At 72.2% G+C, this 57,671-nt stretch carries 46 protein-coding genes, 1 pseudogene and 1 riboswitch (1 of these 48 running past the window's edge); of the genes and pseudogenes, 34 read left to right on the top strand and 13 right to left on the bottom strand.

The genetic code is table 11. The features are described from left to right. Positions 1 to 1,099, bottom strand: partial view of a KR domain-containing protein gene (locus tag RM609_RS31740; protein WP_311615655.1) — the 5' portion only. The gene continues 260 nt to the left of window position 1, outside the view; 1,099 of the gene's 1,359 nt are visible here — the first part of the coding sequence; the start codon lies at positions 1,097 to 1,099; its stop codon lies off the left edge, out of view. A 98-nt stretch (positions 1,100 to 1,197) separates the two neighbouring features. Then, positions 1,198 to 2,463 (bottom strand): ABC1 kinase family protein, encoded by a 1,266-nt coding sequence (locus tag RM609_RS31735; RefSeq protein WP_311615653.1) that lies wholly within the window; start codon positions 2,461 to 2,463, stop codon positions 1,198 to 1,200. Between the two features lie 172 nt (positions 2,464 to 2,635). On the opposite strand from RM609_RS31735, the gene RM609_RS31730 reads away from it, so the two are divergent. The 3 genes from RM609_RS31730 to RM609_RS31720 all read left to right on the top strand — a co-directional run bounded on the left by RM609_RS31730 (position 2,636) and on the right by RM609_RS31720 (position 6,628). Then, on the top strand, positions 2,636 to 3,466 hold the full coding sequence (locus tag RM609_RS31730) for an SRPBCC family protein (RefSeq protein WP_311615651.1): 831 nt from the start codon (positions 2,636 to 2,638) through the stop codon (positions 3,464 to 3,466). 1 nt (position 3,467) lies between these two features. Continuing rightward, positions 3,468 to 4,328 (top strand): helix-turn-helix domain-containing protein, encoded by an 861-nt coding sequence (locus RM609_RS31725; protein ID WP_311615649.1) that lies wholly within the window; start codon positions 3,468 to 3,470, stop codon positions 4,326 to 4,328. Between the two features lie 317 nt (positions 4,329 to 4,645). Then, positions 4,646 to 6,628 carry an FG-GAP-like repeat-containing protein gene (locus RM609_RS31720; protein ID WP_311615647.1) on the top strand — a complete coding sequence of 661 codons (1,983 nt, stop codon included), beginning with the start codon at positions 4,646 to 4,648 and terminating at the stop codon, positions 6,626 to 6,628. A 15-nt stretch (positions 6,629 to 6,643) separates the two neighbouring features. On the opposite strand, the gene RM609_RS31715 is transcribed toward RM609_RS31720, so the two are convergent. Beyond that, positions 6,644 to 6,886 (bottom strand): hypothetical protein, encoded by a 243-nt coding sequence (locus RM609_RS31715; RefSeq protein ID WP_311615645.1) that lies wholly within the window; start codon positions 6,884 to 6,886, stop codon positions 6,644 to 6,646. Positions 6,887 to 7,057: 171 nt separating this feature from the next. Between RM609_RS31715 and RM609_RS31710 the strand changes: the two genes are divergently transcribed. Next, on the top strand, positions 7,058 to 8,131 hold the full coding sequence (locus RM609_RS31710) for a trypsin-like serine peptidase (RefSeq protein ID WP_311615643.1): 1,074 nt from the start codon (positions 7,058 to 7,060) through the stop codon (positions 8,129 to 8,131). Positions 8,132 to 8,212: 81 nt separating this feature from the next. On the opposite strand, the gene RM609_RS31705 is transcribed toward RM609_RS31710, so the two are convergent. The 4 genes from RM609_RS31705 to gcvT all read right to left on the bottom strand — a co-directional run bounded on the left by RM609_RS31705 (position 8,213) and on the right by gcvT (position 12,709). After that, entirely contained in the window at positions 8,213 to 9,595 is a 1,383-nt protein-coding gene (locus RM609_RS31705; RefSeq protein ID WP_311615641.1) for an L-serine ammonia-lyase, read from the bottom strand. 243 nt (positions 9,596 to 9,838) lie between these two features. After that, the gene (gene glyA, locus RM609_RS31700; RefSeq protein ID WP_311615640.1) at positions 9,839 to 11,101 is read right to left on the bottom strand and encodes a serine hydroxymethyltransferase; all 1,263 of its coding nucleotides are present in this window, start codon (positions 11,099 to 11,101) and stop codon (positions 9,839 to 9,841) included. A 33-nt stretch (positions 11,102 to 11,134) separates the two neighbouring features. Beyond that, entirely contained in the window at positions 11,135 to 11,515 is a 381-nt protein-coding gene (gene gcvH, locus RM609_RS31695; RefSeq protein ID WP_311615638.1) for a glycine cleavage system protein GcvH, read from the bottom strand. A gap of 78 nt (positions 11,516 to 11,593) precedes the next feature. After that, positions 11,594 to 12,709, bottom strand: a complete 1,116-nt coding sequence (gene gcvT / locus RM609_RS31690; protein ID WP_311615636.1) for a glycine cleavage system aminomethyltransferase GcvT — start codon at positions 12,707 to 12,709, stop codon at positions 11,594 to 11,596. Positions 12,710 to 12,875: 166 nt separating this feature from the next. After that, a riboswitch (glycine riboswitch) is annotated at positions 12,876 to 12,973 on the bottom strand. Between the two features lie 201 nt (positions 12,974 to 13,174). Between gcvT and RM609_RS31685 the strand changes: the two genes are divergently transcribed. The 11 genes from RM609_RS31685 (at position 13,175) to RM609_RS31635 (ending at position 26,020) form a co-directional block, all read left to right on the top strand. Further along, the gene (locus tag RM609_RS31685) at positions 13,175 to 13,771 is read left to right on the top strand and encodes an AAA family ATPase (RefSeq protein ID WP_438828587.1); all 597 of its coding nucleotides are present in this window, start codon (positions 13,175 to 13,177) and stop codon (positions 13,769 to 13,771) included. A gap of 709 nt (positions 13,772 to 14,480) precedes the next feature. Continuing rightward, the gene (locus RM609_RS31680; protein WP_311615634.1) at positions 14,481 to 15,215 is read left to right on the top strand and encodes an enhanced serine sensitivity protein SseB; all 735 of its coding nucleotides are present in this window, start codon (positions 14,481 to 14,483) and stop codon (positions 15,213 to 15,215) included. Positions 15,216 to 15,287: 72 nt separating this feature from the next. Next, positions 15,288 to 16,088: an enhanced serine sensitivity protein SseB C-terminal domain-containing protein gene (locus tag RM609_RS31675; RefSeq protein ID WP_438828586.1), complete on the top strand. Its 801-nt coding sequence runs from the start codon at positions 15,288 to 15,290 to the stop codon at positions 16,086 to 16,088. Between the two features lie 457 nt (positions 16,089 to 16,545). Beyond that, positions 16,546 to 17,544 carry an ABC transporter permease gene (locus RM609_RS31670; RefSeq protein WP_311615632.1) on the top strand — a complete coding sequence of 333 codons (999 nt, stop codon included), beginning with the start codon at positions 16,546 to 16,548 and terminating at the stop codon, positions 17,542 to 17,544. Between the two features lie 121 nt (positions 17,545 to 17,665). After that, entirely contained in the window at positions 17,666 to 19,444 is a 1,779-nt protein-coding gene (locus RM609_RS31665; protein ID WP_311615630.1) for an ABC transporter substrate-binding protein, read from the top strand. A 154-nt stretch (positions 19,445 to 19,598) separates the two neighbouring features. Then, positions 19,599 to 20,597 (top strand): ABC transporter permease, encoded by a 999-nt coding sequence (locus tag RM609_RS31660; protein WP_311615629.1) that lies wholly within the window; start codon positions 19,599 to 19,601, stop codon positions 20,595 to 20,597. Then, entirely contained in the window at positions 20,594 to 21,709 is a 1,116-nt protein-coding gene (locus RM609_RS31655; RefSeq protein WP_438828585.1) for an ABC transporter ATP-binding protein, read from the top strand. Before RM609_RS31660 ends, RM609_RS31655 begins: the two co-directional genes overlap by 4 nt. A gap of 11 nt (positions 21,710 to 21,720) precedes the next feature. Next, positions 21,721 to 22,773 carry an ABC transporter ATP-binding protein gene (locus RM609_RS31650; protein ID WP_311615627.1) on the top strand — a complete coding sequence of 351 codons (1,053 nt, stop codon included), beginning with the start codon at positions 21,721 to 21,723 and terminating at the stop codon, positions 22,771 to 22,773. 139 nt (positions 22,774 to 22,912) lie between these two features. Next, positions 22,913 to 24,370: a M1 family metallopeptidase gene (locus RM609_RS31645; protein ID WP_311615625.1), complete on the top strand. Its 1,458-nt coding sequence runs from the start codon at positions 22,913 to 22,915 to the stop codon at positions 24,368 to 24,370. Positions 24,371 to 24,441: 71 nt separating this feature from the next. After that, positions 24,442 to 25,110 carry a trimeric intracellular cation channel family protein gene (locus tag RM609_RS31640; protein WP_311615623.1) on the top strand — a complete coding sequence of 223 codons (669 nt, stop codon included), beginning with the start codon at positions 24,442 to 24,444 and terminating at the stop codon, positions 25,108 to 25,110. A gap of 52 nt (positions 25,111 to 25,162) precedes the next feature. Continuing rightward, on the top strand, positions 25,163 to 26,020 hold the full coding sequence (locus RM609_RS31635; RefSeq protein WP_311615621.1) for a thioesterase family protein: 858 nt from the start codon (positions 25,163 to 25,165) through the stop codon (positions 26,018 to 26,020). A gap of 18 nt (positions 26,021 to 26,038) precedes the next feature. Here the strand turns inward: RM609_RS31635 and RM609_RS31630 are convergent, their stop codons facing one another. Continuing rightward, a complete protein-coding gene (locus RM609_RS31630) occupies positions 26,039 to 26,611 on the bottom strand; it encodes a TIGR03086 family metal-binding protein (protein ID WP_311615619.1) in 573 nt (190 codons plus the stop codon). A gap of 119 nt (positions 26,612 to 26,730) precedes the next feature. Between RM609_RS31630 and RM609_RS31625 the strand changes: the two genes are divergently transcribed. From RM609_RS31625 to mnmA, 3 genes are all read left to right on the top strand, one after another. Then, the gene (locus RM609_RS31625; RefSeq protein ID WP_311615617.1) at positions 26,731 to 27,693 is read left to right on the top strand and encodes a helix-turn-helix transcriptional regulator; all 963 of its coding nucleotides are present in this window, start codon (positions 26,731 to 26,733) and stop codon (positions 27,691 to 27,693) included. A gap of 71 nt (positions 27,694 to 27,764) precedes the next feature. Continuing rightward, positions 27,765 to 28,934: a cysteine desulfurase family protein gene (locus RM609_RS31620; protein WP_311615615.1), complete on the top strand. Its 1,170-nt coding sequence runs from the start codon at positions 27,765 to 27,767 to the stop codon at positions 28,932 to 28,934. 109 nt (positions 28,935 to 29,043) lie between these two features. Continuing rightward, complete coding sequence (mnmA, locus tag RM609_RS31615) at positions 29,044 to 30,195, top strand: tRNA 2-thiouridine(34) synthase MnmA (RefSeq protein ID WP_311615613.1); 1,152 nt, start codon at positions 29,044 to 29,046, stop codon at positions 30,193 to 30,195. Positions 30,196 to 30,225: 30 nt separating this feature from the next. On the opposite strand, the gene RM609_RS31610 is transcribed toward mnmA, so the two are convergent. Both RM609_RS31610 and RM609_RS31605 read right to left on the bottom strand, forming a co-directional pair. Then, on the bottom strand, positions 30,226 to 30,813 hold the full coding sequence (locus RM609_RS31610; protein WP_311615612.1) for a hypothetical protein: 588 nt from the start codon (positions 30,811 to 30,813) through the stop codon (positions 30,226 to 30,228). Between the two features lie 163 nt (positions 30,814 to 30,976). Then, a complete protein-coding gene (locus RM609_RS31605) occupies positions 30,977 to 31,405 on the bottom strand; it encodes a hypothetical protein (protein ID WP_311615610.1) in 429 nt (142 codons plus the stop codon). 279 nt (positions 31,406 to 31,684) lie between these two features. Here RM609_RS31605 and RM609_RS31600 point away from each other — a divergent pair, with 279 nt between their 5' ends. The 10 genes from RM609_RS31600 (at position 31,685) to RM609_RS31555 (ending at position 45,083) form a co-directional block, all read left to right on the top strand. Next, complete coding sequence (locus tag RM609_RS31600; RefSeq protein WP_311615608.1) at positions 31,685 to 32,383, top strand: SDR family oxidoreductase; 699 nt, start codon at positions 31,685 to 31,687, stop codon at positions 32,381 to 32,383. A gap of 44 nt (positions 32,384 to 32,427) precedes the next feature. Next, positions 32,428 to 33,450 carry a methionine synthase gene (locus tag RM609_RS31595; protein ID WP_311615606.1) on the top strand — a complete coding sequence of 341 codons (1,023 nt, stop codon included), beginning with the start codon at positions 32,428 to 32,430 and terminating at the stop codon, positions 33,448 to 33,450. An 8-nt stretch (positions 33,451 to 33,458) separates the two neighbouring features. Next, entirely contained in the window at positions 33,459 to 35,714 is a 2,256-nt protein-coding gene (gene ligA / locus RM609_RS31590; RefSeq protein WP_311615605.1) for an NAD-dependent DNA ligase LigA, read from the top strand. 173 nt (positions 35,715 to 35,887) lie between these two features. Beyond that, the gene (locus tag RM609_RS31585) at positions 35,888 to 37,996 is read left to right on the top strand and encodes a putative bifunctional diguanylate cyclase/phosphodiesterase (protein WP_311615603.1); all 2,109 of its coding nucleotides are present in this window, start codon (positions 35,888 to 35,890) and stop codon (positions 37,994 to 37,996) included. Between the two features lie 188 nt (positions 37,997 to 38,184). Further along, the gene (gatC, locus tag RM609_RS31580) at positions 38,185 to 38,481 is read left to right on the top strand and encodes an Asp-tRNA(Asn)/Glu-tRNA(Gln) amidotransferase subunit GatC (protein WP_311615601.1); all 297 of its coding nucleotides are present in this window, start codon (positions 38,185 to 38,187) and stop codon (positions 38,479 to 38,481) included. 5 nt (positions 38,482 to 38,486) lie between these two features. Beyond that, positions 38,487 to 39,980: an Asp-tRNA(Asn)/Glu-tRNA(Gln) amidotransferase subunit GatA gene (gatA, locus tag RM609_RS31575; RefSeq protein ID WP_438828584.1), complete on the top strand. Its 1,494-nt coding sequence runs from the start codon at positions 38,487 to 38,489 to the stop codon at positions 39,978 to 39,980. After that, positions 39,977 to 40,237 (top strand): hypothetical protein, encoded by a 261-nt coding sequence (locus RM609_RS31570; RefSeq protein WP_311615599.1) that lies wholly within the window; start codon positions 39,977 to 39,979, stop codon positions 40,235 to 40,237. The genes gatA and RM609_RS31570 overlap by 4 nt, the downstream gene beginning before the upstream one ends. Positions 40,238 to 40,262: 25 nt before the next feature. Continuing rightward, positions 40,263 to 41,771, top strand: coding sequence for an Asp-tRNA(Asn)/Glu-tRNA(Gln) amidotransferase subunit GatB (gene gatB / locus RM609_RS31565; RefSeq protein WP_311615597.1), 1,509 nt, complete (start codon positions 40,263 to 40,265; stop codon positions 41,769 to 41,771). 200 nt (positions 41,772 to 41,971) lie between these two features. Beyond that, a complete protein-coding gene (locus RM609_RS31560; protein ID WP_311615595.1) occupies positions 41,972 to 42,568 on the top strand; it encodes an AMIN-like domain-containing (lipo)protein in 597 nt (198 codons plus the stop codon). A gap of 220 nt (positions 42,569 to 42,788) precedes the next feature. Then, the gene (locus tag RM609_RS31555; protein ID WP_311615593.1) at positions 42,789 to 45,083 is read left to right on the top strand and encodes an MMPL family transporter; all 2,295 of its coding nucleotides are present in this window, start codon (positions 42,789 to 42,791) and stop codon (positions 45,081 to 45,083) included. 86 nt (positions 45,084 to 45,169) lie between these two features. Here RM609_RS31555 and RM609_RS31550 read toward each other — a convergent pair whose 3' ends face one another. The 3 genes and pseudogenes from RM609_RS31550 to RM609_RS31540 all read right to left on the bottom strand — a co-directional run bounded on the left by RM609_RS31550 (position 45,170) and on the right by RM609_RS31540 (position 47,641). Next, positions 45,170 to 45,334, bottom strand: coding sequence for a DUF6191 domain-containing protein (locus RM609_RS31550; protein ID WP_311615591.1), 165 nt, complete (start codon positions 45,332 to 45,334; stop codon positions 45,170 to 45,172). 31 nt (positions 45,335 to 45,365) lie between these two features. Further along, a pseudogene (locus tag RM609_RS31545) lies at positions 45,366 to 46,462 on the bottom strand (PQQ-dependent sugar dehydrogenase). Positions 46,463 to 46,630: 168 nt separating this feature from the next. Then, the gene (locus RM609_RS31540) at positions 46,631 to 47,641 is read right to left on the bottom strand and encodes an aldo/keto reductase (protein ID WP_311615589.1); all 1,011 of its coding nucleotides are present in this window, start codon (positions 47,639 to 47,641) and stop codon (positions 46,631 to 46,633) included. A 73-nt stretch (positions 47,642 to 47,714) separates the two neighbouring features. Here RM609_RS31540 and RM609_RS31535 point away from each other — a divergent pair, with 73 nt between their 5' ends. From RM609_RS31535 to serA, 6 genes are all read left to right on the top strand, one after another. Then, positions 47,715 to 48,677: a 2-hydroxyacid dehydrogenase gene (locus tag RM609_RS31535; protein WP_311615587.1), complete on the top strand. Its 963-nt coding sequence runs from the start codon at positions 47,715 to 47,717 to the stop codon at positions 48,675 to 48,677. 389 nt (positions 48,678 to 49,066) lie between these two features. Further along, positions 49,067 to 51,931, top strand: a complete 2,865-nt coding sequence (locus RM609_RS31530) for a putative bifunctional diguanylate cyclase/phosphodiesterase (protein ID WP_311615670.1) — start codon at positions 49,067 to 49,069, stop codon at positions 51,929 to 51,931. A 226-nt stretch (positions 51,932 to 52,157) separates the two neighbouring features. Beyond that, positions 52,158 to 54,041 (top strand): acetolactate synthase large subunit, encoded by a 1,884-nt coding sequence (locus RM609_RS31525; protein ID WP_311615585.1) that lies wholly within the window; start codon positions 52,158 to 52,160, stop codon positions 54,039 to 54,041. A gap of 81 nt (positions 54,042 to 54,122) precedes the next feature. Next, positions 54,123 to 54,647: an acetolactate synthase small subunit gene (gene ilvN / locus RM609_RS31520; RefSeq protein ID WP_311615583.1), complete on the top strand. Its 525-nt coding sequence runs from the start codon at positions 54,123 to 54,125 to the stop codon at positions 54,645 to 54,647. Positions 54,648 to 54,754: 107 nt separating this feature from the next. Continuing rightward, a complete protein-coding gene (gene ilvC, locus RM609_RS31515) occupies positions 54,755 to 55,756 on the top strand; it encodes a ketol-acid reductoisomerase (protein WP_311615582.1) in 1,002 nt (333 codons plus the stop codon). A gap of 277 nt (positions 55,757 to 56,033) precedes the next feature. Continuing rightward, positions 56,034 to 57,641, top strand: a complete 1,608-nt coding sequence (gene serA / locus RM609_RS31510; protein WP_311615580.1) for a phosphoglycerate dehydrogenase — start codon at positions 56,034 to 56,036, stop codon at positions 57,639 to 57,641. Positions 57,642 to 57,671: the final 30 nt, after the last annotated feature.

Raw genomic sequence — 57,671 nt, 5'->3', positions numbered from 1 at the left:
GGGCCGCCGCCCGGCGCAGCGCCTCCCGCCGCAGCAGCTCGTTGGCCAGCCCGTAGCCCCCCAGCTGCCGGTGCGCCACCCGCGCGGTCACCGAGCCGAAGACGACCAGGTGCCGCAGCGCGCCGGGGCCGAGGGCGTCGAGCACGGTGCCGAGCCCCTCGGCCTTGGGGGCGGCGAGCGCGTCCAGGTCCCGGGCCCGGGTGAGGGCGACCGGCCCGCCGTCGACGACACCCGCGCAGTGCACCACGGCCCGTACGGGCAGGGGCACCCGGCCCAGCGCCCGGGCGACCGCCCGGTGGTCGGTGACGTCGACGGTCAGCACGTCGGCGCCGGGCGGGGCGTCGCACAGTCTGCGCAGCAGCGCGGCCGGGCGGCGCGGCAACTCCCCGGGGGCGGTGGTGTCGAGGAGTACGGGACGGTAGCCCCGGACCGCCGACAGCACGGCGGCCGCCCGCAGGCCCAGGCCGCCCAGGCCGCCGGTGACCAGCGCGGCGCCGCCGGGCAGGGCCGGGCCGTCCGGCGGCACCGGGAGCTCGGGCAGCGAGGCGGCGCGCCAGCCGGTACGGGTGACGGTGCCGTCCCCGGCCACCTGGAGCTCGGCACCGGGGGCGGCGTCACGCACGAGGCGGGCGACATGGGTGAGGAAGCCGGGACCGGCGTCCCGTACGGGCAGTTCGAGGGCGGCGACCCGCAGCCCCGGTGACTCCACCCCCGGTGACTCCACCCCCGCCGACTCCAGCGCCGCCGAGCGCAGCAGGCTCCCGCCCCCGGCACCCCGGTGCAGCAGCACCAGCCGCCGCCCGCCGCCCGCGCCGAGGCGGGCGCGGGCGATCCCCTCCAGCAGCAGGGCGCTGTCGCCGGACCGGTGCGCGGTGCCGAGGACGACGGCGACGGCGGGCTCGGCGTCCCGGCGGGACGCGTGCCGCAGGGCGACGGCGAGCGGGTCCCGGGGGTCGCCGGTCACGTCCCAGCGGAAGGCGGCGGCCGGTGCGGGCCCACCGCCGCCCGCGTGGACACCGCCGCCCACGTGGACGGGAACCGGCCGGAACGCCCGTACGGCCCGGGCGTCCCCCGTGGTCGGCGCACCTGAGCTGTCCATGGTCGGTCCTCCTCGTCCGCGGCCGGTCCTCCTCGTCCGCGCGCGGGCCGGCCGGGGATCGTGCCCGCCCGGTGCGCCCGGTCCGGCACCGCCCGGCGTCAGTACGTGTTGAGCGCGGTCAGCAGGGTCGGGATGGCCTCGCCCTGGAAGTCGACGTCCACGTCGAACTCGTTGATCATTCCCTCCAGCACCAGCAGTGACATCAGCGGGAAGACGAAGGCCGGGGCCGCCGCGATCCCGGAGCGCCGCTGGAGGTCGAACAGCCGGGTGGCGAAGGGCGCCAGCCGGAACTGCCCGGCCGTCCGCCCGGTCGTCTCCGCCACCAGCTCCTCGATCCCGGACCGGAAGCCGGGCAGATCGCAGCCCGGCGGGATGTGCTCGGCGCTGCGCAGCACCACGCCGGCGCACTCCGGGCCCCGCCCCAGGGACATGTTCATGAAGAACTCCGCGAACAGCCGGCGCACGGCGGGCTCCAGCTGTACGACGAAGCCCGCGTCCAGCAGGACCACCACGCCGTCGGGGTTGAGATACAGGTTCCCCGGGTGCATGTCGCAGTGCACGAGCCCGTCGATGAACAGCATCCGGTACACGCCCTGGAGGACGTTCCGGACGATCCGCCGGCGCTGCTCGCGGTCGAGCCGGCCGGCCTGGAAGCGGTCGAGCGGCTCGATCAGGTCCATCACCAGCGCCCCCGGCCCGGACGCCTCCGGGATCGGCGCGGGCAGCCGGAAGTACGGCAGCCGGGAGAGATTGGCGCGCAGCGCCGCCAGCGAACGAGCCTCCCGCTCCAGGTCCAGCTGGCCGAGGACCGCGCCCCCGACCTCCTCCACGATCCGCCGCGCGGGCACCTTGCGCAGCGGCGGCAGCCGCTCCATCAGCCGGGCCCCGGCGCGCAGCAGCGCGAAGTCCGTGTGCATCCGGTGCTGGATGCCGGGTCTGCGGACCTTCACGGCCACACCGCGCCCGTCGGCCAGCTCGGCGCGGTAGACGCAGGCGATGCTGCCGCTGGCGGCGGGCGTCCAGTCGAAGGAGGCGAACGGCCAGGCCCGGGGGGCGCCGTACGCCCGGCCGAGGGCCTCCGCCGTCTGCGCCCGGGTCATCGGCGGTACCCGGTCGTGCAGCCGGCCCAGCGACCGGCAGATCCTGGGCGGCAGCAGATCGTGACGGGTGCTGAGCAGCTGCCCGCCCTTGACGAACGTGGGCCCGAGCCCCGACAGCAGCCGCGCCGCCCTCCCGCCGATCACCTCCGGCAGCGCGCCCGGCCCCGCGCGCACGGCGTCGAGGGTGCCCCCGGCGGCGTGCCGGGTGGTGACGGCGGCGACGGTCGCGAGCCGGCCGGCGAGCGCGGCGTGGCTGATCTCCATGGCCTCCTCCTGGCGTTCGCACGTGAGCTGAACTTGCCTGGGGACGCGCCGAGTTGGAGCGTTGACACCGAACAGAGGCTACATAATATGGGAGCGATCCCTCCGGCGGTAGCACGGTATCGGGCGGCAGCGCGGTATCGGCGGGACACGGTATCGGCGAGAGGAGGAAGAGGTGTCGGACGCGGTACGGGTCACCGCCCGCCTCCCCGCGCCACCGGCGCGGGTGTGGCCGGCGCTGACCGAACCGGCCCGGGTGGCGCGATGGTTCGGCGATCTCGCGGGCCCGCTGACCGTGGGCGAGGACAATCGCCTCGACTTCGACGACGGCGACTTCTTCACCCTGCGGCCCACCGCCCTCGTCCCCGGCCGCACGGTCGAGTTCGTCTGGCGCTTCCTGGGCGTGGGCAAGCGGCAGCGCGTCGTCTGGACCCTGGAGGCGGCCGGACCCGGCGCCGCCCTGCTCACCGTCGCCGACCACGACGACACCCGCACACCCGCCGAGGCGGGACAGCTCCACGAGGGCTGGACGGACTTCCTCGCTCGCCTCGCCCGTCACTTGCACACCGGCCGCGGCGCCCGCTACGTCCTGCGCGACGACATCGACGGCGCGGTCGACCTCCCGGCCGGCCCGTACCGGCCCCTGGCCTACCCCACGCTGCTGGACTGGCTCCCCGTCGCCGAGGACGGCTTCCGTCCGGCATGGTTCTTCGTCGTCGACGACGAGGGACCGCGGAGATTCGCGCTGCGGGAGTGGGAGCTGCGCGAGGACGAGGAGCTGACCTTCACCGTCGCGATCCCGGAGACCGCCGGGACCCCGGCGGCCAGGGTGAGCCTCGCCCCCGCCGGAGCGGGCCTGCGGCTGTCCTTCGCCCACCACGGCTGGACGGCCCTCGGCCTCCCGGACGGCCGGGCCCAGGAACTGCGCCGCCGCTTCACGGCCACCTGGGTCGCCTCCCTGGCGGCCGCCCGCGACCGGGCCCGCGCCGCGACCGGGCCGGGCTGACGTGCGCGCCGCCACCGCGCCCCCGGCGCCCGCCCCGGCCGTCCGCCCGTCGCCCTCGGCGGAACAACTCGCCTCCGTCGAGCGGGCGATCCGCCGGATGCGCGACCACCTGGGCGAGACCCAGTGCCTGACCGACCACGCCGAGGCGGGCCTGTTCAGCCCGTTCCACTTCCACCGCGTCTTCCGCGGCGTCACGGCCGTCACCCCGGCGCGCTTCCTGGCCGCGCTGCGGATGGCGGAGGCGCAACGGATGATGATCCGGGGCAGCCCCAGGGTGACGGACGTGTGCACGGCCGTCGGCTACGCCAGCCTCGGCACGTTCACCACCCAGTTCACCCGCCTCGTAGGGATGTCCCCGAGCCGCTTCAAGGCGCTCGTCGACCGGCACGGCGACCGGGGCATCGGCGAGGTCGTGGACGCGAGCGGGCTGACCGGACCCAACGGCCCCACCGGCCCCGGCCGCGCGGCGGAGATCACCGGCCGGGCCACCGGCACGGCGCCCGCCGACGCCGTGCTCTTCACCGGCCTCTTCCCGCACGGCGTCCCCCAGGACCTCCCCGTGGCCTGCGCGGTGACCGCCGCCACGGCCACGGTCCGGCTGCGCCCGCCCGCCGACGCGGACCACCACGTCCTGGCCGTCTGCTTCGACCGCGCCACGCGCGTGGCCGACGCGCTCGACGACCCGGCGGGCGCCCACCGCTCGGTCGCGACGACCCGAGCCCCCACCCACGGCTCATTCCGCCTCCGCCTGCGCACTCCCGCCCTGAGCGACCCACCCATCGTCCTGGCCCTCCCCCTCCTCCTCGCCCGCGACGCGACGAACCGCGCGACGGACACCGCGCTCGCGGCGAAACCCGGATGATGGGGGCGCCCCGTAAGGGGCGCGGGGAACCGCGCGAACGGCCACGGGCGACCCGCAGCCGACCGACGACCTGCCGTACCGCGCCCCGCGACCGACCCCGGCTGAACTCCCCATGACGGCACGGCGATCACCCGTCGACCAGATCGAATCGTGGGCTCCGGGCCCTTCCCCGCGCTCCGCCGTGGCTCCATGATGTGTGCGCCCGGCGGCTCATTCGCCGGGCGCAACTCGTCCGCCGCGTCGCCCGGAGGGAGACGGCACTCATGCCACGGCACCTTCGCACCCGTTACCTTCGCCCCCGTTTAAGACGATCCCTGGTGACGGCCGTGGTCACGGCCCTCTGCGCGGCGGCCGTCCCCCTGCTCGCCGCCTCCCCGGGCGCCGCCGCCGGTGCCGCGTCCTACTGGACCAGGACCTGGGGCACGGCCATGGGCACCGCCGGCCCCGCCTCCCGCACCGGTGTGGCCGGGCGGCAGACGCTCCGCATGGTCGTCCACACCAGCATCGCCGGGTCCGCCGCCCGGATCCAGCTCGTGAACACCTTCAGCCGTGAGCCCGTGACCATCGGGCACGCCACCCTCGCCCGCCAGGACCGGGGAGCCGGCGCGGCCGCCGCCCCCGTGACCCTCACCTTCGGCGGGGGTAGGCAGAGCACCGTCATCGGGCCGGGCGGGAGCGTCCTCAGCGACCCCGCCGCCTTCCGCGTCAAGGCCGACGAGAACCTCCTGGTCAGCGTGTACCTGCCGCAGGCCGTCCGCACCGCGCCCTTCCACGCGTACACCCTGACGACCTCCTACGCGTCCGCCCCCGGCGACGCGGCGGACCACACCGGTGACACCGGGGGCGGCGGGTTTCCCACCGGGTTCCCCTTCTGGGCGTTCCTCGGCGGCGTCGACGTCCGCGCGCCGCACAGCGGCGGGACCGTGGTCCTCCTCGGCGACTCGCAGACCGACGGCGGGCACACCACCCCCGACACCGACCGGCGCCTGCCCGACGACTATGCGCGCGCCCTCCAGGCCCGGCCCCGGCCCATGGGCGTCGTCAACGCCGGGATCTCCGCCAACCACCTGCTCCGCGGCACCGAGCCCGCCGAGTCGGGACAGAGCGCGCTGCTCCGCTTCGACCGCGACGTCCTGGCCCAGCCGAACGTGCGGTCCGTCGTCCTCTTCGAGGGCGTCAACGACATCATCTTCGCCGACGCGGGCGGCACCGAACTCATCGCCGGGATACGGCGGCTCGCCACCCGCGCCCACGCCGCCGGACTGACCTTCGCCGCCGCCACGATCCCGCCCTTCCGGGGCTACGAGAACGCCTGGACCCCCGCCAGGGAACAGGTCCGGCAGCAGGTCAACGCCTACCTCCGCACCACCCGCGACATCGACTCCGCCGTGGACTTCGACGAGGCGTCACGCGATCCCCTGGACACCACACGGCTCTTCGCCGCGTACTACAACCGGGGCGGCGACCGCCTCCACTTCGGCGACAACGGCAGCCAGGCCCTCTCTGACGCCCTGCTCCCCGCGCCCGTGCCCCCGCGCGTCACCCTCGACTTCACCCAGACCACGGCGGCGGACGTCACCGGCGACGGCATCCCCGACGTCATCGCCGCCGACCGGAGGAACGACCTGTACCTCTGGCCGGGCAACACCGACGTCGACGACGCCCGGCACGGCGACGGCACCTTCGCCGCCCGGCCCCGGCGGCTCACCGGGGGATGGGAGTTCACCCAGACCGTCGCGGCCGACTTCACGGGCGACGGGAGGACCGACCTGATCGCCAAGGACGCCTCGGACACCCTCCACCTCTGGACCGGCAACGGGGACGGCACGTTCAGCCGCCCCCGGACTCTCACCGGCGGCTGGCACTTCACCCAGACCACGGCGGCGGACGTCACCGGCGACGGCATCCCCGACCTCGTCGCCGTCGACAGCGGCGGGACGCTCCTCGTCTGGCCCGGCGAGGGGAACGGCACGTTCGGCCGCCCCCGGACGCTCATGGACGGCTGGCACGCCACCCGGATCCGCGCCGGCGACTTCACGGGGGACGGCCGGACCGACCTCGTCGCCGTCGACGGGCACGGCGTGCTCCTGCTCTGGGCCGGCCGGGGCGACGGCACCTTCGCCCGCCCCCGCAGGATCGCCGACGGCCACCGCCTCTCGGAGATCACCCCGATCCCCTTCCGTACCGGCGGCCTCGCCCACCTCATGGCCCGCGACGACCGGACGGGCGTCCTCAAGGAATGGCTCAACACCGGGAACGCCGCGCTCAGCCGCCCGCTCCGGCTCACCGGCACCTGGTGACGGAGGACCGGCGGATCAGTCGTCCTTCCCCGTGGCGTGCCGCATGTTCTCGTCGGACTGCCGGATCCGCTCCGGGGTCCAGTGCTCCTCGACCTCCGCCGGGTTTCCGGTGGAGTCGTGCACCACGGCCGTCTCGGGGCGGGACGGCGGCCCGGGGGCCGCGTCCCGGTCGCCGGGCCACAGGGCGGCGGTGACGGCCAGACCGAGCGCCACCGCGCCCGCCGCCAGGAGCGCCTTCTTCGCCTTCCGGGACACCATCGGGATCACCAGCTTCCTGCGCGGTGTGCGCCTGCCGCCAAGGTAGCGAAAGGTCCCAACCGTACGCACAGTTCCGGCCAATGCTGTCCGAACCCGTCCTTCCCCTCCTCCCACCTGCTCTACTCGCACGCGTCTTCGTGCTTCGAGCACACGACGTAAAGGGGGAACGGGGTGAAGACGCGATTCATGGCGGCCGTCGCCGGAGCGCTGACGCTCGGACTGAGCGTCCCGGCGGGCGCGGCCCAGGCCGATGAAACCGCGAAGCCGATGGACGCCGACACGGCGGCCACAGCGGTACAGCACAGCGCGACGGGGGACCCCTCGCAGGCTCCTTCGCGGGTGGCCGCCCACTGGACACCCGAACGGATCAGAGAGGCCCGGCCGGTGACCGGGCCGGCACCGGGCGGACGTCCGGCGGCACCGCAGACGCATCGGCTCCCGGCCCGTACGGGCCAGGGGTCGGCGCCCGTGGCGGGCGTCGCCAAGGAAGCCGGGGAGGCGGCGAAGGCGGCGGACGCGGCGAGAACGCTCGCCGACGTCTCCCGGTCCGAGGTGTGGACCGCCCACGGCAGCATGCCGGCCACCACCGTCGGCAAGCTCTACTTCGACACGCCCAAGGGCGGGAGCCAGTGCACGGCTTCCGTCATCAACTCGCCCAACAAGAGCCTGATATGGACGGCCGGGCACTGCGCCAGCGACGGCAACGGCCACTGGTACAGCAACTTCCGGTTCGTCCCGGACTACCACAACGGCCGGGAGCCGCTCGGCTCGTGGACGTGGAAGTCGGTGACCACCCCGAAGGGCTACCTCAACGGGGGGAACAAGGACTACGACCTCGCCGTGATCACCCTCTGGCCGCAGAACGGCCGCAAGGTGGCCGACGTGACCGGTTCCCAGGGGTACAGATTCAACTCCGGCTACACCTGGCACGCCCATGAGTTCGGCTACCCGTTCGACACCCACCCGGCCCGCTCCGGCATCACCGGTCAGGACCTGCGCTACTGCACGGGCACGACCTGGCGGCCGGGCATCTGGCCGTTCCAGCCCGGCCAGGAGGCCATCCACTGCGACCAGGGCCACGGGGCCAGCGGCGGCCCCTGGCTGGACGACCTCCAGCTCTCGCGCGGCTGGGGCTATCTGATCGGCAACGTCAGCTACCACGGCAGCGACAGCTCCGACGAGGAGCGCAGCCCGCATCTGGGCGACGCGGCCGTGAAGGCCTACGACGCGGAGAAGAACCGCTAGGGACGCACGTCGCCCCCGGCCCGGCGGCTGCCGGACCGGGGGCGAGGTGTACCCCGGAAACGTAAATACGTCAGGCGGGGATCAGCACTCGATGACGTTGACGGCGAGGCCGCCGCGCGCCGTCTCCTTGTACTTGACCTTCATGTCGGCGCCCGTCTCCTTCATGGTCTTGATGACCTTGTCGAGGGAGACGTGGTGGCGGCCGTCGCCGCGCAGCGCCATCCGGGCGGCGGTGACGGCCTTGGCCGCGGCCATGCCGTTGCGCTCGATGCAGGGGATCTGGACCAGACCGCCGACCGGGTCGCAGGTCAGGCCCAGGTTGTGCTCCATGCCGATCTCGGCGGCGTTCTCGACCTGCTCCGGGGTGCCGCCCAGGACCTCGGCGAGGCCGCCGGAGGCCATGGAGCAGGCGGAGCCGACCTCGCCCTGGCAGCCGACCTCGGCGCCGGAGATCGAGGCGTTCTCCTTGAAGAGCATGCCGATGGCGCCGGCGGCGAGGAGGAAGCGGACGATGCCCTCCTCGTCCGCGCCCGGCACGAAGTTCATGTAGTAGTGGAGAACGGCCGGGATGATGCCCGCGGCGCCGTTGGTCGGGGCGGTGACGACCCGGCCGCCGGCCGCGTTCTCCTCGTTGACGGCCATGGCGTAGACCGTGATCCACTCCATGGCGCGGGCCTGGGCGTCGCCCTCGGCGCGCAGCTGGCGGGCGGTGCTGGCGGCACGGCGGCGGACCTTGAGGCCGCCGGGGAGGATGCCCTCGCGGGACATGCCGCGCGTCACGCACGCCTGCATCACGCGCCAGATCTCCAGGAGGCCCTCGCGGATCTCCTCCTCCGTGCGCCAGGCCTTCTCGTTCTCCATCATCATCGCGGAGATCGACAGGCCGGACTCGCGGGACATCCGCAGCAGCTCGTCACCGGTGCGGAAGGGGTACTTCAGGACGGTGTCGTCGAGGACGATCCGGTCCGCGCCGACGGCGTCCTCGTCGACGACGAAGCCGCCGCCGACCGAGTAGTAGGTCTTCTCCAGCAGCGGGGCGCCGGCCTCGTCGTAGGCGAAGAGGGTCATGCCGTTGGCGTGGTACGGCAGGGAGCGGCGGCGGTGGAGGATCAGCTGGGTCGACTCGTCGAAGTCGATCTCGTGGGCCGAGCCGATCTCGGCGCCGAGGAGCTTGAGCCGCTTGGTGGTGCGGATGCGCTCCACCTCGTCGTCGGCGATCTCGACGTCGACGGAGCGGGGGGAGTGGCCCTCCAGGCCGAGCAGGACGGCCTTGGGGGTGCCGTGGCCGTGGCCGGTGGCGCCGAGGGAGCCGTAGAGCTCCGCCCGTACCGAGGTGGTCTGGGCGAGCAGACCGTCCTTCTTCAGGCGCCCCACGAACATCCGGGCGGCGCGCATCGGGCCGACCGTGTGGGAGCTGGACGGGCCTATGCCGATCGAGAAGAGATCGAATACGGAGATGGCCACGGTGGCAGCTCCTCTATGAGTCGGGGGGTGGAACAGGGTGGTACAGGGTGGAGCGGGGTGGTGCCGGGTGGTGCGACAGGAAACGGAATGCCGCATTCACCTATCAGTGTGCGGGATGCGGGCGGCTTTCCCGCGGTGGCGCGGGTCACGCCGGGGCGCCGGGCCCTCGCGGTACGGGGCACCGGCCCGCTCCTCGAGCGTGCCCGGTGCCCCGTACCGGCCGGTTAATCCCGTGCTTCGGTGCTACTTCAGCCCGGGGTACAGCGGGTGCTTGTCCGCGAGCGCCGTGACGCGGCCGCGCAGGGCCTCCGCGTCGAAGCCCGGCTTGAGGGCCTCGGCGATGATGTCCGCAACCTCGCGGAAGTCCTCGGCCGTAAAGCCGCGGGTGGCCAGGGCCGGGGTGCCGATCCGCAGGCCCGAGGTGATCATCGGGGGGCGCGGGTCGTTCGGGATGGCGTTGCGGTTGACCGTGATGCCGACCTCGTGGAGGCGGTCCTCGGCCTGCTGGCCGTCCAGCTCGCTGTTGCGCAGGTCCACCAGGACCAGGTGGACGTCCGTGCCGCCGGAGAGGACGGAGACGCCCACCTCCTTGACGTCGTCCCGCATCAGGCGGTCGGCGAGGATCTTGGCGCCCTCGAGCGTGCGCTGCTGGCGCTCCTTGAACTCCTCCGTGGCCGCGACCTTGAAGGAGACGGCCTTGGCCGCGATCACGTGCTCCAGCGGGCCGCCCTGCTGACCGGGGAAGACCGCGGAGTTGATCTTCTTGGCGAGCTCGGCCGTGGAGAGGATCACACCACCGCGCGGACCGCCCAGGGTCTTGTGGGTGGTGGTGGTGACCACGTGGGCGTGCGGCACCGGGGAGGGGTGGAGCCCGGCGGCGACCAGGCCCGCGAAGTGGGCCATGTCGACCATCAGGTACGCGCCGACCTCGTCCGCGATCCGGCGGAAGGCGGCGAAGTCCAGCTGGCGCGGGTAGGCGGACCAGCCGGCGACGATCAGCTTGGGGCGGTGCTCCTTGGCGAGGCGCTCGACCTCCTCCATGTCCACCAGGTTGGTCTGCTCGTCGACGTGGTAGGCGACCACGTTGTAGAGCTTCCCGGAGAAGTTGATCTTCATCCCGTGGGTGAGGTGCCCGCCGTGGGCCAGGTTCAGGCCCAGGATGGTGTCGCCCGGGTTGAGCAGGGCGAACATCGCCGCGGCGTTGGCCTGCGCGCCGGAGTGCGGCTGCACATTGGCGTGCTCGGCGCCGAAGAGCGCCTTGATGCGGTCGATGGCGATCTGCTCGACGACGTCGACGTGCTCGCAGCCGCCGTAGTAGCGGCGGCCCGGGTAGCCCTCGGCGTACTTGTTGGTCAGGACCGAGCCCTGGGCCTCCATGACCGCGACCGGAGCGAAGTTCTCCGAGGCGATCATCTCGAGGGTGGACTGCTGGCGGTGGAGTTCGGCGTCGACGGCGGCGGCGACGTCCGGGTCGAGCTCATGGAGGGAGCTGTTGAGAAGCGACATGAGTTCTTCCTGCGCGGGAGGGAGCGGGCGGGGTCAGCCTGCGGCGAAGGCCGTGTACTCGTCGGCCGACATCAGGTCGGCCGGCTCGTCCGTGATCTTCACCTTGAACAGCCAGCCGCCCTCGAAGGGGGCGGAGTTCACCAGCGCCGGGTCGTCCACGACGTCCTGGTTGGCCGCGACGATCTCGCCCGTGACGGGGGCGAAGAGGTCGCTGACCGACTTGGTCGACTCCAGCTCACCACAGGACTCGCCCGCGGTGATGGTGTCGCCGACGGCCGGGAGCTGGGCGAAGACGACATCGCCGAGCGCGTTGGCCGCGAACTCGGTGATCCCGACCGTCGCCACACCATTGGCGTCGGCGGCCGACAGCCACTCGTGCTCCTTGGAGTAACGCAGCTGCTGGGGGTTGCTCATGGCTAGATTCTCCTGTACGCGCGTGGGTGCTTGTGCAAGGGGTCTTGACAGGTGAGATGAGGGGGGATCGGTGAGGGTTCAGCGTTCCCGCTTGTAGAAGGGGAGTGCGACGACCTCGTACGGCTCCTGGCTGCCGCGAATGTCCACACATACCCCTTCCGTACCCGGCGTGGCGTGCGCCGCGTCGACGTAGGCGATCGCGATCGGCTTGCCGAGGGTGGGGGAGGGGGCGCCGGAGGTCACCTCGCCGACGACCGCGCCGCCGACCGTGACGGCGTAGCCGGCCCGCGGCACCCGGCGGCCGGTCGCGATCAGGCCGACCAGCTTGCGCGGCGGAGCCGTCTCGGCGTGCTCGGCGGCGGCCGTCAGCGCCTCGCGGCCCACGAAATCGCCGGCCTTGTCGAACTTCACGACCCGGCCCAGCCCGGCGTCGAACGGCGTGGTGTCCGTGGTCAGCTCGTGCCCGTAGAGCGGCATGCCCGCCTCCAGGCGCAGGGTGTCCCGGCAGGAGAGCCCGCACGGCACCAGCCCGGCGTCCGCGCCCGCCTCGGTCAGGGACTGCCACAGCTTCTCGGCGTCGGCGGGGGCGACGAACAGTTCGAAGCCGTCCTCGCCGGTGTAGCCGGTACGGGCGATCAGCGCGGGGACGCCCGCGACGGTGCCCGGCAGGCCCGCGTAGTACTTCAGGCCGTCCAGGTCCGCGTCGGTGACGGACTTCAGGATGGCGGGGGAGGCGGGGCCCTGGACCGCGATCAGCGCGTAGTTCTCGCGGTCGTCCCGGACGGTCGTCTCGAAGCCCGCCGCGCGCTCGGTGATCGCGTCGAGGACCACCTGGGCGTTGGAGGCGTTGGCGACGACCATGTACTCCTGCTCGCCCAGGCGGTAGACGATCAGGTCGTCGAGGATGCCGCCGTCCTCGCGGCAGATCATCGTGTAACGGGCCCGGCCGACGGCCAGCGCGGAGATGTTGCCCACCAGGGCGTGGTCCAGGGCCTGCCCGGCCTGGGCGCCCGTGAGGGTGATCTCGCCCATGTGCGACAGGTCGAAGAGGCCCGCGCGGGTGCGCACGGCGATGTGCTCGTCGCGCTCGCTGCCGTAGCGCAGGGGCATGTCCCAGCCGGCGAAGTCGGTCATGGTCGCGCCGAGCGCGCGGTGCAGCGCGTCCAGGGCGGTACGGCGGGGGGCTTCGGTCATGATCGGGCTCCCGGGCAGGTGGGTCGCGGAGGAATGCCTGAATAGGCGGCCTCCCCATCTGTCATCGGAACCTGAGAGGTTCACCGAGAGCCTCGCCTGTCATCAAAGGCACCCGGCTTGCACCTTGGGTGGGACCGCGCGGCCGCGGTCCGCTTTTCAGATCTGCCTCACCCGCGCGGTACGGGGCCTGAGAGATTCAAGGGAGGAACTTGCTCCTTCGGCGCCCGGGGCACATGGCACCCGGGACTCTCCCGCGCGGATTCGAGCGGCCAATATGCGATTACTTGCAGTTGAGTCGAGCTTGGCGCGCACATCATTGCACGTACGGGCGTGCGACGGACCGCCCGCCGCCCCTCAAATTGGATTACCTTTTCTTTACATCGCGTGGGGAGTCCGTGGGGAGGGGGCGGTCGTACGACCAGTCGGGAGGGGGCGATCACCGTGCGTACGGGGGAGACGCGCGAGGTGCGCGACGCTCGCGAGGCGGTGGGTGTGCGCGATCTGCGCGGGGGCGGGGACGGGGCGGCGGTCACGGAGCTCCGCTATCCGGCGGGCGACCTGCTCGTCGTCTCCGGACTGCCCGGCGGCGGCAAGTCCACGCTGATGCGGCGCGTCGTGCCCGCCGCCGTCCACCGCGTGGACTCCCAGGACGTGCGCGAGCGCTTCGAACGCCGGTCGCTGCCGCTTCCGTACGCCGTGTACCGGCCCTTCGTCCGCCTCGCGCACTACGCCGCGCTGCGGCGGGCGCTGCGCTCGGGTGACAGCGTCGTCGTGCACGACTGCGGGCAGTGGAGCTGGGTGCGCCGCTGGCTCGCGCGCGACGCGCGGCGGCGGGGCGGGGGGCTGCACCTGGTGGTCCTGGCGGTCGACCCGCCCACCGCGCTGGCCGGCCAGCGCGCCCGCGGCCGCGGCGTCTCCGTCCGCTCCTTCGCCCGCCACCGCCGCGCGACGTCCCGCCTCGTCGCCGCCCTCACGGCGGGCGACCACCCGGCAGGCACGACCTCGGCCGTCCTCCTCGACCGCGAGGCGGCGGACGCGCTGCGGGCCATCCACTTCGGCTGAGGCGGGCCCGGCCCCGCCGGGCTCCCCGGCGGGAGGGGATCCCCAGCCCCGCCCTTTCCCCGTTTCCCGGGGGCAAGCCCCCGGCCCCCCGAAGGCCCGAGGGCTCCGCCCCGGGCCCCACACCGCACCCACCAGGCTCCCGGCCCGGTTCCCGAGCACCCAAGGGCTCCGCCCCAAGCCTCGCCCCGCACCCAGCTCCTGTCCCCGCGCCCAGCTTTCGGCCCCCAGTTCCCCGGGCCCGGCTCCGGCCTTGGGCCCGGCCCCGGCTCCGACTCCGGGCCCGGCTCCGCCCCCGGGCCTGACCCCGACCCCGGGCCTGACCCCGACCCCGGGCCTGACCCCGACCCCGGGCCTGACCCCGGGCCCCGGCCCCTGGCCCCGGCCTCGGCCACGGCCCAGGGCCAGGCCCCCGCCCAGGCCCGCGGCTCCGGCCCCTGGCCCGGCCGCCCGCCCCTGCCTTGGGCAGGGCGGACCCCCGCCGGGCACGGCGAACCCTCCCCGGGCCGGGGCGGAGCCCCTCGCCCGGGCGGGGGGCGGGGGCTTGCCCCCGGTTTCGGGAAGGCACCCCTCCCGCCGCCGCGGCGAGCGGCCACCGCCGACGCACCCGGCGGTGCCGGACAACCCCGCCCGTGGGGGCGCCCCACCACCTCGAAGCCCAGGCGCAGCCGTTAAGGTGCCGGGATGCGTCCGACGAACGGGGTGGGAGACGATGACCTGGCCGGCCAATGAGCTCGAAGCGGTACTCGCCGCTTCCGTCGGCGTGCCGGACGCCGGCGCGCGGATCGTCGAGGCGCTCGGCCGCAGCAGCGTGTGGGTTCCGCTGCCCAAGGGCGGGGGGCCCGACAGCCCCGACCTCGATCTGCCCGCCCTGGAGCTGAACGGCGCCGCCTACGTGCCCGTGTTCAGCTCCCAGGAGGAGTTCACGGCCGTCGCCGGCGCGGGGATGTCCTTCGCCGTCGCCCCCGCCGTCGAGTTCGCCCGCGGCCTGCCCCCGCAGGTCGGCATCGTCGTCAACCCTGAGGGCACCGTCACCGTGCCCCTGCCGCCGCCCGCCGTCGCCGGGTTGTGCCGGGCCGGGCGCACGGCCCTGGACGGCGACGCCACCGGCGGCCGCGTACGGCTGTACGAGCCGGACTGGCAGGAGGAGCCGACCGCGTTCCTGGCCGCCGCCGGGCTGGAGTTCGCGGCAACCGGGGCCGTCCGGACCGCCCGTCGTGCCATGGCCGTCGTCGAGGGCGGTGATCCCGCGCTGTTCGTCGGCGTCGAGCTGGGGCTCCCCGACCCGGGGAGCCGCTCCGCCGCCCTGGACGCCCTGGGCCGCGCGCTGGGCCGGGTGCCCGTGCCCTGGCCCGTGCAGCTCGTCTTCCTGGACGTCGCCCAGGACGACCCCGTGGGCGACTGGATACGGACCCGGATACGACCGTTCTACGACCGTGACCTGTGACAGCTCTCATGCCCGCCCCCGCGGGCTCGTAAGCTGGTAGCAGCAGACGGCCAAGAGAAGAGGCGGACCCAGGTGAGCGCGGGCGCGGAGAGCGGCGTGGAGCAGGTGCTGCGCCAGGTGGCGCCCGGCCGGTACGACACGTACGAGCAGCTGCTGCGGTCCCTCGCCGAGGGCCGGGTGTGGATGCTGCTGTGGCACGGTCAGGCCGGCTCGCCCGACGCCCAGTACGGGAACATGGAGGTCGACGGCCTCGGCTACGCCCCCTGTGTGACCTCCGCCCAGGAGCTCGCCGCCAGCGGCTGGAACCGCGCCCACGAGGTCGTCGCCGGCCGGGCCGCCGCCGCCTCCCTCTACCCCGACCGCTGGGGCCTGTGGCTCAACCCCCACGCCCCCGGCGGCGGCGTCGGCATCCCCTGGCTCGACCTGCGCCGGATCGTCGCCGGCCTGGACCGGCTGCCCGCCGGCCCGCTCCAGCTGAGCGAACCGGCGCTGGACATCCCGCAGTTCTACGCCCTGCTCGGGCAGAACGCCCACCGCACCCCCGTGGTCCGCGCGCTGCGCCGGGCCTGGGTGCGGCCCGCCCTGGGCACGCCGTACCTGGCCATCGGGCTCGATCTGTACGACACCTCGCCCGCCGCCGTGGAGGCCGTGCGGCTGATGATGCAGCAGTCGATCGCCGCGGTGCCCGACGGCCTGCCGGTGTCGACGGTGTCGATGGCGGACGAGTACGACCCCGTCGCGATGTGGATGCGGGCCAACAGCCGGCCGTTCTTCGCCCGCGAGGGCTACGGGGCCGGCGCCGCGCCGGCCGCGCCCGCCCCGGGCTACGGCTACCCCCCGCAGCAGCAGGGCTGGCAGGCCGGGGCGTACTGACCCCCGCTCAGGGCCCCGCCGCGTCCGTATTACGGAACCTCCCTTCGCACATCACGTTTGCGCATCCTTTGCGGGTGGGGGCTGGCGGGTGATCGCGGGAGCGATGAAGACTCCCGCCCAACAAGGACTTCGTTCCTGCGTACGACCTGTTCCGCCGTACGACCGCTCTGTGCGCACGTCCCGTACCACCCGCACTTCCGGTGCCTTCCGCACCGTCGTACTCCGGGTATCACCGCACGTCCCGCACTGCCGGCACCACTCGCACTGCCAGCACCTTTCGCACCTCCGCACCTCCCGCACCACTGCACTTCGCGTATCACCGCGATCCACGCGTACCACCGCGATCCACGCGCACCGCCGCGGGGAGCGCGTCCTCGCACCAGTGATGTGAACCAGCCGCCCCGAGCGCGGCGGGCGTTGGGCCGGTCGCCGCCGGCCGAGAGGGGTCCACCAGACGATGACGGCACCACTGCACGACACGGGACCGGCCGACGCCGGCGCCGCCCCCGTCGCCGACGGCATTCCACTGAGGACCATCGAGGGGCGCTCGCCCTGGCGGATCGCCTGGACACGGCTCAAGCGTGACAAGTTCGCCCTGGCGGGCGGGGCCGTCGTCCTGCTGCTCGTCCTCGTGGCGGTCCTGGCCCCGGTCATCGTGGGCCTGCTGGGGCATCCCCCGAACGAGTACCACGAGGAGCTGATCGACCCCCTCTCCAGCACCCCCAAGGGTTCCTGGGGCGGCATCGACTCCGACTTCCTCTTCGGCGCCGAGCCCGTCAACGGCCGGGACGTCTTCAGCCGGGTCGTCTACGGGGCCCGGGTCTCGCTGCTCGTGGCCTTCCTCTCGGCCGTCGTGGCGGTCGTGATCGGCACGGTCTTCGGCATCGTCGCCGGCTACTTCGGCGGCTGGGTGGACGCGGTCGTCAGCCGGGTCATGGACCTCCTGCTGGCCTTCCCGCAGCTGCTCTTCATCATCGCGCTCGTCTCCGTCGTCCCCAACTCCCTGTGGGGGCTGACCGGTTCGGGGGTGCGGATGGCCGTGCTGATCGCGGTCATCGGGTTCTTCGGCTGGCCGTACGTGGGCCGGATCGTCCGCGGCCAGACGCTCTCGCTCAGAGAGCGGGAGTACGTCGAGGCCGCCCGCAGCCTGGGCGCGGGCCGGCTGTACATCCTCTTCCGGGAGCTGCTGCCCAACCTGGTGGCGCCGATCACCGTGTACGCCACGTTGATGATTCCCACCAACGTCCTGACGGAGGCGGCGCTGAGCTTCCTCGGCGCCGGCGTCAAACCGCCGACCGCCTCCTGGGGGCAGATGCTCTCCAAGGCCGTCACCACCTACGAGGGCGACCCCATGTTCATGATCATCCCGGGTCTCGCCATCTTCGTCACCGTGCTGGCCTTCAACCTCTTCGGCGATGGCGTGCGGGACGCGCTGGACCCGAAGGGCTCGCGCTGACGCGCGACCCAACCCCTTCCCTCTTCGTACCCACCGCCCCTGTCGAACCGCCAGGAGGCCCCTTCCCGCACCCCCGCCGGCCCGTTCCGGGCGGCGACCGACCACGGAGGTCCGTTACATCGTGACAACCCAACGAACTTCGAGGCGCAGACTGGCCGCCGGGGCGGCGCTCGCGGTCGCGGCCCTGGTGACCACCACCGCCTGCGGCGGTGGCGGCGGCAAGAGCGAAGGCGGCGGCAAGGGCGGCAAGGCGGCGGGCTTCAACGCCGGTGTGAACAAGGTCGCCTCCGCCTCCGACAAGAAGGGCGGGGAGCTGAAGTTCATCGGCACCCAGGACGCCGACTCGTGGGACCCGCAGCGCGGTTACTACGGTTTCATGTGGGACTTCGCCCGGTACTACACCCGGACGCTCGTCACCCCCAAGCCGGCTCCCGGCCTGGAGAGCGTGACCGTCGTCCCGGACATGGCCACGGACACGGGCCGGCTCTCGGCCGACAAGAAGACCTACACGTTCAAGCTGCGTGACGGGCTGACGTGGGAGGACGGCCAGCCGGTCACCACGCAGCAGATCAAGTACGGCATCGAGCGCACCTGGGCCACCGACAAGATCTCCGGCGGCCCGCTGTGGCTGATGCAGGTCCTCGACCCCAACAAGGAGTACAAGGGCCCGTACAAGGACGAGAGCAAGGACAAGCTCGGCCTGAAGGCGATCGAGACGCCGGACGAGAAGACGATCGTCTTCCATCTGCCCAAGCCCAACGGCGACTTCCTCCAGATGCTGGCGATCCCCGCCGCGGCCCCGGTCCGCCCGGACAAGGACACCGCCGAGAAATACGGGTCCCGGCCGTTCTCCAACGGCCCGTACAAATTCGTCTCCTACACCCCGAACAAGGGCCTGGAGCTGGTCCGCAACGACAAGTGGGACCCGAAGACCGACACGGTCCGCAAGGCCCTCCCGGACAAGATCACGGTCAAGCTCACCACCAACGCCGACGACATGGACAACAAGCTGCTCGCCGGCGAGTACGACCTCGACATCAACGCCACCGGCCTGGGCTCGGCCGGCCGGCAGAAGGCGATGAACTCGTACAAGGCCAACGTCGACAACCCGCAGACCGGCTTCATCCGCTATGCGGCCTTCCCGAAGACCGTCGCGCCGTTCGACAACGAGCACTGCCGCAAGGCCGTCATCTACGCCGCCGACCACACCTCGATCCAGACGGCGCGCGGCGGCCCGCAGGGCGGCGGTGACATCGCGATCAGCATGCTCCCGCCGGTGGTCAAGGGCTTCGACCCGAACTACGACCCGTTCAATCTGAAGCAGGGCAAGCCCGACGAGGCCAAGGCCAAGGAGGAGCTGAAGGCCTGCGGCAAGCCCGGGGGCTTCAAGACCACGATCGCCGTGCGCAACAACAAGCCGCCGGAGGTCGCGACCGCCGAGTCGATGCAGGCGGCCCTGAAGAAGGTCGGCATCGACGCCCAGATCGACCAGTACGACGGCGCCCAGTCCACCGGCATCATCGGCGCCCCCAAGAACGTCAAGGACAAGAACTACGGAATCATCATCATGGGCTGGGGCGCGGACTTCCTCAGCGGCCAGGGCTTCCTCCAGCCCATCACCGACGGCCGCTTCATCCAGGAGAGCGGCAACCAGAACTACCCCGAGCTCAACGACCCCGAGATCAACAAGCTCTACGACCAGGCCATCGCGGAGATCGACGTCGAGAAGGCGGGGAAGATCTACCAGGAGGCCAACAAGAAGGTCACCGAGGGCGCCTGGTACCTGCCCTTCGTCTACGACAGGACGATCACCTGGCGCAGCTCCCGGCTGACCAACGCCTACACGTCCGACGCCTACAACGGCCGCTACGACTACGCCTCCCTCGGCGTCGGCAAGTGACCGTCGCGTCAAGTGACAGGCGCCGTCCAATGACAGACCGCACGCTCCGCCGGCGCACCCGCCGCTAGGCCCGAAGGGCAGGTGAGGGCCGCGCGCGGCGGTCCGGGGACCCCCGGGCGATACGGGGGTCCCCGGCCGCCGCCGGCCGACCGCAGTGTTCGCTTACATCGTCAGGCGGCTGTTCGCCGTCATCGTGATGCTCCTCGTGGTCACCCTGGTGACCTTCGGCATCTTCTTCGCGATCCCCAAGCTCACCGGGGCCGACCCCGCCGCGCTCTACGTCGGCAAGCAGGCGGACCCGGAGACCATCGAGGGCATCCGGCAGAAACTCGGGCTGGCCGACCCGATCCTGGTGCAGTTCTGGCACTTCGTCACCGGCATCTTCGCCGGGCGGGACTACACCGGCGGCGGCACCACCGTGCACTGCGACGTGCCCTGCTTCGGCTACTCCTTCCGCACCGAGCAGGACATCTGGCCGGTGCTCCAGGACCGGGTGCCGGTGACGCTGTCGCTGGCCGCCGGCGCCTGTGTGCTGTGGCTCATCGGCGGCGTGACCACCGGTGTGGTCTCCGCCCTCAAGCGCGGCAGCCTCTGGGACCGCGCGGCCATGACCGTCGCCCTGGCCGGCGTCTCGCTCCCCATCTACTTCACCGGCCTGGTCTCGCTCGCGGTCTTCTCCTACGGCCTGGGCTGGGTGGACGGCGACTACGTCGACCTGGCCGACGACCCGGCCGGCTGGGTCAGCGGGCTGATCCTGCCCTGGATCACCCTCGCCTTCCTCTACGCGGCCATGTACGCCCGGCTCACCCGCGCCACCATGCTGGAGATCCTGGGCGAGGACTACATCCGCACCGCCCGCGCCAAGGGGCTGCGGGAACCGGTGGTCATCGGCAAGCACGCCATGCGCTCCACGATGACCCCGATCCTCACCATCCTCGGCATGGACCTCGGCGCCCTCGTCGGCGGCGCGATCCTCACCGAGACCACCTTCAACCTGCCGGGCCTGGGCCAGGCGGCCGTGAAGGCCATCAGCGACCGCGACCTGCCGCTGATCCTCGGCGTGACGCTCATCGCGGCGACCGCCGTCGTCGTCGCCAACCTCGTGGTCGACCTCCTGTACGCCGTGATCGATCCCCGAGTGAGGCTCTCGTGACCACCACACCCGTGCCCGACGGCGGCGCCGTCGGCGAGCCTGTCGACGGTACGGCCCGGCCGACCGCCTTCCTCGACGTGCGCGACCTGCGCATCCACTTCCCCACCGACGACGGCCTGGTGAAGTCCGTCGACGGGCTCTCCTTCCAGCTGGAGAAGGGCCGCACCCTCGGCATCGTCGGCGAGTCCGGCTCCGGCAAGTCCGTGACCTCGCTGGGCATCATGGGCCTCCACACCGTCGGCCAGTACGGCCGCCGCAAGGCCCGCATCAGCGGCGAGATCTGGCTGGACGGCACCGAGCTGATGAGCGCCGACCCCGAGAAGGTGCGGCGGCTGCGCGGCCGCGAGATGGCGATGATCTTCCAGGACCCGCTGTCGGCCATGCACCCGTACTTCACCGTCGGCGCCCAGATCGTGGAGGCCTACCGGGTCCACCACGACGTGGACAAGAAGACCGCCCGCAAACGCGCCGTCGAGCTGCTGGACCGGGTCGGCATCCCCCAGCCCGACCGGCGCGCCGACGACTACCCCCACCAGTTCTCCGGCGGGATGCGCCAGCGCGCGATGATCGCGATGGCGCTGGTCAACAACCCCGAGCTGCTGATCGCCGACGAGCCCACCACCGCCCTGGACGTCACCGTGCAGGCCCAGATCCTGGACCTGATCCGCGACCTCCAGAAGGAGTTCGGCTCCGCCGTCGTCATCATCACCCACGACCTGGGCGTGGTCGCCGAGCTCGCCGACGACATCCTGGTGATGTACGGCGGCCGCTGCGTGGAACGCGGCCCGGCCGAGCAGGTCTTCCGCACCCCCCAGCACCCCTACACCTGGGGCCTGCTGGGCTCGATGCCCCGGATCGACCGCGACCAGACCGAGCGGCTGATCCCCGTCAAGGGCTCCCCGCCCAGCCTGATCAATGTGCCCTCCGGCTGCGCCTTCAACCCGCGCTGCCCCTACGCGGACGTCCCCAAGGGCGGCATCACCCGCACCGAGCGGCCCGAACTGCGCCCCGTCCCCGGCGCGGAGACCGGCCGGCCGCACCACTCCGCCTGCCATCTGGCACCCGAGGAGCGCACCCGCATCTGGACCGAAGAGATCGCTCCCAAGCTGTGAAGGACCAACAGATGACGATGTCCGCGCGGCCCGCGCCCGAGGCGGCCGAGCCCCTGCTGAAGGTCGAGGGCCTGGTCAAGCACTTCCCCATCGTCAAGGGCCTGCTGCGCCGCCAGGCGGGCGCGGTGCGGGCCGTGGACGGCCTGTCCTTCGACGTGCGCGCGGGGGAGACCCTGGGCGTGGTGGGCGAGTCCGGCTGCGGCAAGTCGACCATGGGCCGGCTGATCACCCGGCTGCTCGAACCCACCGCCGGGAGGATCGAGTTCGAGGGCAAGGACATCACCCACCTCAATGTGGCGGGGATGCGGCCGATGCGCCGCGACGTCCAGATGATCTTCCAGGACCCGTACTCCTCGCTGAACCCCCGGCATACCGTCGGCACGATCGTCGGGGCGCCGTTCCGGCTCCAGGGCATCGCGCCCGAGGGCGGGGTGAAGCGGGAGGTCCAGCGGCTGCTGGAGCTGGTCGGCCTCAACCCCGAGCACTACAACCGCTATCCGCACGAGTTCTCCGGCGGCCAGCGCCAGCGCATCGGCATCGCGCGGGCGCTCGCGCTCAAGCCCCGGCTGGTCGTCGCCGACGAGCCGGTCTCCGCGCTGGACGTCTCCATCCAGGCCCAGGTGGTCAATCTCCTGGACGACCTCCAGGAGGAGCTCGGGCTGACCTACGTGATCATCGCCCATGACCTGTCGGTCATCCGGCACGTCTCGGACCGGATCGCGGTGATGTACCTCGGCAAGATCGTGGAGCTGGCCGACCGCGCCTCGCTCTACGAGACGCCCATGCACCCCTACACCAAGGCGCTGCTGTCGGCCGTGCCCGTGCCGGACCCGGGGCGGCGCACCAAGCGGGAGCGCATTCTGCTCACGGGCGACGTGCCCTCGCCGATCTCGCCGCCCGCCGGCTGCCGCTTCCACACCCGCTGCTGGAAGGCGACGGAGGTGTGCGGGACCGACGAGCCGCCGCTGCTGACGCTGCGGACCGGCCACCAGGTGGCCTGCCATCACCCGGAGAACGCACCGGAGACACCCGAACCGGTGACGGAAGGTGCGGGTGCGGAGTGAGTCTGCCAAGCTGAATTTCATTGATCGTTTCGGCTGTTGATCGAAACGAGTTGGTAAAGACCTGAGCACGGCGAGCACGGGGGAGTGCAGAGTCGGCGCGTCCGCCGCAATTGCGCTCGTACGTTCGAAGGGACGGCTCATGGCACTCTCCCGCCTGCTCCGGGATCGCTCCATACGCTCGACAGGCCGCCGGGTCCCGGCCAAGCTCCTGGCCCTCGCCACGGCCACCGCCTCCGCCTGGGTGGTGGCGGCCGCCCCCATGGCCTCGGCCCGCCCCGACTGGCCGCCGACCGCCGGTACCCCCGGCATCGGCGACACCTACTTCCCCGAGCTGGGCAACGGCGGCTTCGACGCCCTCCACTACGACCTGGACGTCGGCTACACACCGTCCAGCGGCCGCCTGGACGGCAGGACGACCGTCACCGCGCGGGCCACCAAGAGCCTCTCCTCCTTCGACCTGGACCTCCAGCAGCTCACGGTCTCCAAGGTCGAGGTGAACGGCTTGCCCGCCGCCTTCTCCCGGGTGGGCGACGAGATCCGGATCCGCCCGGCGCTCCCGCTGATCAAGGGCCACACCTTCACCACGACCGTCACCTACGGCGGGATACCCCAGCCGCTCAGCGGCCCCATCATCTTCGGCTCGAAGTACGGCTGGATGAAGACCAAGGACGGCGTCTTCGTGGCGTGCGAGCCCAACGCCGCCTCCACCTGGTTCCCCTCCAGCGACCACCCCTCCGACAAGGCCACCTTCGACATCCGCATCCGGGCCCCCAAGGGCCTGACCGCCGTCTCCAACGGCAGACTCCTCGCCACCCGCGACCAGGGCGACACCACGATCACCCACTGGCGGGAGAGCAAGCCGATGGCGCCCTACCTCGCCACCGCCACGATCGGGAAGTTCGACGTGCGCAAGGGCGTCACCCCCGGCGGCACCCCCATCTACGTCGCCACCAATCCCGCCCTGCCCACGGACAAGCTCGACTTCTACGGCATCACCTCCGAGGCCACCGACTACTGGTCCAAGCTCTTCGGCCCGTACCCCTTCGAGGAGACGGGCGCCATCGTCGACGACATGCCGCAGGCCGAGTTCTCGCTGGAGGTCCAGACGAAGCCCGTCTACTCCGCCGTGCGCGACGAGGCGACGGTCGTCCACGAGCTGGCCCACCAGTGGTTCGGCGACTCGCTGTCGGTCGAGCGGTGGAAGGACATCTGGCTCAATGAGGGCTTCGCCACCTACGCCGAGTGGCTGTGGGACGAGCACAAGGGCCGCAAGAGCGCCCACCAGTCCTTCCTGGAGGCGTACAACGCGCACGCCGCCGACGACGCCTTTTGGAAGCTCGACGTGGCCGACCCCAAGCGCGACACGATGTTCTCGCGGTCCGTCTACTACCGGGGCGCGATGACGCTCCAGGCGCTGCGCGAGCGCATCGGCGACAAGGCGTTCTTCAAGCTGCTGCCGCTGTGGACCAAGCTCCACAAGGGCGGCAACGTCCGCACCGCCCAGTTCACCGGCCTGGCCGAGGCGGTCTCCCACCAGGACCTGAGCGACCTCTTCCGGACCTGGCTCTCCACGCCGCAGAAGCCGAAGCTGCCGTAGCCGCCGGGGGCGCGCCGGTCCGCATTCCGGGACGAGTCGGGAGCGCGGCCGCCGGCGCGTAAGAATGTCTGGTGCTCACCGATCTGTTCAGTCCCTCCGTCCAGCACTCGCTCGACCTCGCCGGGATCTTCGTCTTCGCCATGTCGGGCGCCCTGCTCGGCGTCCGCAAGAACTTCGACGTATTCGGCATGGCGGTGCTGGCGGAGGTCACGGCGCTGGGCGGCGGGCTGTTCCGGGACCTGATCATCGGAGCCGTGCCGCCCGCCGCCTTCACCGACCTGGGGTACTTCCTCACCCCGCTGGTCGCCACCGCGATCGTCTTCTTCCTCCACCCGGAGGTGGAGCGGATCACCAAGGCGGTGAACGTCTTCGACGCCGCCGGGCTCGGGCTGTTCTGCGTCGCGGGCACGGTCAAGGCCTACGGGCACGGGCTCGGCCTGACCTTCGCCGCCACCCTCGGCCTGGCCACGGCGGTCGGCGGCGGTGTGCTGCGCGACGTCCTGGCCCACGAGGTCCCCTCGCTGCTGCGCTGGGACCGCGACCTGTACGCCGTGCCCGCCATGGTCGGCTCCACCATGGCCGCGCTGCTCATCCGCTACGACGCGCTCAACGTCTCCACCAGCATGCTGTCCGCCGCCGTCGCGTTCGTCCTGCGGCTGCTCGCGATGCGCTACCACTGGCGCGCCCCGCGCGCCTGGCACCGGCGCAGCGCGGCGGTCGAGGACCCTGCCCAGGGGTAGACAGTCAGGCGTAAACCGTCGGGCGGAACGTTTTCCCACTAGCGTTTCCCACATGGCACCGGGAACCACAGGAACCACGGGAACCATCGGCGACAGCGAGTTCGACCGGGACACCGCGATCTCGGCCAACGGGCCGGGCGGCGGCTACGACGCCCACCTCCACCCGGGCTGGACCGTCTTCGGCGCCCTCAACGGCGGCTACCTCCTCGCCCTGCTCGCCCGCGCCCTGCGCGACGCGCTGCCCCACCCCGACCCGTTCACCGTCACCGCCCACTACCTGAGCGCCTCACGGCCCGGCCCCGCCGCCATCCGCGTCGAGCCGCTGCGGACGGGCCGTTCGCTCTCCACCGGCCAGGCCCGCCTCCTCCAGCGCGCCGAGGACGGCACCGAGACCGAGCGCGTCCGCGTCCTGGCCGCCTACGGGGACCTGGCCGCCCTCCCCGACGACGTCCGCACCATCGCGACGCCCCCGCCCCTGCCGCCGTACGAGGAGTGCCGGGGCCTCCTCGACCCCGGACCGGCCATGGCGGTGCCCGTCCCCGAACTGGTCCACCGCCTCGACTACCGCCTCGACCCGGCCACCACGGGCTGGATGACCGGCCGGCCGAGCGGCCGGGGCGAGATCCGCGCCTGGTACGGCCTCGCGGACGGCCGCGCCCCCGACCCGCTCTCGCTGCTGCTGGCCGTCGACTCGCTGCCGCCCACGGCCTTCGAGTACGGCGTCACCGGAGTGGTGCCGACCGTCGAGCTGACCGCCCACATCCGCCACCGCCCCGCCCCCGGCCCCCTCCGGATCCTCAAGACCAGCCGCAATCTCGCGGGCGGCTACATGGAGGAGGACGCGGAGGTCTGGGACAGCCGGGACCGCCTCGTCGCCCAGTCGCGCCAACTGGCCCGTCCGTCGCTCTGAGCGCCCGTCACCACCTGCTCACACCTCCCGGCCCAGCCACGCCGCCAGCCGGACGTAGGCGTCCGCGCCCTCGGGCGCCGGACGCACCGGCCCGAACGGCACGGGAGCGCCGCGCCGCTCCGCCGGGAGCACCCGGCGCGCCCACTCCAGGGCGTACTCGGCGAGCTCCTGGTCCAGGGGCAGCGGGTGGCCGAGGGCGGCGGACAGGTCCCAGGCGTGGCCGACCGCCTCCAGCACACAGCCCGAGGAGAGGTACGCCCGGCCCGGCAGCTCGCCCCACGGCACGGACACCGGCGCGTCCAGCTTCGCGTCGTCGGCCCACACCTCGCCGAAGAGCGCGCGGGCCTCGTCGTACGCCTGGAGCCAGCCGTCGTCCGGCACGTCCTCGGCGGCCTCCAGCGTCACGTCCGCGCCGGTCCGGCCGAGCTCGGCGGCGGCCCGGACACCGCCCACGAGATGCGCCAGCAGACCGCGCACGTCGAACCCGTCGCAGGGCGTGGGGTCGCCGAGCGCCTCGGGCTTCACCCGGGCCATCAGGGCCGCCACCTGGTCGGTGGCACGGGCGTAGAGGGGGCGGGGGTCGAGGTCCATGGGTCAGTGCTCCTTGCGCGGGTCCTGCACGGGGTGATCGGTCGAACAGGAGCACCCTCCCGCCATAACCTGACACCCGCCGTCAAGTTTTCCCCGCCTCCTGCGAGATTCTTGATCACGTGAAATCCGACCGGCTGCTGTCGATACTCCTGCTGCTCCAGAACCGGGACCGGGTGCCCGCCGCCGAGCTCGCCCGGCGCCTGGAGGTGTCCGTCCGCACCATCTACCGCGACGTCGAATCCCTCTCCGCCGCCGGCGTGCCCGTCTACGCCGAACGCGGCCGCCACGGCGGCATCGCCCTGCTCCCCGGCTACCGCACCGACGTCACCGGCCTCACCGCCGACGAGGCCCGCGCCCTGTTCGTCCTGGCCGGCCCCAGCGCCCACGCCGACCTCGGCCTCGACGGCGCCCTGGGCTCCGCCCTGCGCAAGGTCATGGCCGCCCTGCCCGCCCCCCACCGCCCCGCCGCCGAGGCCATCAGCCGCCGCATCCACATCGACCCCGTCCGCTGGGCGGCCCCCACCCACGCCGTCGACCTCGGCGAGCTGCGCACCGCCGTCTTCACCGACCTCCGGCTGCGCCTGCGCTACCGCCACGGCGGCACGGCCGAACCGAGCGCGTACACCGTCGACCCCTACGGCCTCGTCGCCAAGGCCGGCGTCTGGTACCTCGTCGCCGACCACCGCGGCCGCCCCCGCCTCTACCGCGCCGACCGCGTGCTGAGGGCGACCCTCACGGACGAGCCGGTACGCCGACGGGCCGGCCAGGAGCTGACGGACGTCTGGGAGGAGCTGCGCCGCGAGGTCGAGGGCCGGCCCGCGGAGCTCCTGGTGACGGCCCGGGTGCGCCGCTCCCGCCTCGCCACGCTCCTGCGCCTGCGCGGCCGGCAGCTCACCGGGCCGCCGTCCGAGGGCGACCCCGCGACCGTGGAATTCGCCTTCGCAGGCCCGGAGGACGTGCGATCCCTGCTGGCCTACGGCCCGGACCTGGAGGTGGTCTCGCCGGAGTCGGCGCGGCGGGAGCTGGCGGCGGCCGCCCGGGCCGTGGTGGAGCTGTACGGCCCGGGACGACCCGGCGCATAATCGGATGCCGCCTCCGGGGCCGGAACACCCCGCCACGGTCCCGGGCCGGGCCTCGTAGAATCGTGCCCACCATGGCTTACCTCGACCACGCCGCCACCACCCCGATGCTCCCGGAGGCGGTGACGGCGATGACCGCCCAGCTGCCCCTCGCCGGCAACGCGTCCTCGCTGCACGCCGCGGGCCGCCGCGCCCGCCGCACGGTCGAGGAAGCGCGCGAATCGCTCGCCGCCTCGCTCGGCGCGCGCCCCAGCGAAGTGGTCTTCACCGCGGGCGGCACCGAAGCCGACAACCTCGCCGTCAAGGGCCTCTTCTGGGCACGCCGCGCCGCCGACCCGGCCCGTACGCGCGTCCTGGCCAGCCCCGTCGAGCACCACGCGGTGCTCGACGCGGTCCACTGGCTCGCCGAGCACGAGGGCGCGACGGTCGAGTACCTGCCGGTCGACTCCTACGGCCGGGTCCACGCCGACGCCCTCCGCGAGGCCATCGCCCGTAACCCCGACGATGTCGCGCTCGCCACGGTGATGTGGGCCAACAACGAGATCGGCACGGTGATGCCGGTCCGCGAACTGGCCGACGCGGCTTCGGAATTCAACGTTCCGCTGCATGCCGACGCCGTACAGGCCGTCGGCCAGCTCGACGTGGACTTCGCCGCCTCCGGGCTCGCCGCGATGACCGTCAGCGGCCACAAGATCGGCGGCCCGTACGGGATCGGCGCCCTGCTGCTGGGCCGCCAGTACGCGCCCGTACCGCTGCTGCACGGCGGCGGCCAGGAACGACACGTGCGCTCCGGCACCCTCGACGTCCCGGCGATCGCCGCCTTCGCGGTGGCGGGCCGGCTGGCCGCCGAGCGGCGCGCGGACTTCGCCCGGGAGATCGGGGCGCTGCGGGACGAGCTGATCGAGGGCGTCCGGGCGGCCGTCCCCGACGCGGTCCTCGGCGGCGACCCCGACCCGGCGGGCCGGCTGCCCGCCAACGCCCACTTCTCCTTCCCGGGCTGCGAGGGCGACTCCCTGCTCCTCCTCCTCGACGCCCAGGGCATCGAATGCTCGACCGGCTCCGCCTGCACGGCCGGCGTCGCCCAGCCCAGCCACGTTGTCCTGGCCACGGGCACCGACCCCGACCTGGCCCGCGGCACCCTCCGCTTCTCCCTGGGCCACACATCGACGCACGAGGACGTCACGGCGGTCGTCGAGGCGATCGGCCCGGTGGTGGACCGGGCCCGCAGCGCCGGGCTGAGCTAAGAACGCGCCGGTTTGTGGGCAGGCGTTCCGCAGGGCGGAACGGGTGGGCACAAACCGGCCACCGGCCCGCACCCGCACCTCCCGGGGCACCCCGTACCCTGGAAGGGTTATGACTGACTTCCCGGGCGCCCCCGATCCCACAGCTCCCCGCAAGGGGCTCCGCGTGCTCGCCGCCATGTCCGGCGGCGTCGACTCCGCCGTCGCCGCGGCCCGCGCCGTCGAAGCCGGGCACGACGTGACCGGTGTGCACCTCGCGCTCTCCGCGAACCCACAGTCCTTCCGGACCGGCGCGCGCGGCTGCTGCACCATCGAGGACTCCCGCGACGCCCGCCGCGCCGCCGACGTGATCGGCATCCCCTTCTACTGCTGGGATCTGGCCGAGCGCTTCCGCGAGGACGTCGTCGAGGACTTCGTCGCCGAGTACGAGGCCGGGCGCACGCCCAACCCCTGCCTGCGCTGCAACGAGAAGATCAAGTTCGCCGCGCTGCTGGACAAGGCCCTCGCACTCGGCTTCGACGCCGTCTGCACCGGTCACTACGCCACGGTCGTCCGGGGCGAGGACGGCACCCGCGAGCTCCACCGCGCCAGCGACATGGCCAAGGACCAGTCCTATGTCCTGGGCGTCCTGGACGAGCGCCAGCTCGCCCACGCGATGTTCCCGCTGGGCGACACGATCACCACCAAGGACGAGATCCGCGCCGAGGCGGAGCGCCGGGGCCTGGCCGTGGCGAAGAAGCCCGACAGCCACGACATCTGCTTCATCGCCGACGGCGACACCCAGGGCTTCCTGGCGAAGCGGCTGGGCCGGGCCGAGGGCGACATCGTCGACGAGGCCGGCAACACGATCGGCTCCCACGAGGGCGCCTACGGCTTCACCATCGGCCAGCGCAAGGGCCTCCGGATAGGCCGCCCGGCCCCGGACGGCAAGCCGCGCTACGTCCTGGACATCTCCCCGGTGAACAACACCGTGACGGTGGGCCCGGTGGAGGCCCTGGACGTCTCGGCCCTCACCGCCATCAAGCCGCGCTGGTGCGGTGTGGCCCCGGCCGGGCCCGGCACGTACACGGCCCAGCTGCGCGCCCACGGCGGCGAGACCGAGGTGACGGCCGAGCTCGTCGGCGACGAGCTCCGCGTCCGCTTCACCGAGCCGGTCCGCGGCGTGGCTCCCGGCCAGGCGATCGTCCTCTACGACGACACGCGTGTCGTCGGCTCGGCGACGATCGCGACGACGGAGCGGGCGCGCGCGGGAGCGGCGGGCTGAGCACCGCCCCCGCACGCCCCCGTGCGGGGATCAGCGCTCGATCGTCCGCGTCACGTTCGTGACCTCGCACCTGCCGCCGCTGCTCGGCGAGCCCGCCTTCGGCACATACGGGGTGGAGACGTCGAGCGTGCTCGACTTGCCCGGCATCACATACGGGATGGACGGGTTGCGGACGGTGGTCCTGCCCTCCGGGTCCGTGAACTTCACAGTCAGGCGGTAGGTGTACTTGAGGGTCACGCTGCCGTTGGTGGCGCTGAGCTTCGCCGTGATGCCGAGGCGGTCGGTGTAGGCGCAGTCCGTGATCTTGATGTCGCGCATGGCGTCGTCGCCGCTGCCGCCCCGGCCGCTGCCGTTGGAACCGAGCACGGACGAGCCGCCCGAGGAGGACGAGGAGTCGCCGGTACCACCACCGGTGGTCGTACCGCCGCTCGTCGTCCCCCCGCCGCTGAAACCGCCGCCGGTCGACGTGCCCCCGCTCGTGCCCCCGCTTGTGGAGGAGCCGCTGCTGTGGTGGCTGGATCCGCCGCCACAGCTCGCGCCGTGGTGGCCCCGGGCGCCCGTGAGGGCGACGACGACGATTCCGAAGACGGCCGTCGCGCGGACATGACGAAGCTTCATGCTGGAACTCCCCCGATGAAGTGACGAGATGCGTTGATCATTGACAAGCGCACGTCACGCTAACGGGGTGTTTACACATGGCCAAATCCCAACAGGTCACCGGCTGTTTCTGTGACACGACCGCGACAGAACGGCTTCAGAAAAAGGGACGGGCGGGATATTTTCAGCCGGTTCCGCGCACGACCTTGGCGATCTCGCACTTCGCGCCCTTCGTGGGGGCTCCCGCCTTCGGGCTGTAGGGGGCGGTGACCTCGTGGTCGTCCGAGCGGCCGGGGCGGACGAACAGGAGCGAGAAGTCCTGGGGTTCGAGCGCAGAGCCGTCCGGGGCCGTGAACTTCACGGTGACGGTGTAGCTGTAAGTGGCCGTCGCGCTGGGGTTCATGGCGCTCAGCTTGGCCGAGATGCCCACCTTTTCGACGTATGCGCAGTCGGAGATGGAGACGTCCTTCCTGCCGTCACCGGAGCCGTCGGTGGTGGCAGCGGCGGCGGCCGCGGAACCCGAGGAGCCCTTCCCGCTCGAGTCGCTGCCGCAGCCGCTCGCTCCGGTGAGGGCGATGATGACGAATCCGGATATGGCGGCGGTGCGGGACATGCGAATCTTCACTATGACTGCTTTCAGTGAAATGACGGAAAACGGCGCGGGGATTACGCCGCCGGTGAGTCCGCGTCACGCTAGGCATGCCATTACCGCTTTTGCGATACCGCCGGTAACACTGTGATCGGTTCGCGACCCATAAGAATCCGAATCCATATCGGAGACATAGGAAAACGGCCCGTAGCGTCCGGCTCGCCCGAAGACGGCACACAAAGGGACAGACGCGGCCTTACGGGGCCGGTGTCCGCCCCCGGCGCGGTGGGGCAAGCTGGGGGCATGGCAACACATGTGATCACCGGCTCCGGATCGGGCATCGGCGAGGCGGTCGCCCGGCGGCTGCACGAACGCGGCGACGAGCTCTGGCTCGTCGCGCGCGACGCGGGCCGGGCCAAGGAGCTCGCCGCGCGCTTCCCCGGCGCCCACCCCCTCGTCGCCGACCTCGGCAACCCCGACCGGCTCTCCTGGGCGCTCGGCCACCAGACCCTGCCCGAACGCGTCGACTCCCTGCTGCACATCGCGGGCGTCGCCGACCTCGGGGACGTCGGCGAGCTGACCCCCAAGACCTGGAACCGGACGCTCGCCGTCAACCTCGTCGCGCCCGCCGAGCTGACGCGACTGCTGCTGCCGCAGCTCCGCGTCTCGCAGGGACACGTCGTCTTCGTCAACTCCGGCGCCGGGCTGCGCGCGAACCCCGGCTGGGGCGCGTACGCGGCCAGCAAGCACGGCCTGAAGGCGCTCGCGGACTCCCTGCGGGCCGAGGAGCACACCCACGGCGTCCGCGTCACCAGCGTCTACCCGGGCCGCGTGGCCACCGCCATGCAGGTGAAGGTGCACCAGCAGGAGGGCAAGGAGTACGAGCCGGGCAAGTGGATCAGCCCGGAGTCGGTCATGGCGACGATCCTGCTCGCCCTGGACCTGCCGCGTGACGCGGAGGTCAACGACCTGTCGGTCCGCCCGGGGTACTCGGGCGGCTGAGGACCGGTCCCGTCGGGGCGGCCCCTTTCTCGTACCCTTCCTGAGTGAGCGAGAAGAGCAACGTCAGGAGCTGGGGCGCGGGGGCCGCGACCGGCGTCGGTTCGATGCCCGGGGGAGACGCGCGCGAGGCCGCGAAGACCGTCACCGGGTCGCTGGAAACGCTGCCGTACCTCCCGGAGCTGCCCGCGCGCGGGCCCGGGGCGGACATGATCGGCCGCACCGCCGGGATGCTGGTCGAGGTCTTCGCCCATCTGGAGCCCAGCGGCTGGCGCGTCGCCGACCGGCCCGGCCGCGACACCCGCCGCGCGCGTTCCTGGCTCGGCGAGGACCTGGACGCGGTCGAGGAGTTCACCCAGGGCCACGAGGGCGCCCTCAAGGTCTCCGCCGTCGGCCCCTGGACCCTCGCCGCCTCCCTCCAGCTGCGCGGCGGCGAGGCCGCCCTCGGCGACGCCGGCGCCTGCCGCGACCTCACCGGCTCCCTGGCCGAGGGCCTGCGCGACCACCTCGCCGAGGTACGCCGCCGGGTGCCCGGCGCCCGGCTCGTGCTCCAGCTGGACGAGCCCTCCCTGCCCGCCGTGCTGCGCGGACAGATCCGTACGGCCAGCGGCTACCGCACCCACCGGGCCGTCGACCGGGCCGTCGTCGAGGGGGCGCTGCGGGACATGGCGGCGGTCGCGACGGAGGCCGGCGCCGAGCTCGTCGTCCACTCGTGCGCCCCCGGCGTGCCCTTCGCGCTGCTGCGCCGCGCCGGAGTCACCGGCGTCTCGTTCGATTTCTCGCTCCTCACCGAGCGTGAGGACGATGCGATCGGTGAGGCGGTGGAGGCGGGCACGACCCTCTTCACGGGCGTGGTGCCCGGCGTGGACGGCCCATTGTCCGACCCTGCCGGTAGCGTCATGGGTGTCAGGACGCTGTGGCGCAGGCTGGGGCTGGCACCGGGGACTCTCTCGGAGTCCGTGGTCGTCACCCCGTCGTGCGGGCTCGCGGGCGCTTCGCCCGCGTATGCCCGGGCGGCCCTCGCCCACTGCGCCCGGGCGGCGAAATCACTCGCAGACAACCCTGAGTGACGGCGCTCATGGATCAACGGGAGGACGAGACGGTGGCTGTCGAACGGCGAGGCGAAGAGCTCGAGAAGCTCGCGGCGCAGGCGGCGGTGCCCGCCGAGGCGCGGGAGAAGCACGCCCTGCTGGCCGAGCAGGTCGAGGAGCACCGCTTCCGGTATTACGTGAAGGACGCCCCCGTCGTCAGCGACGCCGAGTTCGACAAGCTGCTGCGGTCGCTGGAGGCCCTGGAGGAGGAGCATCCGCCGCTGCGCACCCCGGACTCGCCCACCCAGAAGGTCGCCGGGGCGTACGAGACGGAGTTCACCGCCGTCGAGCACCGCGAGCGCATGCTCTCCCTGGACAACGCCTTCGACGACGAGGAACTGGCCGCCTGGGCCGAGCGCATCGCCAAGGACCTCGGGGAGGGCTCCGGCCACCACTTCCTCTGCGAGCTCAAGGTCGACGGCCTCGCCGTCAACCTCACCTACGAGCACGGCCGTCTCACCCGCGCCGCCACCCGCGGCGACGGCCGCACCGGCGAGGACATCACACCGAACGTCCGCACCATCACCGAGGTCCCCGACCGGCTCAAGGGTGACCGGATCCCCGCCCTCGTCGAGGTGCGCGGCGAGGTCTACTTCCCGATGGAGAAGTTCGAGGAGCTCAACGCCCGCCTGGTGGAGGCGGGCAAGGCCCCCTTCGCCAACCCGCGCAACGCGGCGGCCGGTTCGCTGCGCCAGAAGGACCCGCGCGTCACCGCCACCCGCCCGCTGCACATGGTGGTGCACGGCGTCGGCGCCCGCGAGGGCTTCGACATCGACTGCCAGTCGCACGCCTATGAGCTGCTGCGGGAGTGGGGCCTGCCCACCGCCGCGCACGCCGAGGTCTTCGGCTCGCTCGACGAGGTGCGGAAGTTCATCGCGCACTACGGGCAGCCCAAGGTCCGGCACTCCATGGAGCACGAGATCGACGGCGTCGTCGTCAAGCTCGACGAGATCCCCCTCCAGGGCCGGCTGGGCTCCACCGCGCGCGCCCCGCGCTGGGCCATCGCCTGGAAGTACCCGCCGGAGGAGGTCAACACCAAGCTCCTCGACATCCGCGTCGGCGTCGGTCGCACCGGCCGGGTGACGCCGCAGGCCGTCTTCGAGCCCGTCACCGTCGCCGGCTCCGAGGTCGAGTTCGCGACCCTCCACAACCAGGAGGTCGTCAAGGCCAAGGGCGTCCTCATCGGCGACACCGTCGTCATCCGCAAGGCCGGCGATGTGATCCCCGAGGTCCTCGGCCCCGTCGTGGATCTGCGCGACGGCACCGAACGGGAGTTCGTGATGCCCGCCGAGTGCCCGGAGTGCGGCACCGGGCTGCGCCCGATGAAGGAGGGCGACATCGACCTCCGGTGCCCCAACGCCCGCTCCTGCCCGGGCCAGATCCGCGAGCGGCTGTACTACCTCGTGGGCCGCGAGTGCCTCGACATCGAGAACTTCGGCTACGTGGCCGCCTCGGCCCTCACCCAGCCCCTGGAGCCCGCCACCCCGCCCATGCTCAACGAGGGCGACCTCTTCGATCTGACGATCGAGGAACTGCTGCCCATCAAGTCGTATGTGCGGGATCAGGACAGCGGTCTGCCCAAGATCGACCCCAAGACGGGCCAGGAGAAGGTCGTCACCTTCTTCGCCAACCAGAAGGGCGAGCCGAAGAAGAACGCCCTGGCCATGCTGGAGAACATCCAGGCGGCCAAGCAGCGCCCGCTGGCCCGGGTCGTCAACGGCCTGTCCATCCGCCATGTGGGCCCCGTCGCCGCGACGGCGCTGGCCCGCGAGTTCCGCTCCATCGACCGGATCGCCGAGGCCACGGAGGAGGAGCTCGCCGCCGTCGACGGCGTCTCGGACACCATCGCCACCGCCGTCCGGGAGTGGTTCGCCGAGGACTGGCACCGCGAGATCATCGAGAAGTGGCGGACCGCCGGGGTCCGGATGGAGGAGGAGGCCGGCGAGGAGGAAGGCCCGCGTCCGCTCGCCGGGCTGATCGTCGTCGTCACCGGTACCCTCACGGGCTTCACCCGGGACGCCGCCAAGGAGGCTCTCCAGAGCCGGGGCGCGAAGGTGACCGGGTCGGTATCGAAGAAGACGGACTTCGTGGTCGTCGGTGACAACCCCGGTTCGAAATACGACAAGGCGATGCAGCTGAAGGTCCCGGTCCTCGAAGAGGACGGCTTCACCGTCCTGCTGGAGGAAGGCCCCGAGGCGGCGCGCGAGGCGGCCGTGCCCCAGGAGGCCACCCCAGCGGAGTAATGCCCGCATAGGCAGTGGGCATTACCCCTACAGCGCGTACCAGATGGCTACAGAACGCCGGATCGCATTCGGGCAACCCCTGCCGATCGCTGCCCGCCGTAGCCTTCTGCGGCCTACTGTTGAGATGTGCGCCTGCCGTGGCGCGGGCACCGCCGGCTGTGAGAGGGACGGGCATGAAACCCACCACCGACAGCGCCGAACCGGCATCGCGGCCGCGGCGGCTCTCCCCGCCCGGCCTGCCGACGGTCTGCGTGGCCCTGGCCGCGCTCGGACTCACCGTCGGCGTACTGCGGGCGGTCGCCTCGGGCCGGGCCCTCTTCCCGGGCCAGACCGTCGGCTGGTCGCTCGCGACCCTCACCGCGCTCATCGTCGCCCATCTCGTCGCCCTCGGCCGGGACCGCTGGTGGGGCGGCACCGGATCCGGTGCCGCCCTCACCCTGGCCGTACTGCTCCTCTACGGCTGGCTCCCGGCCGTGCTGATCAGCATCGCGGTCGTCACCCTGGTGGCCACCGCCCGCCGCCACCGATGGCGGCAGGCCTTACTCCACGGCGCGGTCGACATCCTCGGCATCGCGGCCGCCGGTCTCGGCCTCGCCGCCTGCGGGATCACCGCCGGCGTCGAGAGCCCCTGGCTGCCCGACACCTGGCGGCTCTCCGACGCCCCCAGGATCGCCCTCGCCGCCTTCCTCTACCTCGCCGTCACCCGCGCGCTGCTCTGGTGGTCCATGGCCCCGCGCGCCGCGCTGACCAGCATCGCCCGCACCGCCCTGATGCGGCAGGCCCTCGTCGGCATCGCCCTGCTCGGCATCGCCCCGCTGATCGCGGTCGTCGCCGACCACTCGCCCGTCCTCCTGCCCCTCTTCGCGGTCCCCCTCATCGCCCTCGATTCCACCCTCTGGATCGCCCGCGCCCGCGCCGAGGAACAACTGCGCGACCCCCTCACCGGACTGCCCAACCGTCAGTGGCTGCTGGAACGCACCTGGAGCGCCCTGGACGAGGCCGAACGGGCCGGGGCCCGCGCCGCGCTCGTCCTGATCGACCTCGATCGCTTCCGGTCGGTCAACGACACCCTCGGTCATCTCGCCGGCGACCGGCTGCTCCTCCAGATCGCCGAACGGCTCCGGCTCGCCCTGCCCCGGGGCGCGGAGGCCGCCCGCCTCGGCGGCGACGAGTTCGCCGTGCTGCTGCCCACCGCCGACTCCCTCACCAGCGCCCAGCGGATCGCCCGTACGCTCGTCGCCGACCTCGGCTCCCCCCTCGACCTGGACGGGCTCACCCTCGTCCTGGAGGCCAGCGCCGGCGTCGCCGTCTACCCCGACCACGCCCTGGACGCGGAGGGGCTGCTGCGCCGGGCAGACGTGGCGATGTACCAGGCCAAGCGCGACCGCAGCGGCGTCGAGGTCTACGAGGCCCGCCGCGACGGCAACACCCCCGACCGCCTCGGCCTCCTCGGCGACCTGCGCCGCGCGCTGGACGCCGGCGAGGTCGAGCTCCACTACCAGCCCAAGGTCGGCTTCGACGGCCATGTCGAGGGCCTGGAGGCCCTGGTCCGCTGGGTCCACCCCGAGCGGGGCCGGGTCTCCCCGGACGAGTTCATCGCGATCGCGGAATCGTCGGGCCTGATGCCCCGGCTCACCGAGTACGTCCTGGAGACCGCCCTCGGCCAGGTCGCGAAGTGGCGGGCCATGGGCCTGGAGGTCCCCGTCGCGGTCAACGTCTCCCCGCGCGACGTCCACACCCCGGGCTTCGCGGGCTCCGTCGCCGCCCGCCTCGCCCGGCACGGCGTGCCCCCCGGAGCGCTCCAGCTGGAGATAACGGAACACGTGCTGCTGGAGGACCCGCAGCGCGCGGCCGACACGCTGGCCGGGCTCACCGGCCACGGCGTGAAGATGTCCCTCGACGACTTCGGCACGGGCTACTCCTCCCTCGTCCACCTGCGGCGCCTCCCGGTCAGCGAGCTGAAGATCGACCGTTCCTTCGTCGCCCGGCTCGCCATCGACAACGAGGACGCCGAGATCGTCCGCTGCACGCTCGACCTCGCCCATTCCCTGGGCCTCCTCGTCGTCGCCGAGGGCGTCGAGGACGACGAGACCTGGGAACGGCTGCGCGACCTCGGCTGCGACGCGGTCCAGGGCTGGCTCGTCGCGGCGGCGATGCCGCCGGACGAGACCACGGCCTGGCTCCGCCTCCGCGAATCCGGCGTCCGCCGCGAGGAGCCACTGACCACGGCGCCGACCCCGGCCCCGACCCCGGCCCCGGCGGAGGAGGACGCGGTGACCTGACGGCCGGGCCGCCCGCCGCCACGGCGATCAGCCACGCCGTACCGATCCGGCGCTGCCGCACCGCCCCCGGCCCCCCGAAACCGCCACAGGCAAAGCGCCAAGCGAAACCGTTTCGCGGGCACACTCCCCCGCGCCATAGGATTGGGGCGAAAACCACACGCCCGATAACCACCCTTGAGGATCGCTGCATGCCTGGCATCACGCGCGAGGAGGTCGCCCACCTCGCCCGGCTGTCGCGTCTGGAGCTGAAGGACGAAGAGCTCGACCACTTCGCCGAACAGCTCGACGTGATCATCGGCGCGGTCGCCCGCGTTTCCGATGTGGCCGACGAGGACGTACCGCCGACCTCCCACCCGCTGCCCCTGACCAACGTCATGCGTGCGGACGAAGTCCGCCCGTCGCTGACCCCCGAGGAGGCGCTCTCCGGCGCCCCCGCCCAGGAGCAGCAGCGTTTCAAGGTGCCGCAGATCCTGGGGGAGGACTGACCACGATGGCAGACCTGATCAAGCTCACCGCGGCCGAGATCGCCGAGAAGATCGCCTCCGGCGAGCTCACGGCCGTCGAGGTCACCGAGGCCCACCTGGCCCGTATCGAGGCCGTCGACGAGAAGGTGCACGCCTTCCTCCACGTCGACCGCGAGGGCGCGCTCGCCCAGGCCCGTGAGGTGGACGCCAAGCGCGAGCGCGGCGAGAAGCTCGGCCCGCTGGCCGGCGTCCCGCTGGCGCTGAAGGACATCTTCACCACCAAGGGCGTCCCCACCACCGTCGGCTCCAAGATCCTCGAAGGCTGGATCCCGCCGTACGACGCGACGCTCACCAAGCGTCTGAAGGACGCCGACGTCGTCATCCTCGGCAAGACCAACATGGACGAGTTCGCCATGGGGTCCTCCACCGAGAACAGCGCCTACGGCCCCACCGGCAACCCCTGGGACCTCACCAAGATCCCCGGCGGCTCCGGCGGCGGCTCCTCCGCCGCCCTCGCGGCCTTCCAGGCGCCCCTCGCCATCGGCACGGACACCGGCGGCTCCATCCGCCAGCCCGCGTCCGTCACCGGCACCGTCGGCGTCAAGCCCACCTACGGCGCGGTCTCCCGCTACGGCATGGTGGCGTTCTCCTCCTCCCTCGACCAGGGCGGCCCCTGCGCCCGTACGGTCCTGGACGCGGCCCTGCTGCACGAGGTGATCGCCGGCCACGACCCGCTCGACTCCACCTCCATCGACGCCCCGGTCCCGCCGGTCGTCGAGGCGGCGCGCAACGGCTCCGTCGCCGGTATGCGCGTCGGTGTCGTCAAGCAGTTCCGCGGCGAGGGCTACCAGGCCGGTGTGCTCCAGCGCTTCGACGAGTCCGTCGAGCTCCTCAAGGAGCTGGGCGCCGAGATCGTCGAGCTGGACTGCCCGTCCTTCGACCTCGCGCTGGCCGCGTACTACCTGATCGCGCCGTCCGAGTGCTCCTCCAACCTGGCCCGCTTCGACGCCATGCGCTACGGCCTGCGCGTCGGCGACGACGGCACCCGCTCGGCCGAGGACGTCACCGCCCTCACCCGTGAGGCCGGCTTCGGCCCCGAGGTCAAGCGCCGTGTGATGCTCGGCACCTACGCGCTCAGCTCCGGCTACTACGACGCGTACTACGGCTCCGCGCAGAAGGTCCGCACGCTCATCACGCGCGACTTCGAAGCGGCGTTCGAGCAGGTGGACGTGATCGTCTCGCCGACCACGCCCACCACCGCCTTCGCGATCGGTGAGCGCGTCGACGACCCGATGGCGATGTACCTCGCCGACCTGTGCACCATCCCGACCAACCTGGCGGGCAACGCGGCCATGTCGCTGCCCTGCGGCCTCGCCCCCGAGGACGGCATGCCGGTCGGTCTCCAGATCATCGCTCCCGCCATGAAGGACGACCGGCTCTACAAGGTCGGTGCCGCGGTCGAGGCCGCGTTCACCGAGCGCTGGGGCCACCCGATTCTCGAGGAGGCACCGGCACTGTGAGCATCGAACAGAGCAAGTCGGGCGCGCTGAAGAAGGCCAAGGGCTTCAAGAAGTCCAAGGCCGGCACGTATCTGTCCATCGGCACCACACTGTTCGGCGCCATCAGCGTCGCCAAGCAGGCCAAGAAGGCGCGCGGCGAGCAGGACACTCTCCAGCTCGTCGACGCGGTGGTCTCCGCCGCCGCCATCGTCACCGGCGTCGCCCTGCTCGTCCGCGAGCTGCGCCGTATGAACAGCGACGACGTCCTCGCGGGCTGAGCAGGGACTGAGAGGTTAGTTTTCCGTGACCGTCACTGAACTGGTGTCGTACGACGAGGCGCTTGCCACCTACGAGCCCGTCATGGGTCTCGAGGTGCACGTCGAGCTCGGCACCAAGACCAAGATGTTCTGTGGGTGCGCCACCGAGCTGGGCGCCGAGCCCAACTCGCAGACGTGCCCCACCTGCCTCGGCCTGCCCGGCTCCCTCCCGGTCGTCAACGGCATCGCCGTCGAGTCGGCCGTCAAGATCGGTCTCGCGCTGAACTGCGAGATCGCCGAGTGGTGCCGCTTCGCCCGGAAGAATTACTTCTATCCGGACATGCCGAAGAACTTCCAGACCTCCCAGTACGACGAGCCCATCGCCTTCAACGGCTACCTGGACGTCCAGCTGGAGGACGGCGAGATCTTCCGCGTGGAGATCGAGCGCGCCCACATGGAGGAGGACACCGGCAAGTCCACCCACGTGGGCGGTGCCACTGGCCGTATCCACGGTGCGCAGCACTCCCTGCTGGACTACAACCGCGCCGGCATCCCCCTCATCGAGATCGTCACCAAGCCGATCACCGGTGCGGGCGAGCGCGCCCCCGAGGTCGCCAAGGCGTACGTCGCCGAGCTGCGCGAGCTCATCAAGGCGCTCGGCGTCTCCGAGGCCCGTATGGAGATGGGCCAGATGCGCTGCGACGTCAACCTGTCGCTGATGCCCAAGGGCGCCGAGAAGTTCGGCACGCGCTCCGAGACGAAGAACGTCAACTCGCTGCGTTCCGTCGAGCGTGCCGCCCGCTTCGAGATCATGCGGCACGCCGCGGTTCTCAACGACGGCGGCACGATCATCCAGGAGACCCGTCACTTCCACGAGGAGGACGGCTCCACGACGTCGGGCCGGGTCAAGGAGGAGGCGGAGGACTACCGCTACTTCCCCGAGCCGGACCTGGTGCCCGTGGCCCCCGCGCGCGAGTGGGTCGAGGAGCTGCGCAAGGGCCTGCCCGAGCTGCCGCGCGTACGCCGCAACCGGCTGCGCGAGGAGTGGGGCGTCTCCGAGCACGACATGCAGTCGATCCTCAACGCCGGCGCGGTCGACCTGATCACCGCCACCATCGAGGCGGGCGCGGACGCCACGTCGGCCCGTAAGTGGTGGATGGGCGAGCTGTCCCGCATCGCCAACGAGGAGGGCATCGGCCTCGGCCTGCTGCCGATCACGCCGGCCCAGGTCGCCCGGATCGCCACGCTGATCGCCGAGGGCTCGCTCAACGACAAGCTGGGCCGTGAGGTCATCAAGCACGTCGTCAATGACGAGGGCGAGCCCGACGAGATCATCGAGAAGCGCGGTCTGAAGATCGTCTCCGATGAGGGCGCGCTCGGCACCGCCGTGGACGAGGCCATCGCGGCCAACGCCGGCATCGCGGACAAGATCCGCTCGGGCAAGGTCGCGGCGGCGGGCGCGCTCGTCGGCGCGGTCATGAAGGCCACGCGCGGCCAGGCGGACGCGGCCCGCGTCCGTGAGCTGATCCTGGAGAAGCTCGGCGTCGAGGGCTGAGCCCACAGAGCTCTCCCCGCGTCAACGCGTCACGACGGCCGTCCCTCCTCGGAGGGGCGGCCGTCGCCGTGTCCGCTACCGGTGATGGGCCCCCGTTGGCCGGAATTCGCCCGTACGCCCCCCATCGGGCGAAACGGTCCGGCATGATCCCCGTCAGTGGGCCGGTCGGCGTGCCCGCACTCGAGGGCTGGGGGTTCTCCATGCGACGGTCGCGTATCGGACTGGCCGCGTTCCTGCTGGTGGGAGCGGGTATGACGATGGGGGTGGCGCCGGGCGGGACGGCTGCGCAGGCACAGGCCGCCACCCCTCCCGCGGCCGGGTGCTCGGCCGTGGAGTGGGGGAGCCTGCCGAAGGACAGCGCCATCCCCTGGCACAAGCCGTTGCGGGACATCAGAGCCGGCAGCCACGACTGCTACGACCGCCTCGTCTTCGACCTCCTCGGGCCCGGCGCCGGCCGCCCGATCGGCTTCCACGTCCGCTACGTCGACCAGTTCCAGCAGGACGGCTCGGGCGATGTCATCCCCGTGCGCGGCGGCGCGATCCTGGAGGTCCGGGTCGCCGCGCCGAGCTACGACCCCGCCACCATGCAGCGGACGTACGACGGGAAGGCCGGGCAGCCGCTGCCGGAGGTCGACCTCGGCGGCTACCGCACCTTCCAGGACACCCGCTTCGGCGCCAGCTTCGAGGGCGACACCCAGGTGGCCGTAGGGGTGCGCGAGCGACTGCCGTTCCGGGTCTTCCAGAGCGGGAACCGCCTGGTCGTGGACGTCGCGCACAGCTGGCGCGGCTTCCGCTGACCCGGTCGTCCGGCCTCACCGGTCCAGTCGTACGAGGGCATAATCCCGGGCCGTATGTGGTATAGCCCACAAAAGAGACAAAGGATCTTTTGCTGCTGTCACAGTGGTCGGCCGGAGGCCCCCTCGGTTGGGGCCTTTGCCAGATCCCCCCACTGCTCAGCGGTCGACATGCACGGGTCGTCTCCCCGGCGAGATCGTCGCGATACCCGGGAAGCAGTTCATGACCTCACTTGCCCGGTGGTGCCTCCGCCGCCGCTTCACCGTCATCGTGCTGTGGCTCGTGGCCCTCGCGGGGACCACCGCCGCGGCGACGCTGAGCGGTTCCGCCTACTCCAACGACTACGGCGTCCCCGGCACGGAGTCCTCCCGCGCGACCGCCCTGCTGGAGAAGGCCTTCCCCGGCGAGAGCGGCGACGACAAGATCGTCTGGCACACCGGCCGGGGCACGGTCCGCGCGAACGACGTCCAGCAGCGGATGACCGCGACCCTCCATGAGATCGCCCGGCTGCCCGGAGTGGCCGCCGTCGAGAGCCCGTACGGCAGCGGCGGCGCGGCCGGGATCAGCCAGGACCGGCACACCGCCTATGCCTCGGTGACCTTCGTCGCCAAGGGCGGAGAGCCGGACAAGGCCCAGGTGAAGCGGGTCGTGGAGACCGCGCGCGCGGCCGCCTCGGACAACCTCCAGGTGGCCCTCGGCGGCAGCGGCGTCGCCGGCACCGAGACCACGAGCGGCCATCTCAGCGAGATCATCGGCGTGGCGGTCGCGGCCGTGGTGCTCTTCGTCGTCTTCGGCTCGCTCGCCGCGAGCCTGCTGCCCATAGCGACGGCCCTGGTGGGCGTGGGCACCGCCGCCATGGGCACGGTGCTGCTCGGACATCTGATGAAGGTGGCCGATTTCGCCCCCATGCTGGGCACGCTCATCGGCCTCGGCGTCGGCATCGACTACGCCCTGTTCATCGTCACCCGCCACCGCAAGGGGCTGCGGCAGGGGCTGCCCGTGCCCGTCGCGGCGGAACGGGCGGTCGCCACGACCGGGCGCGCCGTGGTCTTCGCCGGCGGCACCGTGTGCGTGGCGCTGCTGGGCATGCTCATCCTGCGCCTGGACTTCCTCAACGGCGTGGCGATCGCCGCCTCGCTGACCGTCGTCCTCACCGTCGCCGCCTCCATCACCCTGCTCCCCGCCCTGCTGGGGCTGATAGGACCCCGGGCCCTCGGCCGCCGCGAGCGCCGCCGCCTCGCCCACGAGGGCCCCCGGGCGGAGGAGCACCCCAAGGGTCTGGCCGCCCGCTGGTCCGCCTTCGTCGAGCGCCACCCGAAGCTGCTGGGCGCGGCGGCCGCCGCCGTGATGCTGATCCTGGCCCTCCCGACGCTCGCCCTCCACCTCGGCACCTCCGACCAGGGCAACAACCCGGCGAGCTCCACCACCCGCCAGGCCTACGACATGCTGGGCCGCGGCTTCGGCCCCGGCGTCAACGGGCCGCTGACGCTCGTCGCTCCCCTCGACAGCGCCGCCGACAGCCTCGCCTTCAACAAGCTGCCGGACACCCTCCGGCACACCCCCGGCGTCGCCTCCGTGACCTCTTCGGTCCTCAGCGGTGGCGGCGACACGGGCGTCATCACCGTCGTGCCCACGACGTCCCCGCAGTCCCGCGCCACCAGCGACCTCGTCGACCGGCTCCGGACGACCGTGCTGCCCAAGGCCACCGAGGGCACCGGCCTGGACGTCCGCGTGGGCGGCATGACCGCGGCGTACGACGACTTCGCCGCGGTCATCCTCGGCAAGCTGCCGGTGTTCGTGGGCACCGTGGTGGGACTGGGCTGTCTGCTGCTCCTGCTGGCCTTCCGCAGCATCGGGATACCGCTGAAGGCCGCCGCGATGAACATCGCGGCCGTGGCCTCCTCCTTCGGACTGATCGTCGCCCTCTTCCAGTGGGGCTGGGGCAGCGAGCGGCTGGGCCTCGGCGGCGGGGGGCCGATCGAGCCGTTCCTGCCGGTGGTCATGGTCTCGGTGCTGTTCGGGCTGTCGATGGACTACCAGGTGTTCCTGGTCAGCCGGATGTACGAGGAGTGGCTGGCCACCCGCGACAACCGCCGGGCCGTCCGGGTGGGCCTGGCGGAGACCAGCCGGGTGATCAACTCGGCGGCCGTGATCATGATTTCGGTGTTCCTGGCCTTCGTGCTGAGCGGCGACCGGGTGATCGCCATGTTCGGCGTCGGCCTGGCCGCCGCGGTGGCCCTGGACGCCTTCGTCCTGCGGACGCTGCTGGTCCCGGCCCTGATGCACATGCTGGGCGGCGCCAACTGGTGGCTGCCGGCCTGGCTGGAGCGCGCCCTTCCGCGCATCAGCATCGAGCCGCCTGAGCGGGTTCCCGCGTTCGCGGGGGCGCGCGAGGGGTCAGCGTGTGAGCAGCACGGACCGGATCTCGACGGGCGGGCCGAAGACGACCCGTCGGCCCTTCTCGACGCGGATGCGGTCGCCGAAGAGCGGGTGGGCAAGGACGTCGTAGCCGCCTGAGTCGATCTCCACCGCCTTGACGCCGCCTTGAAGCCGCCTGCGAGGCGTAGAGCCCGACCGGGCCGGCGAGGGCGGCGTCCGGCGCGTCAGCCCTGCCGGGCCCGGATGACCACGACGCCGGAGTCGAGGTCTATCGGGCCCTTGGCCGGGTCCGCGTCCCCGGTGTCGTCGCGCGTCAGCTCCAGCCGCTCCCGCTCCTCCTGGGTGTGTTTCCGTCCGGGGGCGAAGATCTCCTCGAAGACGCTGAACATATCGGTCCCTCCGTCGGTCGTCCGGCGACCGTCAGGTCACCTTCAGCCGCAGCAGCCGGTCGTCGTCGGCCGGCCCCGTCCGTCGGTGTTGCTCGTCGTCAGCCACAGCCCGCCGTCGCCCGTTGGAACAACCGTGCGCAGCCGCCCGTAGTTCCCCTTGAGGAAGGCCTTCGGGGCGGCGGCGGGCGCGGCGCCGCGGAGCGGGATCCTCCACAGGCGCTCGCCGCGCAGCCCGGCCATCCACAGGGAGCCCGCCGCGTAGGCGAGGCCGCTGGGGGAGGCGTCGGCGGGCCTCCACTGCTCCACGGGGTCCGTCAGGCCCGCCCTGTGCGCCTTCCCCTCGGCCACGGGCCAGCCGTAGTTGCGGCCCGGTTCGATGAGGTTGAGCTCGTCCCAGGTGTCCTGGCCGAACTCCGAGGCCCACAGCCGTTTGTCCGCGTCCCAGGCCAGGCCCTGCACATTGCGGTGGCCGTAGCTGTAGACGAGCGAGTCCGGGAAGGGGTTGCCGGGGGCCGGGCGGCCGTCGGGCGTCATCCGCAGGATCTTGCCGCCGAGCGAGCCCCTGTCCTGGGCGGGGTCGCGCTGCCCGGCCTCGCCCGTGCCGGCGTAGAGCATCCCGTCGGGGCCGAACGCGATCCGGCCGCCGTTGTGGATCTGGCCCTTGGGGATGCCGCGCAGGATGGTGTCGGGCGCGCCGAGCCGCTGTCCCTCCGGCCGTTTCTCGTCGACCAGCAGCCGGGCGACGCGATTGTCCGAATCCGTCGTGAAGTAGGCGTAGAGCAGATGGTCGGAGGCGTAGCCGGGGGAGAGGGCCAGGCCCAGCAGCCCGCCCTCGCCCGCCGCCGCGACGCCCGGGACGGTGCCGAGCGGGGTCTGCCGGCCGTCCTTCGCCGCGACCCGCGCGATCCGGCCGGTGTTCCGCGAGCCGATCAGCAGATCGCCGTCCGGCAGCGGGGCCACGCCCCATGGCGAGTCCAGCTTGCGGGCGACCGTGCGGTCGACCTCGGCGGAGCCTTGCGCGGGTGCGGCGGACGCGGTGCCCCCGCCCGTGCCGGAGGGCGAGCCGGACCCGCCGGAGGACGAGCCGCCGGAGCAGCCCGTGACGATCAGCAGCGCGGAGACCGCCAGCGCCGCCGTGACGACGGGGCGGCGGGGGACGCGGCGGGGGACGTGTCGTGGTCCGGGGAGGTGTCCGGTGAACAGGTGCACGGCAAAAGGTTCCTCTCGGGTGAAAGGGTTCCTCTCGGGTGAGTGGGACACCCCTCCTTGATACACCCCGATCCCGGATTCACCCCGTCAGTACCAGGACCCCATCGCCTGGGGCAGTGCCGTGATCTCCGCCAAGTCCTCGGCGGTCAGCCGCAGTCCGGCGGCCGCCGCGTTCTCCACCGCCCACGCGGCCTTCTTCGTGCCGGGCACCGGCACCACGTGCCGGCCCTGCGCCAGCACCCAGGCCAGGGCCACCTGCGCCGCCGTGGCGTCGTGCCGTTCCGCGACACGCCGCAGGCCCGCGACTATCGGCTGATTGGCGGCCATCATCTCCGCCGTGAAGCGCGGGTGGCGGGCCCGCAGGTCCTCCGGCTCGAAGCCCTGACCGGGGGTGAGCGTGCCACTGAGGAAACCGTTCCCCAGGGGCATCGCCGCCAGCAGCCCCACCCCCCGCGAGGACAGCCACGGCATCAGCCGGTCCAGCGCCTCCCGCGACCAGACCGACAGCTCCGCCTGGACACAGCTGACCGGGAAGACCTGCTGCACCCGCTCCAGCAGGGCGATCGTCGTGTCGTACATCCCCGTCCCGGCCCCGGCCGAGGAGCCGAACCTGCGCCGGGCCCGCGCGTCGATGGCGCACCAGCCCAGCGCCCTTACCTTGCCCGCGGAGACCAGCTCGGCCATCGCGCCCCAGGTCTCCTCGACGGGTATCTCGGGGTCGGGGCGGTGGAGCTGGTAGAGGTCGATGACATCGGTCTGGAGCCGGCGCAGCGAGGCGTCGCACGCCCGCTTCACATAGCCCGGACGGCCGTTGGCGACGACGTGCTGGTCGCCCACCAGCAGCCCGCACTTGGTCGATACGAACGCCTCCGAGCGCCGCTCCCGCAACACCCGCCCCACCAGCAGTTCATTGGTGAACGGCCCGTACATGTCGGCCGTGTCCAGGAGGCTGGCCCCGGCGTCCAGGGCCGCGTGGACCGTGCGCAGCGCGCCCTCCCCGCTCTGCTGGGAGGCGGTGTACGCCCAGTGCATCGGCATGCACCCCAGGCCGATCGCGCCCACCTCGAGCGCCGTCGCACCGATTGTCCTGCGCTCCACCCGCGGTTCCCCTCCCGTTCCTCGCCCCCAAACTAACCTCTGGCGTCGGGGCCCCTTCGCATAGCCTCCAGACATGAGTGCAGATCACAGCGGTTCCCCCGCGCGCCCCCTGGCCTGGCTGCCGATCCCCCCGGAGGAGATCGACGACCTGCCCCGGGGCCTGGAATACGCCCACTGGGACGGCGGTCCCGACTTCCCCACCGACCCGGCGCGTTGTGCCTTCTACTGCGTTCCGTACATGAAGGGCACCGAAGTGTCGATCCGGCCGCTGTCGCGGATGAGCGGGGTGCGGGTCGTCCAGGCGCTCACCGCCGGTGTGGAGCACCTGTTGCCGGAGCTTCCCTCGCTGCCGTCCGGCACCCGGCTGTGCAACGCGCGCGGACTGCACGACGCGAGCACCGCCGAGCTGGCCCTGACCCTGACGCTCGCCGCGCTCCGGGGCGTTCCCGGCTTCGTCCGGGCGCAGGACGCGGGGGAGTGGCGGCCGGAGTTCCGCCCGGCGCTCGCCGACAAGTCGGTGCTCGTCGTCGGCTACGGCTCGATCGGCGCCGCCATCGAGGACCGGCTCGCGCCCTTTGAGTGCGCGCGGGTCGTGCGCGTCGCGCGCTCTGCGCGCGTGGCAGCCCGTGGCCCGGTCCACCCGGTGTCGGACCTGCCGGAGCTGCTGCCCGACGCCGATGTGGTGATCCTCTCGACGCCCCTCACCCCCGAGACCGCCAAGCTCGCCGACGCCCGCTTCCTGGCCCGGATGAAGGACGGCGCGCTCCTGGTGAACGTCGCCCGGGGCGGCGTCGTCGACACCGAGGCGCTCCTGGCCGAGCTGGAGAGCGGCCGGCTGATCGCCGCCCTGGACGTCACCGACCCCGAGCCGCTGCCCGACGGGCACCCGCTCTGGAAGGCACCCGGAGTCCTCGTCACCCCCCATGTGGGTGGGCCTTCTTCGGCCTATCTGCCCCGGGCCAAGGCCCTCTTGCGCGATCAACTGGCCAGATTCGTACTGGACGAGCCTCTACGGAATGTCGTAGCCACGGCGTAGGCGTCACAGGCCGGTAGCACGCAGAGACAGCATTTGGATGCGCTGCGTATTCGTAATCCGTCAGCTGGTTACGCTATGTATATGAGCTATGTCCCTGAGTGACGACTCTGGTGTATCGTCCCGACGGGGGCCGCTCCGGGCACGGCAAGAGGGCGGCGAAGGACCGGAACTCGAGGGGGGCGACGGGCGATGGACGGCCAATGGACGATCTACCCGACGCGACGGGGCCACCGATCACAGCTTCTCCGGCGACCGCGCCGGCCGTGGCTCCGCCGCCTGCCCGCCGTGCTCCCACGGCTCTCCCCGTTCGGTCCGCCGAGGGCGGCGGCGCGGTGAGCGCCCCCGGAGCGGCGCTCCCGCGCCGGCCCGCCTCCGCCGGGGGGCCGGGCATGCTCCCGCAGCTCCTCCTCGCCGTCGTCTGCGGGGGCTACGCGACGGGGGCGGCCCTCGGCTGGGGCTCGCCCGAGCTCGCCGCCACCATGGGCGACTTCGGGCTGAGCGGCGCCGCCGGCCTCGCCGCGGCCTCCTGCTTCTGGTACGGGCGGACCCGCAGCACGCGGTTCCGCCCCGCCTGGCTGCTGTTCGCCGCCTCGTCCGCCATGGCGGGCTTCGGCAACTTCGTCTGGGGCTGGTACGAGGTGGTGCTCGGCCGGCACGTGCCGAGCCCGTCCCCGGCCGACTTCTGCTTCCTGCTCTTCGCGCCGCCCGCCATCATCGGCCTGCTGGTGCTCGCCCGCCGCCCGGTCACCCGGGCCGGCTGGGTCTGCCTCGGGCTGGACTCCTGGCTGATCGGCGGCTCGCTGCTGACCCTCTCCTGGAGCCTGGCCCTCGCCCACACCGCGCACTTCGCGGGCGAGACCGTCGCCCACGCCGCGCTCTCGCTCGCCTATCCGCTGCTGGACATCGTCCTGGTGTCCATGGTGCTGGCGCTGCACTTCAAGCGCTCCTCGGCCAACCGCTCCGCCATCAACACCGCCATCGCGGCCCTCGCGCTGACCGTCCTGTGCGACGCCCTGTTCACCTCGCCACTGCTCCAGGCCAACTACCGCTCCGGGCAGATCCTCGACGCCGGCTGGTTCGCGGGCTACATGCTGATGGCCTACGCGCCCTGGGTCGCCCGCGAGGAGCGCGAGAGCGCGGCCCGGCCCGGCCGATCGCAGGCCCCACCCGCCGGCCGGCCCATCGCCGGCTCCCTCGCAGCCCTCACCCCGTACCTCGCGGCCGCCGTCTGCACCCTGGGCATCCTCTACAACGTCCTCGACGGCCACCACGTCGACCGCGTCGTCCTCTTCACCGGCTGCACGGTCGTCCTGGCGCTCGTCGTACGCCAGGGCATCATGCTGCTCGACAACATCTCCCTCACCCAGGAACTGGCGCAGAAGGAGAACCACTTCCGCTCCCTGGTGCAGGGCTCCAGCGACGTCATCATGATCGCCGCGCCCACCGGGATACTGCGCTACGTCAGCCCGGCGGCCGCCGGGGTCTACGGGCGCGACGCGGAGGAACTCGTCGGCTCCGAGCTCGCCTCGCTCATCCACCCCGAGGACCTGGGCCGCGTCGTCCACGAGGTGCGCCGCTTCCTGGCCGCGCCACCCGCCGAGGAGCCCACCACCCGCATCGAGTGCCGCTTCCGCTCCGGCAGCGGCGACTGGCTCAACGTCGAATCCACCGTCAACCGCCACCACGGCGGCCTGATCTTCAACAGCCGCGACGTCACCGAACGGGTCCGGCTCCAGGCCCAGTTGCAGCACACCGCCGAGCACGACCCGCTCACCGACCTGCCCAACCGCGCCCTGTTCACCAGGCGCGTCCAGCAGGCGCTCGCCGGCCGGAGAGTCACCGACGCCGGCACGGCCGTGCTCTTCATCGACCTCGACGGCTTCAAGGCCGTCAACGACACCGTCGGCCACCAGGCGGGCGACGAACTGCTCATCCAGGCCGCCCGCCGCCTCCAGGACTCGGTGCGCGCCGGGGACTCCACCGCCCGCTTCGGCGGCGACGAGTTCGCGGCCCTCATCATCGGCGACGGCACCCGCGACCCCGCCGCCCGCGAGTACCGCATCCTGGAGGTCGCCGACCGGCTGCGGCTCACCCTCTCCCAGCCCTATCTCGTCGAGGGCGGCACCGAGGTGCGCGTCGCCGCCAGCATCGGCGTCGCCTTCGCCGAGCCCGACATCACCCCCGGCACCCTGATGCGCAACGCCGACCTCGCCATGTACCGGGCGAAGCAGGCCGGAAAGGGCCGCGTCGAGCTCTACGCCCCCCAGATGCAGGCCGACGTGGTGCGCCGCACCGAGCTCGCCACCCGGCTGCGCACCGCGCTCCACGACGGCGAGTTCGCCCTCCTCCACCAGCCGATCGTCGAGCTGGCCACCGGCCGGATCACCGCGGTCGGCGCCCAGGCCCGCTGGCGCTCCGCCCAGGGCATCCTCTTCACCCCGGACGAATTCCTCCGCGTGGCCGAAATGGACCGGGGCGACGAGAGCGCCCGCACCGCCGAGCTCGGCCGCTGGACGCTGGAACGGGCCGCCGAGCAGGCCGGCCGGCGCCGCCTCGCGGGCCACGCCGTCCCCGTGCACGTCCGGATGTCCGCCGCCCGGCTGCTGGACAAGTCACTGCCCCCCAAGAGCGTCGAGGCCCTCATCCTGCGCCACGGGCTGCCCTCCGGATCGCTGGTCCTGGAGCTCTCCGGCAGCGATCCGCGCGTGCCCCTCGACGAGCTGGAGCGCCGGCTGATCTCCCTGCGCCGCTTCGGCGTACGCATCGCCCTCGACGGCTTCGGCACCGGCTACGCCGCCATGAGCGCCCTGCGCCGCCTCCCCATCGACGTGCTCAAGCTCGACCGCGGCCTCGTCGACGGAGTGGCCGAATCCGCCCGCCTCCACAAGATCACCGCCGGGCTGCTGCGCATCGCCGGGGACCTCGGCATGGAGTCCGTCGCCGACGGCGTGGACGACCTGGAGCAGGCCCGCGCCCTGCTCGCCATGGGCTGCACCCACGGCCAGGGCATGGCCTTCGCGGGCGCGCTCGACGAGCACCGGCTGCGACACGCCCTCGACCGGGGCCCCTACCCCCTGCCGGGCCTGCTCACCGGCACCCTGTCCGCCACCCTTCCGGGTGATCCCATGGACGGCGGAAACCAGGTGCTCGTCGGGGGCGCCCTGCCCGTACGCTCCGGAGTGGCGGGGGGCGCGGGGGCTCTCGCCCATGCTCCATTGCGCTCAAATAATGAGACGCCCGTCCCACCCACTTGACACCCCAGGTGCACCGGAGGGAGGGTCGACCTCATGCGCACCCGAATTCTCGTACTTGGAAAGCGCGTCGGCTGAAGCAGGCCGCCCATGAGGCCCTGCTGACCACACCGGCGCGCTCCCCTCGCTTGCCTCACGGCACGAGGGGTTTTTTGTTTTCCGAATCACCCAGTCATCCGTCGTCATCCGTCGAAACCGTCGAACCAAAGCCTTCGAGAAGAGAATGTCGATGACAGAGCAGGCCAACGGGGCCCACCATCATCCGCAGCCGCGGCCCCGCAGCGGCGCGGCACAGCAGCCCGCCACCGTCGAGCACGTCACGGGAGCGCAGTCCCTCATCCGGTCGCTGGAGGAGGTGGGCGCCGAGATCGTCTTCGGCATCCCGGGCGGCGCGATCCTGCCGGCGTACGACCCGATGATGGACTCCTCGAAGGTCCGCCACGTCCTCGTCCGTCACGAGCAGGGCGCCGGACACGCCGCGACGGGCTACGCCCAGGCCACCGGGAAGGTCGGGGTGTGCATGGCGACGTCGGGTCCGGGGGCCACCAATCTCGTGACCCCGATCGCCGACGCCCATATGGACTCGGTGCCGCTGGTGGCCATCACCGGCCAGGTCGCCTCCAAGTCCATCGGCACGGACGCCTTCCAGGAGGCGGACATCTGCGGCATCACCATGCCGATCACCAAGCACAACTGGCTGGTGACCGACCCGGCCGAGATCCCCCGCACCATCGCCGAGGCGTTCCACGTGGCCTCCACCGGCCGCCCCGGACCGGTGCTCGTCGACATCGCCAAGGACGCCCTCCAGGCCCGTACGGTCTTCTCCTGGCCGCCGCACACCGACCTGCCCGGCTACCGGCCCGTCACCAAGCCGCACGCCAAGCAGATCCGCGAGGCCGCGAAGCTGCTCACCCAGGCCCGGCGCCCGGTCCTCTACGTCGGCGGCGGCGTGCTCAAGGCCCAGGCCACCGGCGAGCTGAAGGTCTTCGCCGAGCTGACCGGCGCCCCGGTGACCACCACACTGATGGCGCTGGGCGCCTTCCCCGACAGCCACCCGCAGCACCTGGGCATGCCCGGCATGCACGGCTCGGTCGCCGCCGTCACCGCGCTCCAGAAGGCCGACCTGATCATCGCGCTCGGCGCGCGCTTCGACGACCGGGTGACGGGCAGGCTGGACTCCTTCGCACCCCACGCGAAGATCGTCCACGCCGACATCGACCCGGCCGAGATCGGCAAGAACCGCACCGCGGACGTGCCCATCGTGGGCGACGCCCGGGAGGTGCTGGCCGATCTGATCGTGGCCGTCCAGGCGGAGCAGGCCGACGGCCACGCCTGCGACTACACCGAATGGTGGACCGACCTCAACCGCTGGCGCGACACCTACCCGCTGGGCTACGAGCAGCCCGGCGACGGCAGCCTCGCCCCGCAACAGGTCATCCAGCGCATCGGCGAGCTCGCCCCCAAGGACACCATCTTCACCGCCGGCGTCGGCCAGCACCAGATGTGGGCCGCCCACTTCATCCACTACGAACAGCCCCGCACCTGGCTCAACTCCGGCGGCGCGGGCACGATGGGCTACGCGGTCCCCGCCGCCATGGGCGCCAAGGCCGGCGCCCCGGACCGCACGGTGTGGGCCGTCGACGGCGACGGCTGCTTCCAGATGACCAACCAGGAACTGGTCACCTGCGCGCTCAACAACATCCCCATCAAGGTCGCCATCATCAACAACGGCGCGCTGGGCATGGTCCGCCAGTGGCAGACCCTCTTCTACAACCAGCGCTACTCCAACACCGTGCTCCACACCGGGTCCGCGGTGTCCGACGGCGGCTCCGCCTCGGGGCCCGGCACGGAGCCGTGCGCCGGGACCCGGGTGCCCGACTTCGTCAAGCTCTCCGAGGCGATGGGCTGCGTGGGCCTGCGCTGCGAGGACCCCGCCGACCTCGACAAGGTGATCGCCGAGGCCAACGCCATCAACGACCGCCCGGTCGTGGTGGACTTCATCGTCCACCAGGACGCCATGGTCTGGCCGATGGTCGCCGCCGGGACCTCCAACGACGAGATCCTCGCCGCGCGCGGGGTCCGCCCGGACTTCGACGGCATCGACGACGACTGACACGACGTCCGACACGAAGTCCGACCGCCATCGACCCACCGCCATCGACCCACGAGACGAGAGGCTCACGAGGCCGACCCCATGACCAAGCACACGCTCTCCGTCCTGGTGGAGAACACCCCCGGCATCCTCACCAGAGTCGCCGCGCTGTTCTCCCGCCGCGGTTTCAACATCGACTCCCTCGCCGTCGGGGTGACCGAGCACCCCGACATCTCCCGCATCACCATCGTCGTCAACGTCGAGTCGCTGCCCCTGGAGCAGGTCACCAAGCAGCTCAACAAGCTCGTCAACGTACTGAAGATCGTGGAGCTGGAGGACAGCGCCGCCATCCAGCGCGAGCTCGTCCTGGTGAAGGTCCGCGCCGACAACGAGACCCGCTCCCAGATCGTCGAGATCGTCCAGCTCTTCCGCGCCAAGACCGTTGACGTCTCCCCGGAGGCCGTCACCATCGAGGCCACCGGAGGCAGCGACAAGCTCGGCGCGATGCTCAAGATGCTGGAGCCCTTCGGCATCAAGGAACTGGTCCAGTCCGGGACCATCGCGATAGGGCGTGGCGCGCGGTCCATCACCGACCGCAGCCTGCGTGCCCTCGATCGTTCCGCCTGATCCAGTCTTTCGGTATTCCGAATACCGATCCCTCGAACCTCTTCCCCGCCCACCCGTCATACGGTGGGACGTACCACCGGAACACCGGAATCAAGGAGATATCCCACGTGGCTGCCGAGCTCTTCTACGACAACGACGCCGATCTGTCCATCATCCAGGGCCGTAAGGTCGCGGTTCTCGGCTACGGCAGCCAGGGCCACGCCCACGCGCTGTCCCTGCGCGACTCGGGCGTCGACGTCCGCGTGGGCCTCCACGAGGGCTCGAAGTCCAAGGCGAAGGCCGAGGAGCAGGGCCTGCGCGTCGTCACCCCCGCCGAGGCGGCCGCCGAGGCCGACGTCATCATGATCCTGGTCCCGGACCCGATCCAGGCCAAGGTCTACGAGGAGTCCGTCAAGGACAACCTCAAGGACGGCGACGCCCTCTTCTTCGGCCACGGCTTCAACATCCGCTTCGGCTTCATCAAGCCCCCGGCCGGCGTCGACGTCTGCATGGTCGCCCCCAAGGGCCCCGGCCACCTGGTGCGCCGTCAGTACGAGGAGGGCCGCGGCGTCCCGTGCATCGCGGCCGTCGAGCAGGACGCCTCCGGCAACGCCTTCCAGCTCGCGCTGTCCTACGCCAAGGCCATCGGCGGCACCCGCGCCGGCGTCATCAAGACGACCTTCACCGAGGAGACCGAGACCGACCTCTTCGGCGAGCAGGCCGTCCTCTGCGGCGGGGCCTCGGCGCTGGTGAAGGCCGGCTTCGAGACGCTGGTCGAGGCCGGCTACCAGCCGGAGATCGCCTACTTCGAGTGCCTCCACGAGCTCAAGCTCATCGTGGACCTCATGTACGAGGGCGGCCTGGAGAAGATGCGCTGGTCGGTCTCCGAGACCGCCGAGTGGGGCGACTACGTCACCGGCCCGCGCATCGTCACCGACGCCACCAAGGCCGAGATGAAGAAGGTCCTCGGCGAGATCCAGGACGGCACCTTCGCCAACAACTGGATGAAGGAGTACCAGGCCGGTCTGCCCAAGTACAACGAGTACAAGAAGGCCGACCAGGACCACCTCCTGGAGGCCACCGGCAAGAAGCTGCGCAAGCTGATGAGCTGGGTCGACGACAAGGAGTAGTCCCCGAGTGGGCCTCCCGGGCGGCGCCGGGCCGGAGTGTCCGGCCCGGCGCCACCCGCTTTGTCCGCTGCCGTGTTCGCGGCTTTGTCCACCGCGTACAGCCGCGACGGGTGACGTTTTACGCAACGGCGCTGGCCAGGGCCGTCGCCACCGATACACTGCGGAGCACAAACGCGTCAGGCTCACAGCGTCGTGCGTCTTCCACGCGGCTGCCCCCTTCACCGCCTTCGGCCGTCGGGACGGCCGTCCGCGAAGGACTAGTGAGGACTGAGACCACGTGAGCACTCGTACCCCGGCACACAAGCCCGTCGTACTCATCGCCGAAGAGCTCTCTCCCGCCACCGTCGACGCCCTCGGGCCGGACTTCGAGATCCGGCACTGCGACGGCGCCGACCGCGCGCAGCTGCTGCCCGCTCTCGCCGACGTGGACGCGGTACTGGTGCGCTCCGCCACCCGGCTCGACGCCGAGGCCATCGCCGCGGCGAAGCGGCTGCGGGTCATCGCGCGCGCCGGCGTCGGCCTGGACAACGTCGACGTCTCCGCCGCCACCAAGGCCGGTGTGATGGTCGTCAACGCGCCGACCTCCAACATCGTCACCGCCGCCGAGCTCGCCTGCGGCCTGCTCGTCGCCACCGCCCGCAACATCCCCCAGGCCAACGCGGCGCTGAAGAACGGCGAGTGGAAGCGCTCCAAGTACACGGGTGTGGAGCTGTCCGAGAAGACCCTCGGTGTGGTCGGCCTCGGCCGGATCGGTGTCCTCGTCGCCCAGCGGATGTCCGCCTTCGGCATGAAGGTCGTCGCCTACGACCCCTACGTACAGCCCGCGCGCGCCGCCCAGATGGGCGTCAAGCTGCTGACGCTGGACGAGCTGCTCAAGGCCTCCGACTTCATCACCGTCCACCTCCCCAAGACGCCCGAGACGCTGGGACTCATCGGCGACGAGGCGCTGCGCAAGGTCAAGCCGTCGGTGCGGATCGTCAACGCCGCGCGCGGCGGCATCGTGGACGAGACGGCGCTGGCCGCCGCGCTGAAGGAGGGGCGCGTCGCGGGCGCCGGCCTGGACGTCTACACGTCCGAGCCGTGCACAGACTCGCCGCTCTTCGAGTTCGACAACGTCGTGGCCACGCCGCACCTGGGCGCCTCCACCGGTGAGGCTCAGGAGAAGGCCGGCATCGCCGTCGCCAAGTCCGTGCGGCTGGCGCTGGCCGGGGAGCTCGTGCCGGACGCGGTCAACGTACAGGGCGGTGTGATCGCCGAGGACGTCAAGCCGGCGCTGCCGCTGGCCGAGAAGCTCGGCCGGATCTTCACCGCGCTGGCGGGCGAGGTCGCAGTGCGGCTGGATGTCGAGGTGTACGGGGAGCTCACCCAGCACGATGTGAAGGTGCTCGAACTGTCCGCGCTCAAGGGCGTGTTCGAGGACGTCGTCGACGAGACCGTCTCGTACGTCAACGCGCCGCTGTTCGCGCAGGAGCGCGGGGTCGAGGTGCGGCTGACCACGGGCTCGGAGTCGCCGGACCACCGCAACGTGGTCACCGTGCGCGGCACGCTCGCCGGGGGCGGTGAGGTGTCGATCTCCGGCACGCTCGCCGGGCCGAAGAACCTTCAGAAGATCGTCGCGGTGGGCGACCACGATGTGGATCTGACGCTCGCGGACCACATGGCCTTCCTGCGCTACATGGACCGGCCGGGTGTCGTGGGCACGCTGGGGCGCATCCTCGGTGAGGCGGGCATCAACATCGCGGGCATGCAGGTGTCGCGCGCGACGGAGGGCGGGGAGGCGCTCGTCGCCCTGACGGTGGACGAGTCGGTGCCGTCGTCGGTGCTCGCGGAGATCTCGGAGGAGATCGGCGCGACGTCGGCGCGGGCGGTTGACCTGACGGCCTGACCCACCCCCAACGGGTCAGGCCGTCAGGTC

It is taken from the genome of Streptomyces hesseae (genome assembly GCF_031845785.1).
GTDB lineage: Bacteria > Actinomycetota > Actinomycetes > Streptomycetales > Streptomycetaceae > Streptomyces > Streptomyces hesseae.
The sequence above is the reverse complement of the archived record's forward strand: the minus strand, read 5'-3'. Positions and strand labels throughout refer to the sequence as shown.

Coding starts and splice junctions, on each gene's coding strand:
- gcvT (WP_311615636.1), bottom strand. CDS start 12,709: ATGACCGAAGCCCCCCGCCGTACCGCCCTGGACGCGCTGCACCGCGCG.
- RM609_RS31550 (WP_311615591.1), bottom strand. CDS start 45,334: ATGTTCAGCGTCTTCGAGGAGATCTTCGCCCCCGGACGGAAACACACC.
- ilvN (WP_311615583.1), top strand. CDS start 54,123: ATGACCAAGCACACGCTCTCCGTCCTGGTGGAGAACACCCCCGGCATC.
- RM609_RS31650 (WP_311615627.1), top strand. CDS start 21,721: ATGACGATGTCCGCGCGGCCCGCGCCCGAGGCGGCCGAGCCCCTGCTG.
- RM609_RS31600 (WP_311615608.1), top strand. CDS start 31,685: ATGGCAACACATGTGATCACCGGCTCCGGATCGGGCATCGGCGAGGCG.
- RM609_RS31560 (WP_311615595.1), top strand. CDS start 41,972: ATGCGACGGTCGCGTATCGGACTGGCCGCGTTCCTGCTGGTGGGAGCG.
- RM609_RS31605 (WP_311615610.1), bottom strand. CDS start 31,405: ATGTCCCGCACCGCCGCCATATCCGGATTCGTCATCATCGCCCTCACC.
- RM609_RS31610 (WP_311615612.1), bottom strand. CDS start 30,813: ATGAAGCTTCGTCATGTCCGCGCGACGGCCGTCTTCGGAATCGTCGTC.
- gatA (WP_438828584.1), top strand. CDS start 38,487: ATGGCAGACCTGATCAAGCTCACCGCGGCCGAGATCGCCGAGAAGATC.
- RM609_RS31525 (WP_311615585.1), top strand. CDS start 52,158: ATGACAGAGCAGGCCAACGGGGCCCACCATCATCCGCAGCCGCGGCCC.
- RM609_RS31715 (WP_311615645.1), bottom strand. CDS start 6,886: ATGGTGTCCCGGAAGGCGAAGAAGGCGCTCCTGGCGGCGGGCGCGGTG.
- RM609_RS31620 (WP_311615615.1), top strand. CDS start 27,765: ATGGCTTACCTCGACCACGCCGCCACCACCCCGATGCTCCCGGAGGCG.
- RM609_RS31635 (WP_311615621.1), top strand. CDS start 25,163: ATGGCACCGGGAACCACAGGAACCACGGGAACCATCGGCGACAGCGAG.
- ligA (WP_311615605.1), top strand. CDS start 33,459: ATGGATCAACGGGAGGACGAGACGGTGGCTGTCGAACGGCGAGGCGAA.
- gatC (WP_311615601.1), top strand. CDS start 38,185: ATGCCTGGCATCACGCGCGAGGAGGTCGCCCACCTCGCCCGGCTGTCG.
- RM609_RS31585 (WP_311615603.1), top strand. CDS start 35,888: ATGAAACCCACCACCGACAGCGCCGAACCGGCATCGCGGCCGCGGCGG.
- RM609_RS31555 (WP_311615593.1), top strand. CDS start 42,789: ATGACCTCACTTGCCCGGTGGTGCCTCCGCCGCCGCTTCACCGTCATC.
- mnmA (WP_311615613.1), top strand. CDS start 29,044: ATGACTGACTTCCCGGGCGCCCCCGATCCCACAGCTCCCCGCAAGGGG.
- RM609_RS31645 (WP_311615625.1), top strand. CDS start 22,913: ATGGCACTCTCCCGCCTGCTCCGGGATCGCTCCATACGCTCGACAGGC.
- RM609_RS31670 (WP_311615632.1), top strand. CDS start 16,546: ATGACGGCACCACTGCACGACACGGGACCGGCCGACGCCGGCGCCGCC.
- glyA (WP_311615640.1), bottom strand. CDS start 11,101: ATGTCGCTTCTCAACAGCTCCCTCCATGAGCTCGACCCGGACGTCGCC.
- RM609_RS31630 (WP_311615619.1), bottom strand. CDS start 26,611: ATGGACCTCGACCCCCGCCCCCTCTACGCCCGTGCCACCGACCAGGTG.
- RM609_RS31735 (WP_311615653.1), bottom strand. CDS start 2,463: ATGGAGATCAGCCACGCCGCGCTCGCCGGCCGGCTCGCGACCGTCGCC.
- gcvH (WP_311615638.1), bottom strand. CDS start 11,515: ATGAGCAACCCCCAGCAGCTGCGTTACTCCAAGGAGCACGAGTGGCTG.
- RM609_RS31530 (WP_311615670.1), top strand. CDS start 49,067: ATGCTCCCGCAGCTCCTCCTCGCCGTCGTCTGCGGGGGCTACGCGACG.
- RM609_RS31680 (WP_311615634.1), top strand. CDS start 14,481: ATGACCTGGCCGGCCAATGAGCTCGAAGCGGTACTCGCCGCTTCCGTC.
- RM609_RS31535 (WP_311615587.1), top strand. CDS start 47,715: ATGAGTGCAGATCACAGCGGTTCCCCCGCGCGCCCCCTGGCCTGGCTG.